Origin of the sequence: Chryseobacterium sp. c4a, from assembly GCF_009900745.1 — a bacterium.
In the GTDB taxonomy this organism is placed as follows: domain Bacteria; phylum Bacteroidota; class Bacteroidia; order Flavobacteriales; family Weeksellaceae; genus Chryseobacterium.
The window spans coordinates 403699-461369 of the sequence record NZ_WXVU01000001.1; the positions used below are offsets into that span (position 1 = coordinate 403699).

General features: G+C 35.3%; 52 protein-coding genes (1 of these 52 running past the window's edge). 18 read left to right on the top strand and 34 right to left on the bottom strand.

Going from position 1 to position 57671, the window contains the following annotated elements; genetic code table 11:
* Positions 1–1043, bottom strand: partial view of a bifunctional aspartate kinase/homoserine dehydrogenase I gene (thrA, locus tag GTR01_RS01890; RefSeq protein ID WP_160136179.1) — the beginning only. Its footprint begins 1408 nt before the window's first position; only the first 1043 of its 2451 coding nucleotides appear in the window; its start codon is at positions 1041–1043; the stop codon falls past the left edge of the window.
* Positions 1044–1376: 333 nt separating this feature from the next.
* Here thrA and GTR01_RS24870 point away from each other — a divergent pair, with 333 nt between their 5' ends.
* From GTR01_RS24870 to GTR01_RS01900, 3 genes are all read left to right on the top strand, one after another.
* Positions 1377–1571, top strand: coding sequence for a bacteriocin-like protein (locus GTR01_RS24870; RefSeq protein ID WP_410492562.1), 195 nt, complete (start codon positions 1377–1379; stop codon positions 1569–1571).
* Positions 1572–1638: 67 nt separating this feature from the next.
* Positions 1639–1809, top strand: a complete 171-nt coding sequence (locus GTR01_RS01895) for a bacteriocin-like protein (protein ID WP_160136180.1) — start codon at positions 1639–1641, stop codon at positions 1807–1809.
* Between the two features lie 36 nt (positions 1810–1845).
* Positions 1846–2058, top strand: coding sequence for a hypothetical protein (locus GTR01_RS01900; protein WP_160136181.1), 213 nt, complete (start codon positions 1846–1848; stop codon positions 2056–2058).
* Positions 2059–2153: 95 nt separating this feature from the next.
* Here the strand turns inward: GTR01_RS01900 and nadA are convergent, their stop codons facing one another.
* From nadA to GTR01_RS01915, 3 genes are all read right to left on the bottom strand, one after another.
* On the bottom strand, positions 2154–3173 hold the full coding sequence (nadA, locus tag GTR01_RS01905) for a quinolinate synthase NadA (protein ID WP_160136182.1): 1020 nt from the start codon (positions 3171–3173) through the stop codon (positions 2154–2156).
* Positions 3174–3279: 106 nt separating this feature from the next.
* Positions 3280–3843, bottom strand: a complete 564-nt coding sequence (gmk, locus tag GTR01_RS01910; RefSeq protein WP_160136183.1) for a guanylate kinase — start codon at positions 3841–3843, stop codon at positions 3280–3282.
* 70 nt (positions 3844–3913) lie between these two features.
* Complete coding sequence (locus GTR01_RS01915) at positions 3914–4771, bottom strand: YicC/YloC family endoribonuclease (RefSeq protein WP_160136184.1); 858 nt, start codon at positions 4769–4771, stop codon at positions 3914–3916.
* Positions 4772–4866: 95 nt separating this feature from the next.
* Between GTR01_RS01915 and miaA the strand changes: the two genes are divergently transcribed.
* The gene (gene miaA / locus GTR01_RS01920) at positions 4867–5781 is read left to right on the top strand and encodes a tRNA (adenosine(37)-N6)-dimethylallyltransferase MiaA (protein ID WP_160136185.1); all 915 of its coding nucleotides are present in this window, start codon (positions 4867–4869) and stop codon (positions 5779–5781) included.
* Positions 5782–5995: 214 nt separating this feature from the next.
* Here miaA and GTR01_RS01925 read toward each other — a convergent pair whose 3' ends face one another.
* The 4 genes from GTR01_RS01925 to GTR01_RS01940 all read right to left on the bottom strand — a co-directional run bounded on the left by GTR01_RS01925 (position 5996) and on the right by GTR01_RS01940 (position 12968).
* Positions 5996–7408 (bottom strand): efflux transporter outer membrane subunit, encoded by a 1413-nt coding sequence (locus tag GTR01_RS01925; protein ID WP_160136186.1) that lies wholly within the window; start codon positions 7406–7408, stop codon positions 5996–5998.
* Positions 7409–7619: 211 nt separating this feature from the next.
* Positions 7620–10802, bottom strand: a complete 3183-nt coding sequence (locus GTR01_RS01930) for an efflux RND transporter permease subunit (RefSeq protein ID WP_160136187.1) — start codon at positions 10800–10802, stop codon at positions 7620–7622.
* A gap of 39 nt (positions 10803–10841) precedes the next feature.
* Positions 10842–12002 (bottom strand): efflux RND transporter periplasmic adaptor subunit, encoded by a 1161-nt coding sequence (locus GTR01_RS01935; protein ID WP_160136188.1) that lies wholly within the window; start codon positions 12000–12002, stop codon positions 10842–10844.
* Positions 12003–12371: 369 nt separating this feature from the next.
* Positions 12372–12968 (bottom strand): TetR/AcrR family transcriptional regulator, encoded by a 597-nt coding sequence (locus GTR01_RS01940; protein WP_068944580.1) that lies wholly within the window; start codon positions 12966–12968, stop codon positions 12372–12374.
* Between the two features lie 291 nt (positions 12969–13259).
* Between GTR01_RS01940 and GTR01_RS01945 the strand changes: the two genes are divergently transcribed.
* Positions 13260–13814, top strand: coding sequence for a thioredoxin family protein (locus tag GTR01_RS01945; protein WP_129055869.1), 555 nt, complete (start codon positions 13260–13262; stop codon positions 13812–13814).
* 196 nt (positions 13815–14010) lie between these two features.
* Here the strand turns inward: GTR01_RS01945 and GTR01_RS01950 are convergent, their stop codons facing one another.
* Positions 14011–14874 (bottom strand): AraC family transcriptional regulator, encoded by an 864-nt coding sequence (locus GTR01_RS01950; RefSeq protein ID WP_160136189.1) that lies wholly within the window; start codon positions 14872–14874, stop codon positions 14011–14013.
* Positions 14875–14997: 123 nt separating this feature from the next.
* Here GTR01_RS01950 and GTR01_RS01955 point away from each other — a divergent pair, with 123 nt between their 5' ends.
* From GTR01_RS01955 to GTR01_RS01965, 3 genes are read left to right on the top strand one after another with little or no spacing between them, the layout of a single operon-like run.
* Positions 14998–16227 (top strand): MFS transporter, encoded by a 1230-nt coding sequence (locus GTR01_RS01955; protein WP_160136190.1) that lies wholly within the window; start codon positions 14998–15000, stop codon positions 16225–16227.
* A gap of 2 nt (positions 16228–16229) precedes the next feature.
* A complete protein-coding gene (locus GTR01_RS01960) occupies positions 16230–17711 on the top strand; it encodes a trehalase family glycosidase (protein ID WP_160136191.1) in 1482 nt (493 codons plus the stop codon).
* Positions 17712–17733: 22 nt separating this feature from the next.
* Positions 17734–20169 (top strand): TonB-dependent receptor, encoded by a 2436-nt coding sequence (locus GTR01_RS01965; RefSeq protein WP_160136192.1) that lies wholly within the window; start codon positions 17734–17736, stop codon positions 20167–20169.
* Positions 20170–20203: 34 nt separating this feature from the next.
* Here the strand turns inward: GTR01_RS01965 and GTR01_RS01970 are convergent, their stop codons facing one another.
* Both GTR01_RS01970 and GTR01_RS01975 read right to left on the bottom strand, forming a co-directional pair.
* A complete protein-coding gene (locus tag GTR01_RS01970) occupies positions 20204–20944 on the bottom strand; it encodes a hypothetical protein (RefSeq protein ID WP_160136193.1) in 741 nt (246 codons plus the stop codon).
* A 196-nt stretch (positions 20945–21140) separates the two neighbouring features.
* A complete protein-coding gene (locus GTR01_RS01975) occupies positions 21141–21779 on the bottom strand; it encodes an MBL fold metallo-hydrolase (RefSeq protein WP_160136639.1) in 639 nt (212 codons plus the stop codon).
* A 70-nt stretch (positions 21780–21849) separates the two neighbouring features.
* Between GTR01_RS01975 and GTR01_RS01980 the strand changes: the two genes are divergently transcribed.
* Positions 21850–23064, top strand: a complete 1215-nt coding sequence (locus GTR01_RS01980; protein WP_160136194.1) for a type IX secretion system plug protein domain-containing protein — start codon at positions 21850–21852, stop codon at positions 23062–23064.
* A 332-nt stretch (positions 23065–23396) separates the two neighbouring features.
* Positions 23397–25352 (top strand): M4 family metallopeptidase, encoded by a 1956-nt coding sequence (locus GTR01_RS01985; RefSeq protein WP_160136195.1) that lies wholly within the window; start codon positions 23397–23399, stop codon positions 25350–25352.
* A 72-nt stretch (positions 25353–25424) separates the two neighbouring features.
* On the opposite strand, the gene hemH is transcribed toward GTR01_RS01985, so the two are convergent.
* From hemH to GTR01_RS02000, 3 genes are read right to left on the bottom strand one after another with little or no spacing between them, the layout of a single operon-like run.
* Positions 25425–26459 (bottom strand): ferrochelatase, encoded by a 1035-nt coding sequence (gene hemH / locus GTR01_RS01990; RefSeq protein ID WP_160136196.1) that lies wholly within the window; start codon positions 26457–26459, stop codon positions 25425–25427.
* Between the two features lie 5 nt (positions 26460–26464).
* Entirely contained in the window at positions 26465–27001 is a 537-nt protein-coding gene (locus GTR01_RS01995; RefSeq protein WP_160136197.1) for an NADPH-dependent FMN reductase, read from the bottom strand.
* A 9-nt stretch (positions 27002–27010) separates the two neighbouring features.
* Positions 27011–27889 (bottom strand): NifU family protein, encoded by an 879-nt coding sequence (locus GTR01_RS02000; protein WP_160136198.1) that lies wholly within the window; start codon positions 27887–27889, stop codon positions 27011–27013.
* 166 nt (positions 27890–28055) lie between these two features.
* On the opposite strand from GTR01_RS02000, the gene GTR01_RS02005 reads away from it, so the two are divergent.
* Positions 28056–28592, top strand: coding sequence for a gamma carbonic anhydrase family protein (locus GTR01_RS02005; RefSeq protein WP_065395062.1), 537 nt, complete (start codon positions 28056–28058; stop codon positions 28590–28592).
* 207 nt (positions 28593–28799) lie between these two features.
* Here GTR01_RS02005 and GTR01_RS02010 read toward each other — a convergent pair whose 3' ends face one another.
* Positions 28800–29252 carry a hypothetical protein gene (locus GTR01_RS02010; protein ID WP_160136199.1) on the bottom strand — a complete coding sequence of 151 codons (453 nt, stop codon included), beginning with the start codon at positions 29250–29252 and terminating at the stop codon, positions 28800–28802.
* An 82-nt stretch (positions 29253–29334) separates the two neighbouring features.
* Here GTR01_RS02010 and GTR01_RS02015 point away from each other — a divergent pair, with 82 nt between their 5' ends.
* Complete coding sequence (locus GTR01_RS02015; protein ID WP_160136200.1) at positions 29335–31461, top strand: helix-turn-helix domain-containing protein; 2127 nt, start codon at positions 29335–29337, stop codon at positions 31459–31461.
* Between the two features lie 41 nt (positions 31462–31502).
* Here GTR01_RS02015 and GTR01_RS02020 read toward each other — a convergent pair whose 3' ends face one another.
* The 3 genes from GTR01_RS02020 to GTR01_RS02030 all read right to left on the bottom strand — a co-directional run bounded on the left by GTR01_RS02020 (position 31503) and on the right by GTR01_RS02030 (position 33759).
* Positions 31503–32351, bottom strand: a complete 849-nt coding sequence (locus GTR01_RS02020; protein ID WP_160136201.1) for a M12 family metallopeptidase — start codon at positions 32349–32351, stop codon at positions 31503–31505.
* A gap of 171 nt (positions 32352–32522) precedes the next feature.
* Positions 32523–33257: a hypothetical protein gene (locus GTR01_RS02025; RefSeq protein ID WP_160136202.1), complete on the bottom strand. Its 735-nt coding sequence runs from the start codon at positions 33255–33257 to the stop codon at positions 32523–32525.
* 40 nt (positions 33258–33297) lie between these two features.
* Positions 33298–33759 carry a hypothetical protein gene (locus GTR01_RS02030; protein ID WP_160136203.1) on the bottom strand — a complete coding sequence of 154 codons (462 nt, stop codon included), beginning with the start codon at positions 33757–33759 and terminating at the stop codon, positions 33298–33300.
* Positions 33760–34024: 265 nt separating this feature from the next.
* Between GTR01_RS02030 and GTR01_RS02035 the strand changes: the two genes are divergently transcribed.
* From GTR01_RS02035 to GTR01_RS02045, 3 genes are all read left to right on the top strand, one after another.
* On the top strand, positions 34025–35029 hold the full coding sequence (locus tag GTR01_RS02035) for an LLM class flavin-dependent oxidoreductase (protein WP_160136204.1): 1005 nt from the start codon (positions 34025–34027) through the stop codon (positions 35027–35029).
* A gap of 69 nt (positions 35030–35098) precedes the next feature.
* Complete coding sequence (ribB, locus tag GTR01_RS02040) at positions 35099–36220, top strand: 3,4-dihydroxy-2-butanone-4-phosphate synthase (RefSeq protein WP_160136205.1); 1122 nt, start codon at positions 35099–35101, stop codon at positions 36218–36220.
* Between the two features lie 102 nt (positions 36221–36322).
* Positions 36323–36904 (top strand): Crp/Fnr family transcriptional regulator, encoded by a 582-nt coding sequence (locus tag GTR01_RS02045; RefSeq protein WP_160136206.1) that lies wholly within the window; start codon positions 36323–36325, stop codon positions 36902–36904.
* 109 nt (positions 36905–37013) lie between these two features.
* Here the strand turns inward: GTR01_RS02045 and fmt are convergent, their stop codons facing one another.
* The 6 genes from fmt to folK all read right to left on the bottom strand — a co-directional run bounded on the left by fmt (position 37014) and on the right by folK (position 44836).
* On the bottom strand, positions 37014–37958 hold the full coding sequence (gene fmt / locus GTR01_RS02050; RefSeq protein WP_160136207.1) for a methionyl-tRNA formyltransferase: 945 nt from the start codon (positions 37956–37958) through the stop codon (positions 37014–37016).
* A 106-nt stretch (positions 37959–38064) separates the two neighbouring features.
* Positions 38065–39972: an ATP-dependent DNA helicase RecQ gene (locus tag GTR01_RS02055; RefSeq protein ID WP_160136208.1), complete on the bottom strand. Its 1908-nt coding sequence runs from the start codon at positions 39970–39972 to the stop codon at positions 38065–38067.
* Positions 39973–40050: 78 nt separating this feature from the next.
* A complete protein-coding gene (locus GTR01_RS02060) occupies positions 40051–41487 on the bottom strand; it encodes an OmpA family protein (protein WP_160136209.1) in 1437 nt (478 codons plus the stop codon).
* Between the two features lie 213 nt (positions 41488–41700).
* Positions 41701–43230, bottom strand: coding sequence for an OmpA family protein (locus GTR01_RS02065; protein ID WP_160136210.1), 1530 nt, complete (start codon positions 43228–43230; stop codon positions 41701–41703).
* Positions 43231–43280: 50 nt separating this feature from the next.
* Positions 43281–44402 carry an OmpA family protein gene (locus GTR01_RS02070; protein ID WP_160136211.1) on the bottom strand — a complete coding sequence of 374 codons (1122 nt, stop codon included), beginning with the start codon at positions 44400–44402 and terminating at the stop codon, positions 43281–43283.
* Between the two features lie 17 nt (positions 44403–44419).
* A complete protein-coding gene (folK, locus tag GTR01_RS02075) occupies positions 44420–44836 on the bottom strand; it encodes a 2-amino-4-hydroxy-6-hydroxymethyldihydropteridine diphosphokinase (RefSeq protein WP_160136212.1) in 417 nt (138 codons plus the stop codon).
* Between the two features lie 21 nt (positions 44837–44857).
* Between folK and sppA the strand changes: the two genes are divergently transcribed.
* Positions 44858–46615 carry a signal peptide peptidase SppA gene (gene sppA, locus GTR01_RS02080; RefSeq protein ID WP_160136213.1) on the top strand — a complete coding sequence of 586 codons (1758 nt, stop codon included), beginning with the start codon at positions 44858–44860 and terminating at the stop codon, positions 46613–46615.
* A gap of 71 nt (positions 46616–46686) precedes the next feature.
* Here the strand turns inward: sppA and GTR01_RS02085 are convergent, their stop codons facing one another.
* From GTR01_RS02085 to rpmB, 6 genes are all read right to left on the bottom strand, one after another.
* Complete coding sequence (locus GTR01_RS02085) at positions 46687–46947, bottom strand: GlsB/YeaQ/YmgE family stress response membrane protein (RefSeq protein ID WP_160136214.1); 261 nt, start codon at positions 46945–46947, stop codon at positions 46687–46689.
* Between the two features lie 73 nt (positions 46948–47020).
* Positions 47021–47974 carry a signal recognition particle-docking protein FtsY gene (gene ftsY / locus GTR01_RS02090; protein ID WP_160136215.1) on the bottom strand — a complete coding sequence of 318 codons (954 nt, stop codon included), beginning with the start codon at positions 47972–47974 and terminating at the stop codon, positions 47021–47023.
* Between the two features lie 15 nt (positions 47975–47989).
* Positions 47990–48460, bottom strand: coding sequence for a RidA family protein (locus GTR01_RS02095; RefSeq protein ID WP_160136216.1), 471 nt, complete (start codon positions 48458–48460; stop codon positions 47990–47992).
* A gap of 89 nt (positions 48461–48549) precedes the next feature.
* Positions 48550–48699: a DUF4295 family protein gene (locus GTR01_RS02100; protein WP_065395045.1), complete on the bottom strand. Its 150-nt coding sequence runs from the start codon at positions 48697–48699 to the stop codon at positions 48550–48552.
* 19 nt (positions 48700–48718) lie between these two features.
* Positions 48719–48901 (bottom strand): 50S ribosomal protein L33, encoded by a 183-nt coding sequence (gene rpmG / locus GTR01_RS02105; RefSeq protein ID WP_027373683.1) that lies wholly within the window; start codon positions 48899–48901, stop codon positions 48719–48721.
* 6 nt (positions 48902–48907) lie between these two features.
* On the bottom strand, positions 48908–49150 hold the full coding sequence (gene rpmB, locus GTR01_RS02110) for a 50S ribosomal protein L28 (RefSeq protein ID WP_002976757.1): 243 nt from the start codon (positions 49148–49150) through the stop codon (positions 48908–48910).
* 240 nt (positions 49151–49390) lie between these two features.
* On the opposite strand from rpmB, the gene GTR01_RS02115 reads away from it, so the two are divergent.
* Positions 49391–51103, top strand: a complete 1713-nt coding sequence (locus tag GTR01_RS02115) for a T9SS type A sorting domain-containing protein (RefSeq protein ID WP_228452135.1) — start codon at positions 49391–49393, stop codon at positions 51101–51103.
* 268 nt (positions 51104–51371) lie between these two features.
* On the opposite strand, the gene lnt is transcribed toward GTR01_RS02115, so the two are convergent.
* Positions 51372–53006 carry an apolipoprotein N-acyltransferase gene (gene lnt, locus GTR01_RS02120; protein ID WP_160136217.1) on the bottom strand — a complete coding sequence of 545 codons (1635 nt, stop codon included), beginning with the start codon at positions 53004–53006 and terminating at the stop codon, positions 51372–51374.
* A gap of 55 nt (positions 53007–53061) precedes the next feature.
* Between lnt and GTR01_RS02125 the strand changes: the two genes are divergently transcribed.
* The gene (locus tag GTR01_RS02125; protein WP_160136218.1) at positions 53062–53475 is read left to right on the top strand and encodes a VanZ family protein; all 414 of its coding nucleotides are present in this window, start codon (positions 53062–53064) and stop codon (positions 53473–53475) included.
* Here the strand turns inward: GTR01_RS02125 and proC are convergent.
* The 3 genes from proC to GTR01_RS02140 form a co-directional block, all read right to left on the bottom strand.
* Positions 53465–54268: a pyrroline-5-carboxylate reductase gene (proC, locus tag GTR01_RS02130; protein WP_160136219.1), complete on the bottom strand. Its 804-nt coding sequence runs from the start codon at positions 54266–54268 to the stop codon at positions 53465–53467. The genes GTR01_RS02125 and proC overlap by 11 nt on opposite strands.
* Before the next feature lie 121 nt (positions 54269–54389).
* Complete coding sequence (locus GTR01_RS02135) at positions 54390–56339, bottom strand: hypothetical protein (RefSeq protein WP_160136220.1); 1950 nt, start codon at positions 56337–56339, stop codon at positions 54390–54392.
* 240 nt (positions 56340–56579) lie between these two features.
* On the bottom strand, positions 56580–57647 hold the full coding sequence (locus GTR01_RS02140; RefSeq protein ID WP_410492564.1) for a cytochrome-c peroxidase: 1068 nt from the start codon (positions 57645–57647) through the stop codon (positions 56580–56582).
* Positions 57648–57671: the final 24 nt, after the last annotated feature.

Below are 57671 nucleotides of genomic sequence, written 5' to 3' on the forward strand. Positions count from 1 at the left end.
TTTATTTTTTCCTGGCTCAGACATTGGAAGAGTTTTGCAGAAATTCCAGGGATTCCTATCATGCCACTACCTTCTAAAGTCAGAAGAGCAATATTTTCCATATTTGAAATTCCCACAGCGATCTGCTGTTTTTGATGTTCTGCATTATTCAGGTGATGAGAAATTAATGTTCCTTGGGCTTCCGGATCGAAAGTGTTTTTAATTTTAAGGTTGATATTTCTAACCATCACAGGCTGAATTGACGGTGGATAAATAACTTTTGCTCCAAAGTGAGAAAGTTCCATGGCCTCATGATAAGATATTTCAGCGATGGGTTTAGCTTGGGATGCCAGACGAGGATCTGCAGTCATCATTCCGCTTACATCTGTCCATATCTGAAGTTCCTCCGCATGAATGGCAGCAGCAATAATTGCAGCAGTATAATCTGAACCACCACGTCCTAATGTTGTAGTAGAACCTTTTTCATCACTAGCAATAAAACCAGGCCCTATGATAATACGGTTTTGGTGTTGATTGAAATAATTTTTAAAATTACTTTCAGTACTCTTAAAATTCACCTTTGCGTTGGTAAAATTGCTGTCTGTTTTGATGAGTTCAGCAACATTCATCCATAAACAATCTAATCCTTGATACTGAAGTCGTGCGGCTATAATATTAGAAGACAAAAACTCTCCATATGAGGCAATTTTATCTTTGATTCTTAAAGTAAGTTCACCAAGAATAAAGATTCCGTTATAGATATCTTCGAGATCATTGAAATGTTTTTTTACAAAGCTGAGTTGGGAACTTTGTTCTAAAATGGGGATGAGTTCTTTGACAAGGTTCAGGTGTTTTTCTTCTGCATTTTTAAGAAGCTGAAGATAATCTTCGTTTTTAACGGATGCATATTCTGCAGCCTGAAGCAGAAGATCTGTTACCCCATGAAGGGCCGATACAATAACTACAATATTATTTTTTGCAGATTCATTTTTAACAATGTTTTCCACCAGCAGAATATTCTGAGAATTGGCGACTGAAGTTCCGCCGAATTTTAAGATTTTCATCTATTATTTTTTTAAGGTTAGGTAAAGTGAGAGAGCTACTCTTTAAAAAAAGAGTACAGGGTACCGAAAATAATATGTGAAAATTTACCCCTTTATGGGGTAGTCGTTGTAGTTGTGAATGTAGAAACAGAAGATACTCCTGAAATAGGTGATTTCAGGATAGAAATATCAGATATGTTTCTAGAAAAATTCATTGTAACGGAACAAATGTACAAATTATTTTGAAATAGACAACTTTTAAGATTATAAATTAATAAGTCCTTTTTTAGAGATGTATTTTGCGTAATTAATTAAAAATCTTATATTTATGATATTAACTAAAACAAAAATCCTATGAAAAATTCAAAAAAAATTAAGAGAGAAAATTTAAAATCAATTAATGGAGGTGGACCTGGTAATTGTTATGAAACTTGTCCTATTGGTCCTTATGGTCCGAATGATGTAAGATCATGTGAGAGCTTTTATAGCTTACCTGAATGTTGTAAAGGAAGGGTAATTGTAAGCAGTGAATGCTTTGGACCCTATTAATTTTTTTAATAGAATACAATTATTATACAACAGTATTTTTTACTTATCATCTTAAAATTAAAACATTATGAAAACAATTAAAAAATTAACACGAGAGCAAAAGAAAAGTATCAATGGTGGTGCAACCCAAATTCAAATTGATGCTTGTGGTAGCGAGCAGCTTGTATGCTTTATGGGAGGAGGTAAATGGGGGTGTTGGCTAAAACCGGGTGGGAAATGTTATGCTCCAATGCTGTAACTTGAACCAGATTATAATCATTCAAAATTTTACCGTATGAAAAAATTATCAAGAACAAAGCTGAAAGATATTAAAGGGCAACAAATGAGTGGCTGTGCCAGATGTTCAACCTCAGGAAACTACGGCGATGGCCCTGAATATACTTATGGTTGTATGAGTTTTTGGGGATTATCACCCGAATGCAGAAACTGTGTAGATGTAAGTGCAGACTGCTATGGCCCCGATTATTCCGATTACTATAATCATTAAGGATCATGTAATAAACATCAAAAATGGATGGTGAAGTATTTCAATTAGATCACCATTAAAAAATAAAAAAGCACTGTTTTTACAGTGCTTTTTGCTTATTTTATACTTTTAGAAAGATCAAGCATGGCCTCAATGGGCTTCAATGCTTTTACTCTTAATTCTTCGTCGATAAGAATTTCAGGAAGTTCATATTTCATACATAAGTACAATTTTTCCATTGTATTACGTTTCATATAGAAACACTCTGAGCAATTACAGCTTTCGTCAAAAACCAATGCTGGAATCAATTCTTTATGTGGTGCACGTTTTCTCATTTCGTGAAGAATTCCTTCTTCTGTTGCAATGATAAACTTCTGGCAATCGTCTTTTTCTACATAATCCAATAGAGCAGATGTGGAACCAATAAAGTGGGCTAGCTTTAAAACTGCTTCTTCACCTTCCGGGTGTGCAATCATTTTCGCATCCGGATTATCTGCAAGTTGCTTTGCAATTCTTTCCATAGAAAATGCTTCGTGTACGATGCAGCTTCCATCCCAAAGGATCATATCACGACCTGTCTTTTTAGATAAATATCTTCCCAGGTTTTTATCCGGTGCAAAAATGATAGGTCTGTCTTTTGGAAGAGCTTCAATAACTGTTTCAGCATTGGAGCTTGTCACAATAATATCACTTTCTGCTTTTGTTTCTGCATTACAGTTGATGTAAGTGGCAATTAAAGCATCAGGATGTTGTTCACGCATTTTTCTTAGCCCTTCTCCAGAACATCCGTCTGCCAGAGAGCATCCAGCCATTGTGTCAGGTAAAACTACTTTTTTAGTTGGGTTAAGAATTTTGGCTGCTTCAGCCATGAAATGCACTCCGCAGAATACGATCATATCAGCATTGGTTTCCTTTGCTTGTCTTGCTAATTGCAAAGAATCTCCAAGGAAATCGGCAATGTCCTGAATTTCTCCCGGTTGGTAATAATGCGCAAGGATTACAGCGTTTTTCTCTTCTTTAAGTTTCAGAATGGCTTTTACCAGTTCTTCTCCCTGAGGAATCGCTATATCTTTTATATCCAAAAATCCTTTTACAGGAATTGCAGATTTAGCTTTTTCTAATGTTTCGGTACTCATATCAACCTCAATGTTTTTTATTATCAGAAGTTAGAGGTTAGAAATTAGAAGTTAGATTTTGATGAAAGTATATCGCTTCCATCTTCTGACCTCCATCTTCCAGCCATTAATTATTGATAAAACTTTTTATTAAACTTTCTATTTCTTTTTTAGCTTCATCAAGATCGGAATTGATTACGATCCTGTCAAATTCACTGGCGTAAGACATCTCTTCTTCCGCTTTTTCAACACGGGTTTTGATGGTTTCTGCATCATCCGTATTTCTTGAAATCAATCTTCGTTCCAATTCTTCAATGGAAGGCGGTTCTATAAAAATAGACAATGCCTTTTCTCCGAAGTATTTTTTCAGGGAGATTCCTCCTTTTACATCTACATCAAAAATAACAACTTTTCCCTGATTCCAGATCTTTTCTACTTCAGATTTTAAAGTCCCGTAATATTTATCAGTGTATACTTCTTCATATTCTACAAAAGCATCTTCTGAAATTTTCTGTCTGAATTCATCAGGCGTTAAAAAATGATAGTCTACTGCATGTACTTCACTTCCTCTTGGTTGTCTTGTGGTACATGAGATTGAAAATTCAAGTTCCGGGAAGGTTTCCAGGGAATGCTTTACCAATGTAGTTTTTCCGCTTCCAGATGGTGCTGAAAATATAATTACTTTATCCATTTAGATTAGAGATTTTTAGATGGGAGAGGTGAGACAGAATCTCATCTTCTCTTGTCTATAGGTCTATTGTCTATAATACGTTTAACGTTTGTTCTTTAATTTTTTCCAGATCGTCCTTCATCTTCACTACAAGTTTCTGAATTTCGGCATGATTGGCTTTTGAACCTAATGTGTTGATCTCTCTTCCGATTTCCTGAGAAATAAAGCCCAGTTTTTTACCGTTGAAAGATTCATTGTCCATTACTTCTTTATAATACTTCAAATGTTGGGCAAGTCTTACCTTTTCTTCTGAAATATCCAGTTTTTCTGTGAAGTAGGCCATTTCCTGATAGAAACGCGTTTCATCCACATTTTCGAATTCTTTCAGAGTCTTTTGGTAACGTTCTTTTACACTTACGATTCTTTCTTCTTCAAAAGGAATCACCTCACCCAGATACTTATCAATATTTTGAATATTTCTGTTAAGTTCTTCATGTAAATTGCTGCCTTCAGTGGTTCTGAATTCTTCAAAACGGTCTACGGCTGCATTAACGATTTTAGCCAATGCTTCCCATTCGCCTTCTGTAAGTTCATCAGGTCTTGAGGTAATGGCATCAGGAAGTCGAACTGCCATTTTCAGGTATTCGAAATCAGGGCCATCTGATGCAATATTTTTAAGTTCATTGATGTAGGAATCAATTAAACCTTTATTGATTTTTACATCATTAGATTCTTCAAGGTTTTCAATATTGACGTAGCAGTCAACTTTTCCACGGATAATTCTATCGTTAAGAATTTTTCTGATCTCAAATTCTTTTTCTTTATAGCGTAAAGGAATTTTGATATTTAAATCAAAGCTCTTGCTGTTCAGTGATTTAATATCTATTGTTATTTTTTTTCCTTCAAAAACATCTTCGGCTCTACCGAAGCCAGTCATTGATAAAATCATAGTTTTTTATTGTTCTACAAAGATAAACATTTAAATTAGCACAGTGAAATCTGTAAAAGATTCTATTTTGCTGATAAAATAATGAATGTGCACCGATGAAAAATCTGATTTCTGTAGTAGGCCCCACCGGAATAGGGAAGACAAAACTAGCCATTGATCTGGCAAAACATTTCAATACTGAAATTATTTCCTGTGATTCCAGACAGTTTTTCAAGGAAATGAAAATAGGAACAGCAGCACCCTCGGAAGAAGAATTAGCTGAAGCACTTCATCATTTTATCGGAAACCTTTCGGTAGAAGAATATTATTCTATAGGGCAATATGAAGAAGATGCCCTGAAAAAACTCAATGAACTTTTTAAAAATCATAACACCGTTATTCTTGTAGGGGGAAGTATGATGTACGAAAAAGCTGTCATTGAAGGATTGAATGACCTTCCTGAAGCAGATATTGAAAATCAGGAAAAGCTTCAGAATATCATGGAAGAGGATGGAATAGAAAGACTTCAGGAAATTTTAAAGGAATTGGATCCCGAATATTTTGAAGTGGTGGATATTCACAATCATCGAAGACTTTTACGTGCTATTGATGTTATCTGGCAAACCCATAAAAAATACTCTGAACAAATTGCTGTTTCTCAGGATTCCAGAGATTTTAATGTGATAAGAATCGGAATTGAAGCTCCCAGAGAAGAATTGTATGACAGGATCAATCGCAGGGTTGATATAATGATGGAAAAAGGTCTTTTGGATGAGGTAAAAGGATTGGAAAGATTTAAAGAGCTTACCGCTTTGAATACTGTTGGTTATGCTGAACTATTCAAATATTTCGATGGTGAATGGGATTTGGATTTTGCCATTTCTGAAATTAAAAAGAACAGCCGCCGATACGCTAAACGACAATTGACTTGGTATAGAAAGGCTGAAGATATTCATTATTTGCAGTTGGGATATTCTCAACAGGATTATGAAGATTTGCTGCTTTGGATAACCGGGCAGTTCCAGAAATAATTTTTTCAATTTACATACTCTAGATATTTATTTTTCATTTGAAAATATAAGTTGAGATTCTTTACTCCATGTTGTTCCGTTCAGAATGACAACGCAAATAATTAGACGCTCCAAGGTAATCTAAAGCACTTTTTTATGTTGATTTACTACAGGATAACAATAAAAAAATGCGATCCATAAAGAATCGCATTATAAAACAATATAATTAAATTTACTACTTCCAACCGCCGCCCAGCGCTCTGTATAAATCTACAATGCTGCTTAATCTCTGTCTTTTAATGGAAGCAAGATTCAACTCAGCCTGAAGAGAATTTCCTTGTGCGGTAATCACTTCAAGATAATTGGCCGAACCTCCTCTGTAAAGAAGTTGTGCACTTTTAATTCCATCTTTTAAGGTGGTAGATTGCTCGGCTGCTTTTTGTTCCTGAACTTTTAAGTTTTCATTGGAAACCAAAGCATCCGAAACTTCACCTACGGCATTCAATACAGATTGACGGAATGCCAGTACATTTTTTTCTCTTTGAATTTTAGCGACCTCAAAATCCGTCTTCAATTGTCTTTTCTGAAAAATAGGTTGAGTAATTCCGCCTAAAACAGATCCAAATAATGATGCAGGAATTTGAAACCAGTTATCAAATTTGAATGAATTTACTCCGCCATTAGCTGTAATTTTTAATGAAGGATACATATTGGCTTGGGCAATTCCTACCATTGCATTAGATTCCAATAAAACCAATTCTTGTTGACGGACATCCGGTCTGCGGCTTACCATAGCTGCCGGAAGACCTGCCATGATATTCTGCGGCAGGGAAGTATCAGACATTTCCAGCGTTCTGTTGACTTTATTAGGAGTTTCACCAACTAAAATACTCAAAGCATTTTCCTGAATAGCAATATTCTGTTCCAATTGCGAGATCAAAAGTTCAGTGGCTTGTTTCTGAGCACTTGCTTGCTGTACTCCTAAAGAAGTCGTATCGCCACTTTCCCACATCTTTTGTGTAATCATCAGGGTATTGCTGCTCAACTCCAGATTAGATTTGGCAATGGCTAATTGTTTATCCAGCATCAAAAGATTGTAATATCCTTGAGCAATGGCAGCTACAACCTGTGTTTGAATAGCTTTTGAGCCTTCATAAGTCTGAAGGTACTGCATTCTTGAAACTTCCTGTTGATTTTTAATTTTTCCCCAGATATCAGCTTCCCATGATAAATTGAACGCAGCATTATAATCTTCAACATGGCTTGAACCTAAAAATAGATTGAGACTTTGCCCATTCATGCTGTTTTTGGATGGCTTTGAAATTTGTGCTGACACTCCAAAACCAACATCAGGATATTGCATATACTTTGCCTGTTTCAGTTTTTCCTGTGAAGAGGCTACCTGTTTTAAAGCAATTTGAAGATCATAATTGTTTTTAATTCCTTTTTCAATCAATCCCTGCAAAATAGGGTCATTGAAAAATTGTTTCCATTCCAGGTTGGCAATACTGGCTGTATCCGCAGTAGCTGTGTATTGAAACTTTTCCGGAATCGGTAGATCCGGTTCCGTGTATGCCAATTTTGACACACAGGAAACAGATCCTAAAGCTATGGCGAATGTTAATATAATATTTTTTAGTCTTTTCATAGTTTTGTTTATTAAACTTAGAAACTTTGAGGAATACTTATGATTATAGAATGACACGAATGTTTATGATGGTATTGATATGGAAAGTCAAGAGTTTTCAAAACGTATACGTATTTCCTATGTTCAGCTTTTCTCACCTTAAAATGGCTCGGTGCTGAAAGCTATTGTATTCCTCAATAGTTTATATAATTTTATTTTACCACAGACGTAATTAATTGGTGGTAGCTAAAAGCTCTTCTTCCATTTGTTTTTTCAGAAGTCTTTTCTTCTTTTTACTTGGCATTTTTTCGTGCAGGTATTGGAAAACCACATACATCACCGGAATAATGAATATTCCAAATACAACTCCTGTCAGCATTCCTCCTACTGTACTGTAACCGATAGAATGGTTTCCTTTTGCAGAGGCTCCCTGTGTCCAAACCAATGGAAGCATCCCAACAATGAAGGCAAAAGAAGTCATCAGGATCGGTCTTAGACGTAATCTTGAAGCCTGAAGAGCTGATTCAATCAATGATCTTCCTGCTTTTCTTCTCTGTACTGCAAATTCCACGATCAGGATGGCATTTTTGGCCAATAACCCGACCAGCATAATTAATCCTACCTGTACATAAATATTGTTATCAATCCCAGCTAATCCTGTAAAAGCAAATACCCCGAATATTCCTGTTGGAATGGTTAAAATAATAGCAAATGGAAGAATATAACTTTCATATTGAGCGGATAGCAGGAAATACACAAATAAGATGCTCAGAAGGAAAATGAAGGTAGTTTGTCCTCCGGTTTTGATCTCTTCACGAGTGATTCCCGTCCATTCATAACCATATCCTCTTGGAAGTGATTGTTTAGCTACTTCTTCAACAGCTTTGATGGCATCTCCTGTACTGTATCCAGGTTTTGGAGTACCATTGATGGTTACAGCATTGAAAAGGTTATTTCTAGTTACGGTTTCTGGCCCGAAAGTTCTTTTCAAGGTTACCAAAGTTTTAGCAGGAACCATTTCTCCTGATTTATTTTTCACATAGATTCCTTCCAAAGAGTTGATATCTGTACGATAAGGAATATCTGCCTGAGCCATTACTCGGTAGTATTTTCCGAATCTGTTGAAATCCGAAACGAAGCTACTTCCGTAATAAATCTGCATGGTTTGCATTAATTCAGTTACTGAGACTCCTAGCTGATTGGCTTTATCTGTGTCTACATTAATAGTATATTGTGGGTTTCCGGCTGCATAAGTAGTAAAAGCAAATGCAATTTCCGGACGTTTCATCAATTCACCAATGAATTGTTGAGTAGTTGTTCCCAATTGTTCAAAAGAACCATTGGTTTTGTCCTGCAACATAAATTCAAAACCTGAAACGTTACCAAATCCCTGAATCGTAGGGAAGTTAAAGAAGAATGCATTGGCATCTTTTACCTGGCTTACTTTCCCTGTTAATGCAGCGGCAATCTGATCAGGATCTTTCATGTTTCCACGCTTATCATAATCTTTAAGTTTAATGAAACCTGCAGAATAAGGAGAAGCATTAGCATTACTAATAAAGTTCATCCCATCGGCTACCCAAAGGTGATTGGTGGCTTTTTCTCCGTTGATAATTTTGTCAATCTGTGCCGTAGCATTATGCGTTCTTTCCAGTGAACTTCCCGGAGGAGTATTCACAGCATATAATACGAATCCCTGGTCTTCTGTTGGAATAAATCCTGAAGGCGCTTTTTTAATCATAAAAACACTGGCTGCCGTAATCACAACAAGACCTCCAATGGCTACCCATTTGTTTTTGATTAAAAATTTGAGACTGTAGATATATTTTTTGGTCATGTTGTTGAAGCTGGCATTAAATGCATTGAAAAATCTAGCTCCAAAACCTTTTTTATGACCATGTTCGCCATGTTCTCCCTGAGGATCGTTCAGGAAAAGTGCACATAATGCAGGACTTAATGTTAATGCATTTACTGCAGAAATCATGATCGCAATTGCTAATGTAAAGGCAAACTGTCTGTAGAAAACTCCCGCAGGTCCCTGCATAAATCCAACCGGAATAAATACAGCACACATCACCAATGTAATGGAGATAATCGCTCCTGAGATCTCACTCATGGAATTCATGGTGGCATGTTCTACAGGCATTCCTGTTTGTTCCATTTTAGAATGGACAGCTTCTACCACCACAATAGCATCATCCACTACAATACCGATGGCCAGTACCAATGCAAATAAAGTAAGCATGTTGATACTAAAACCAAACAATTGCAGGAAAAAGAAAGTACCAATAATAGCTACAGGCACTGCAATAGCCGGAATTAAGGTCGATCTGAAATCCTGAAGGAAAATAAATACTACAATAAATACAAGAATAAATGCAATCACTAATGTTTCCACTACCTGGTGGATTGAAGCATCAAGGAAATCCTTGGAATTATACATGATAATTGGCTTCACTCCTTTAGGTAGAGTAGTACTGAACTGATCTACCTGTTTTTCAATCTCAGTCAGGATCTCATTAGCGTTGGATCCGGCTGTCTGTAGAATAGCAAATCCTGCAACCGGTTTTCCGTCTACTCTGTTTGTTGCTGTATACGTATAAGAACCGAATTCTACTCTTGCAACATCTTTTAATCTTAAGAATGATCCGTCACTATTCGCTTTGATGGCGATACTTTCATAATCTTCGCCTTTGTTCAGCTTTCCTTTATATTTAAGGATATATTCATAAGTTTCCTTACTTCCCTGGCCAAGCCGCCCTGGAGCTGCTTCAAGGTTGTGATCTTTGATAGCATTCAGAACTTCCTGTGGAGAAAGATTGTTGGCAGCCAAACGATCTGGTTTTAGCCAGATTCTCATGGAATAATCTCTTGTTCCGAAAACCTGAGCCTGGGCAACTCCTGGAATACGCTGAATTTGAGGAATCACGTTAATTTTAAGGTAATTCTGTAAGAAAAGTTCATCATATTGTTTTGGATCATCGCTGGATAATCCCATGAACATAATCATACTGTTCTGAACTTTCTGTGTTGAAATTCCGGCTTGTACTACTTCCTGAGGAAGCTGGCTCATCGCTTTTGATACACGGTTTTGAACGTTTACTGCAGCATTATCAGGATCAGATCCCTGCTTAAAGAAAACGCTTAGAGTCATAGTTCCGTCATTACTGGAGTTGGAAGTCATGTAGGTCATGTTTTCAACCCCGTTTACAGCTTCCTCAATAGGAGTTGCTACAGAACGTGCTACTACTTCAGCATTTGCTCCCGGATAGAAAGCCGTTACCTGAACACTTGGCGGGGCAATATCAGGAAAGAGAGCAATAGGCAAATTAAAGAGAGACAAGGCTCCCAATAATAAGAGTATTATGGAGATGACCGTTGAAAGTACCGGTCTTTCTATAAATTGTTTTAACATAAGAAGTTTATTTTTTTAAGTCTTCTGCATTCAGAATATTTACAAAGGTTTTGCTCTCAATAAACTGTCTGAAGAAATAGCTTTAGGTCTGATAGAAGCACCATCTTTCAGGTTTCCGATTCCGGTATAGACGATTTTTTCTCCTGGTGAAAGACCTTCAGAGATAAAGTAATAACTGTCTGTTTTTCCAGAAATTTTGATAGGTTTTCCGGTTACTTTCTTATCCTTATCCATTACATAGACATAGGTTTTGTCCTGAATCTCGAAAGTAGATTCTTGTGGAATAACCACCGCGTTTGAAATCAGCTGTGGCATGCGAACTCTTCCTGTATTTCCGGTTCTCAATGTACCGTTGGTATTAGGGAAAACTGCACGTACACTAATCGCTCCGGTTGTTTTGTCAAATTGGCCATCTACAATACTCAGTCTTCCTTTTTCAGGATAAGTACTGTTGTCAGCGATAACTAAATCTACCATTGGCATATTTTTAAGCTTTTCTTCTAAAGAAGCACCAGGATATTTATTCTGGAAAGCAATAAAATCAAGTTCACTTAAAGAGAAATAAGCATAAATCTCGCTGATGTCTGATAATAAAGTCAATGGATTAGGATCTGTTCTTGAGATCAGACTTCCTTTTTTGAAAGGGATTCTTCCTATATATCCGCTTACTGGTGCTGTAATGGTGGTAAAGCCTACATTGATTCTGGCACTTCCTACAGAAGCTCTGGCTTGTGATGCGGCTGCAACAGCAGCTTCATAGTTGGCTTTTGCTGTTTTAAGCTGTACATCAGAAACTACTTTTGCAGCTACCAAAGGCTGAAGTCTGTCAACTTCTACTTTGGCCTTTTGTATATTGGCATTTGCAGCCTGAAGATTGGCCTGAGCCATATTCATTTGTTCACCATAGCTTCTTGAATCTATTTTAAATAAAGGCTGTCCTGCTCTTACGTAAGCGCCTTCCTCTACATAAATTCTATCAAGATATCCATCCACCTGAGATCTGATTTCCACATTGTTTTTTCCTTCTAAAGCAGTTGGAAATTCCTGATATGTGGTAGCAGGAGAAGTAATAACGGTATAAACCGGAAGTTCAGGAGCTGGCGGTGCAGTATTAGATCCTTCTGCAGCTTTGGTGCAGCTCTGTAAAAGAATTATACTTGAAATAAGTACAATAAACCTTGTTTTTCCAGGTATGTTCATTGTTAATTTAATTTTTTTAATGAAGTGTTAGATTGAAGTAATGTTTCTTTTTAATAAATGCTGTTTTTTTTCCTAACAGTGTTAATCGTTAGTTCAAAAAAAATTACAGAATTTTTAATGTCCGATCAGATCGATTGTTTCCATAATTGAATTTTTTAATGTATTTAAGTATATGAAGATGTGAGGTGTAAATTATGTTAATTTTGCTAACGGTGTTAATTTTAAAAGAAAAAATAAGTACCTTTAAACAATCAATGAAGTAGAGTTTTGCATAAATAGTTTTTGTTTTTAATCAGGAATCTACAGTTGAATGATATTAATTCAGTGTTAAATTTCCTAACGGTGTTAATTTTAGTTCAAAAAAATATATTATAAAGACTTAATAAAAGATGAAACCGTTTCATCCAAAGTCGATTTATTCATTGTAGAAGGGATATCACCTGTACGCATCATCATGATAGAAATCATTCCATGCACCGCTGAAAATAGAGCGTGAGACATGTGACATGCATTATCTGTATTGGATCCGTTTTTCTCAATAATGTTGTAAGTACATTCGTAAATTAACTCCTGAAATGACGAAAACTCTTTTTTCATCTGTCCTTTTCCACAACATTGCATTCCCAGACCAAACATCAGTTGGTAATATTCTTTATTATTAAAAGCAAAGCTCCAGTAAGCATCTACAACAGCCACCAACTGCTCTTCAGGAGTGTCATATTGTTGTTGTGCTTTTAATAATTCTATATGTAATTTATGGAAGCCATCTAATGAAATTTCAAATAGAATAGCATCCTTATTTTCGAAATAATCATACACCACCGGTGCGCTGTATTCAATAGCGTCTGCTATTTTACGCATGGAAAGTGATGCCCAGCCCTCAGATTTAGCCAAAGTGAATGCCGCCTGCAAAATACTTGCACGGATGGATTCTTTTTCTCTTTGACGACGTTCATGTAGGCCCATGATATTCTTTTCTTAACAGTGTTAGCAAAACTACAAACTTTTGAAGATATCTTCCAAACGTTATTTTCATTTTCATGAAAAAAGAAGGTTGTGAAATTTTGCAGGAAGCTGGAAGAATGGGTGCTGGAAGTAGTTTAAGTCTATAATTTTGAAATTATTGTAAAAATTAATAAAGTATATAGCTTTATTCGATAAGTATATTGGGAAGAATAGACTTCCATCTTCCGCTCTTATCTTCCTTACCGAATAACGAAAGAAATTTCTATCTTTGTGAAACTAAAGAAAAAGGATATGAATACTCCCTCCAATATGTTGGCATTAGGTACAAAAGCTCCGTTTTTTGAGCTTCCAAACCCGTCAAAAACGAATGAACTTCAGTCTTTAGAAGAACTGAAAGGAGAAAAAGGAACACTGGTGATCTTTATGTGCAACCACTGTCCGTTTGTTCTTCATGTGATTGATAAGATCAATGAGTTATATGAAGACTATAATGAAAAAGGAATTGAATTCATCGCGATCAATGCTAACGATATTGAAAAATATCCGGATGATTCTCCTGAAAAAATGATCGAATTCCAGATTGAAAGAAGATTTGATTTTCCTTATTTATTTGATGAAAGCCAGGCGATCGCAAAAGCTTATGATGCGGCTTGTACCCCTGATTTCTACTTCTTTGATGATAAATTGGATCTTGTATACAGAGGTCAGATGGATGATTCAAGACCTGGGAATAATAAAGATGTTACCGGAGAGGATTTGATTATTGCTTTTGAAAATCTTTTAGCTGGAGAACCTCAGGAAGAAATTCAGAGACCAAGTATGGGATGCAATATCAAGTGGAAGTAATTCTGGTTCTTACTGGTTATAATAATAATATAGGCTGTTCTTTTTAGGACAGCTTTTTTTATTTCCTACAGATTTCCCAGATTACGAAGATATTTTTGATGGTGTTTAGTTTCATTATGATTTTATGACACAAACATCTGTGAAATTCGTAGGAATCTAAGCAGAGTGCTTTACACTGAACTGATTCGCCACCTTTCTAAACGCTCACCTTATTATGTGCGTAATCTTTAATAAATTCCGAAGGAGTCTTCCCTGTATACTTTTTAAACATCCTGTTAAAATACGTTACATTATTAAACCCACAATGGTAACTGCATTCTGAAATAGATCTATCCTGAGCCATCAGCAGACAAGCTTTATTGATACGATATCGGTTTACAAATTCTGTAAAGGTGATCTGGGTTGCTTTTTTAAAAAAATTACAAAAGGCAGGTAAGGTAAGATTGGCCAACTTTGCAACATCTTCAATATTAATTTCCTTGTCATAATGATGTTCTACATATGTGAAAATATTTTCAAGACGCGTTTTATTTTTTGAGATTATGGTGTAGGGCATGATTTCCTTATTCAAAAGGTCATAGTCTTTGCATTTTGACAGTTCAAAAAGAATTTCCAGCAGTAGTAAATATCTTTTATAACCTTCTGATTCCAGCATGAGCCTTAATTTCGGAAGCAGAGCTTTTTTTACTTTATGGTGGAAGTGAATTCCATACTTTGAAAGTTCCAACAAATTTTGGATAGACCTGGCTTCTACTTCCTGTTGAGGAAACTGAAGAATTTCTTCCTTAAACTGAAGGACAATTTCTTCATGCGGATCAATAGAGTTTAGACCAAATCCAGAATGCGGAATATTGGAACCTATTAAAACGAGATCACCATGAGTATAATTGCTTTTATGATACCCAACGTGGCGGGTTCCGCTCCCGGAAATAACACATACCAATTCAATTTCGGGATGATAATGGTATTCCCATTTGAATTCCGAAATAGGAGAGTTATTATGAATTGTCCGAAACGAGCTTTTCTCATTGGGAATTACTCTTTCAAAAGTAACTTTCATTTAATTAATCATATTTAATCACTAAAAATACTAATTATATTAATATTGTTCAAATATTGATTTATTGTGTTAAATTATTGTGAACAGAAATGCTTCTATCTTAGCCGCAAAGAAATAACCTGAATGAAAAACTTCAACATCAAGGCGGTTCTGTTTTTGAACTATTTTGTTTTCGCAATTCTTCTGAATTCTGTGGGAACTGTTATTTTGCAGGTACAGCAGAACTTTGGAATTTCGAAATCATCTGCCAGCGTATTGGAAGGATTTAAAGATCTTCCGATTGCGATATGTTCTTTCATTCTTGCTTCATTTCTTCCTAAGATCGGAATCAAAAAGTCAATGCTAATTGCATTATTTTTGGTGAGCGGAATGTGTTTTGTGATGCCGTTTACCAATGATTTTTGGGTCTTTAAATTATTGTTTGCTATTGTAGGGGTCTCATTTGCATTGATTAAAATTTCTGTTTTTACTTCCATTGGCTTGGTAACAGAAACAGATAAAGAGCATTCAAGCTTCATGGGATTTCTGGAAGGATTTTTTATGATCGGTGTATTGGCAGGAAACCTTTTGTTCAGTTTATATATTGACGATCACAATCCGAAATCTACCCATTGGCTGAATGTATATTGGGTTCTGGGAGCTCTTTCCTCATTGTCTTTTATGTTCTTATTCTTTTCAAAACTGAATGAAAAAGAGGCGAAAAGTGAGAAAACCGATCTATTAGGTGATTTAAAAAACAGTGCAAGTTTATTCAGTTATAAAAAAGTATTGTGCTTTTTATTGTGTGCATTCCTTTTTGTATTGGTAGAGCAAAGTTTCCAGACATGGACACCTACATTTTATAAAGAAATTTTAAAAGTTCCAACGTCTATGAGTATTCAGGCAGGAGCTGTTTTGGCAGGAGCTTTTGCATTGGGAAGATTTTTATCTGGTTTCTTTTCCAGAAAAATAAGTTGGATTTATGTGGTATCATTCTGTGTGATTGGTTTTGCAGCAAGTTTATTGTTGGTACTTCCATTGACTCATGATATTCATATTGATTCCGATACCAACTGGTTGAATGCGCCACTTGTTGTGTATTTATTTCCATTAATGGGCGGTTTACTGGCTCCGATTTATCCAAGCATCAACTCGGTGATTCTTGCTTCTATTCCTAAATACTTGCACAGTGCAATGTCTGGACTGATCGTGGTTTTCTCTGCGATTGGAGGAACAATAGGTTCTATTATTACAGGTTTTGTATTTCAGGAATTCAGTGGACAGCAAGCATTTTATCTATCTCTAATTCCTCTTTCATTGTTGATCACCTCAGCAATATTTATGAATAAATTAAAAATTAATCCTAAAAAATAACCATGAGTAATCAGCTTTATATCAAAGAAATCCAGGTGCTTTTTGATGCAGTACAGAAATCAAAAGTTTTTGAAGATCAAAAAATGATGACCGATGCTATTCCTTTATTTCCGATAGCAGAGATCAATGCAAAATATGAGCAGGAGAAAGATGTTGAAGGTTTTGATCTGAAAAGTTTTGTGATGGCACATTTTGATTTTTTAGGAGCTAAAGTGTCTGTTCAGAAAGAAGATCACCTTCCAATCGGACAGCATATAGAAAAGCTTTGGGACGTATTAACCCGTACAGCGTATGAAGAAAAAGGAACTCTTTTAAAATTACCAAAACCGTATATAGTTCCGGGAGGACGTTTCAATGAGTTTTTTTATTGGGACAGTTATTTTATTATGCTTGGACTGCAGGTGTCCGGAAGGGTGGAAATGATGGAAAATATTGTGGAAAACTGTTCTTACCTTATTCAAAATGTGGGCTTTGTTCCTAATGCGAGCAGAACTCATTTTTTAAGCCGTTCACAGCCACCGTATTTTTCATTAATGCTGGAACTTCTGGTAGAGACTACGAATGATGAAACGATTTATATTAAATATCACGATACTTTAGAGAAGGAATATGCTTTCTGGATGAACGGAGAAGAAGAGACAAAAAGTGGTTCGGGATTAAAAAGAGTAGTGAAAACCCAGGATGGAGATATCCTGAACAGATATTATGATGCAGAGAATGAACCGCGTCCTGAAAGTTATCTAATCGATATTGAAGATCAAAAGAATGCGTCAGGAGACGAATTTTACAGAAATATAAGAAGTGGCTGTGAGTCTGGCTGGGATTTTTCCAGCCGATGGTTTGCAGACGGAGAACATATTCAGACGATTGAAACACTGAATCTTGCTGAGGTAGATTTAAACTGTCTTTTATGGCATTTGGAGACGACATTGGCAAAATCATCAGCGCTTCAGCACCTGAAAGACAAAGAAAATTATTTTACTGAAAGAGCAGCAAAGCGAAGACATATGATCAATAAATACTTCTGGGATGAAAAGACGAAGATTTACAGAGATTATCATATTAAAAAAAACACAAAAACACCGTCTGAACATATTGCTGCTCTTTACCCTTTATATCTGGGAATTGCAGATCTGGAGCAAGCACAAGCAGTGGTTGAAACCATTTCTGAAAAATTTTTATATCCGGGAGGATTGGTGACTACCACAAAAGAAACAGGGCAGCAATGGGATTTACCCAATGCATGGGCACCTTATCAATGGCTAGGCTTTAAAGCAATGAAAAATTATGGTTTTAATGAAATGGCAGAGCAGATAAAAAACAATTGGTGTTCGAATGTGGAGAGAGTGTATAAGAACACCGGAAAACTGATGGAAAAATACAATGCATTAGATACAGAAACAATAGCAGGAGGCGGGGAATATCCTAATCAGGATGGATTTGGTTGGACGAATGGAGTGTATTTAAAACTACAACAAAACTGAAACTAACAATAAAAATAAGGCTATGAAAAAAAAATCAATCTTTTTAATCGCCGCAACAGCTGTATTGTACTTCAATAAAGCCTATGCACAGGAAACTCCACAAGATTCTGTGAAGGTTTCCTCTATCGATCAGGTTGTCATTACGGGAAACTCCAATCCAAAGAAAAAAATAGAATCCAGTACCGCTATTTCAACATTCAGCGCAAAGGAAATTCAAAAGCAGAATCCTATCAGTGCAGCAGCGTTACTACAAAGAGTTCCCGGATTTGCGGTAGAAACTTCAGGTGGGGAAGTAGGAAATAACCTTTTTGCAAGAGGTATTCCTTCTGCAGGAGCCTATGAATTTGTACAGGTTCAGGAAGACGGCCTTCCGGTGTTTGAAGATGGTGCACTTCAGTTTGCGAATGCGGATAATTTTTTTCGTGTAGATAATTCCGTAAGCAGATTAGAGGCTTTAAGAGGAGGTTCCGGATCTATTTATGCCAACAATTCCCCGGGAGGGCTCATTAACTTTATTACGAAAGAAGGAACCAATGATTTTAAAGGAACTGCCAAACTGGAAACCAGTACTTATGGATTGATGCGTACCGATCTTAATGTCGGTGGTGCTTTGGTGAAAGATAAACTATTCTTCAATGTTGGTGGTTTTTACAGATCAGATGACGGAATTAGAAAGACAGGTTTTAAAGCCAATAACGGTGGACAAATTAGAATGAACCTGAAGTATGTCTTTGATAAAGGCTATGTTAAAGTGTATTATAAAAAACTGGACGACAGAAATACGTTCTTCCTTCCGATTCCTTTAACGCAGGACGGAGATAAACTAAAAGGTTTCAATGGTTTTGATCCTAATTATGGTACTTACAGCTATAGAGGAATCAGTCAATTAAATATTCCACAAGCTGGTGGAGGATTTTTCAGCAGAAATTTAGAAGATGGAATTCATCCGAAAGTAGACGTAGTGGGGGCAGAGTTTAAGTATGATCTAGGTGGAAATTTCAGCGTTTTAAATAAAACCCGATATACCAATATCGATATGAATTATACGGGAATCTTCCCCGCCGGAGCACCCAAAAGAGCTGCTGAGTTTGCCAAAGACCTGGGAATGACCAATTATCAGTATTCATTGGTAAGCAATGGGGCAGTAGTGAATCCTGAGTATGTGCAAAAGCTAGGCTTCTGGGCGATCGATAAACAGATGAATAATTTTGTCAATGACTTACAGTTCAATTATAAATTTGATAAAGGAAATGTAACGGCTGGATTTTATAAATCAAACTGGAAATCTCATCAATACTGGAACTGGAGCAATATTCTGACTACTGCTACAGACAGACCAGAACTGTTGAACCTGATCGATCCGACACTTAGCTCCAACAGTACTTATTCTAAAACATATAACGGAGTTCTTGATATGTCTACGTTGCTTAGAGATTCTCAAATTCAGGGAAGTTTAAATGATCTTTATTTAAATCTGGATTATAATGTAACAGATGCATTAAGCTTTAATGGAGGAATTCGTTATAGTCGTGATTTTTACAGAGGATATAAAGTAAATACCACTAAAGCCAATCTGAATACTTCAGGCTTAACAACTGATGGAATTCATGGTTTTGGTACGACAACAGCTGATGATAATATGAATGTTCTGGGCAATCAGTTTACCTATTGGTATTATGATATTAACAAAGTCTCCTATACATTAGCTTCCAACTATAAGATCAATCGTGAAAATGCAGTGTATGCCCGTTTCTCTCACGGTTTCAGATCTCCGAATGAAGAAGCATATTATAATAATATAGGAAAGCTGGATGCGGTAAAACCTGTACTCACCAATCAATTGGAAGTAGGATATAAATATTATTCCCGTACTTTCGATATTGCGGTGATTCCTTTCTATTCAGCACTTAAAAATCTTTCGTTTACGGATGTTTACTCAGACGGAACTTCAGAAAATAAATTTGCCAATACGACCAATTTTGGGGTTGAAATTGAAGGATATGCCAGATTATTCAATAATATCTTTGAAGTGACTTTCAATGGAACCATTCAGAATCCAAAATATAAAGATTTTACAGGAAGAAATGCTGATGGTACCACCTTCGATTATAGCGGAAATGTGGTAAGAAGAATTCCTAAATTCTATTTCAATATTTCACCTGCCGTGAATATCACCAAAGAATGGAGAGCGTATGTAAGCATGAATTATTATGGAAAACGTTTCCAGAATGAAGGAAATACAGATGATAATATTCTACCATCTTTCACAGAATTTGGTGCAGGAATGTCTTATCAGTTAGGAAAAATCCGCTTTGCTGTAGATGGAACCAATATATTTAATACCATCGGAATTACAGAAGGTGATCCAAGATCTCAGACTGTAACAGGTTCTAGTATCAGAATGGCAAGACCTATCATGGGAGCGGCTGCCAGAGCTTCAATTACTTTAGATTTCTAAACTCTATTTCTTTATAACACGAAACCGCCAGGACTTAGTTCTGACGGTTTTTATTTTTTAATTCTCTGAATATCCCTCTCTCGGAAAATTCTTTATTTCTAATTTTATTTTTTGGAGTTAAAGCAATATGCCTTATTTTTTCGATAGAATTTGTTTTAAGATTTAAGGTTACATCGTCAACAATTATCTTCTCAATATTATCTTGTTTATTAAACAAAAGGTATGTTTCTCCTTTTTTTACTTTTAATTCATCGAGATGTATTCCGTTCATACTTTCAACATCGTTTAAATTATAAAAGAATAAGCTATCTTTAGTCTCTTTAAATTTTTCAAAAACATATCTTTCTAATGCTCTATCATGTTCTGAATATCCTTTATATTGATATGTTCGGGTTGTTAATTTGATCTCATTTTCGGATGAAATATTCACCTTCATTGGTTTGAAAATTGGAATACTATTGTAATAAGGGTCTCCGCAAGTTCCATAACATTCGTGAGTTATACCTTCAATATTACTTTTATTTGGAATTTGTGATAATTGATAAATGGGTAGAATGCTTTCTACTTCAACCTGAAATTGTTTTGTTGAATCCAAAATTATAAAACCATGAGGGTTTGAGTCAAGACCTCCCCATGCACTAAAATAATAGATGACTTTTGAAGTACCTTCAATCTTTTGTGTATATAATTGATCGATTCTCCATTCAGTTTTTCCAAAACCACAGCTACAAAGAATAAGAAGTGATGATATTAAACAAAATATTTTAAAATTCATTTTTTACTAGGTTATTAGGGAGTATTATGCATAATTTGTAGATTATGATAATCCGAAAATGTATTTTACATTTATTCATTCTACTTCAATCCTATTATTAAAAATCCGATGTTTAGATTCTTTCAGAATGACAAAATGCGTGAAACGCTTACACTCTCAAACCTTCAAACCCGAACCTCGCACTCCGAAAGCCCGCTTACTTTAAAAAAGGATTATACTGTTTTTCAAACCCAATTGAAGTAGGATTTCCGTGACCGGAGAAAACCTGAGTTTCAGGATCCAGTACAAAAAGTTTTGTTTTAATCCCGTCAATTAACTGTTCATAATTTCCTTTATAAAGATCTGTTCTTCCAATGCTTCCTTCAAACAAAACATCACCTGAGATCATAAATTTCTGATTTTCGTTGTGATAAACCACACTTCCTGGTGAATGTCCCGGAACATGATAGATTTTAAACTTTTCTCCGTCCAGTTCAAGTTCCTCTCCTTCATTGATATATTGGATATCTACCTTCACAGGCTCAATAGGGAAGCCGAATCTCATTCCACTAGCCTGAAGCATATCTAGAACCTCCTGGTCTTCCTGATGCATATTAACAGGAACTTTGAAGGTGTCAAATGCCCATTGTAGGCCTAAAACATGATCAATATGAGCATGGGTTAAAAGAATTTTCTGAATGTTCAGTTCTTTTTCTTTAATAAAGTTATCAATGGCTCTGGTTTCCTGTTCATTCATATTTCCCGGATCAATTAACCAGGCATTTTTGTTTTCATTATAAAGAATGTAGGTATTCTCACTTGCGAAGTTGCATACGAAGCCTTGAATCTGAAGCATAATCTGAATATTTTTATTCAAAAATACGATATTATTAAGAAAATGGCTATTTTTCGTTATCTTCGTCATAATGAAAACTTTGCGAATACTCTTACTTTCCCTGGGTGGACTGGTTTATGGACAAAATATCCAAAGCATCCAGCTATTTAATCCTCAGACGAATGATGAAACGCCGGTCATCAAGTTCGGTGAACAATTGGTGTTGAGTTTTGATGATCTTACCAATGGCAGTGAAATCTATCGATACACTATTAAACATTATGACAGAAACTGGAATGATGATAATTTGTTCTTTACAGAAATTGCTACGGGGAGTATGAATGGGCTTTTGGATCAGTTTCAGTATTCATTCAATACATTGCAGGCTTATACACATTATAAACTGACTTTTCCCAATGATAAAATTCAGCCGAAAATATCAGGGAATTTTGAACTGATCGTTTACAAGGATTCTGCAGACAGACCCTTATTCAAAAGACGATTCTATCTGGTAGAAGATGCCGCTACTCTGGGAGTGAATGTCTCAAGGATTGCGGATGCGAAGAATCCTAACGTCAACCAAAGAGTAGAAGTAAAAGCATTACCAAAAGCGGGTGATCTTTCTTCTAATGTCAACTCTATGAGTTTGAACGTAATGCAGAATAATAATCCCAATATGGTAATTTTTAACCAGAAGCCAAGTGCTGTTTTAGGAAATCAATTGCTTTTCCAACAGATGAATCTTGTGTTTCCAGGAGATAACGAATTCTATTATTTCGATAATAAAAATATGACCATTGCAGCTGATATGGTTCGGGCAGTTGAAGTAAAAGATGATGCCAATTATACTTATTTACATCCTGTTTGGGCATTTCCTTTAAATTATCAATATCAGCCTGATGTAAATGGTGCCTGGTATTATCGAAGAAATGATTTGGGGAGAGAAAGAGATGCTGAAAGAGAAGCAGATTACTCCTGGGTATATTTTTATTTAGATTCAGATCCGGTGGATAAGGAAATCTATATTCTTGGGGGATTCAATAGTTTTAAACCCAGCAAAGAAAATCAGATGCAGTATGATCCGGCAACGAAACAGTATGTTGCTAAGTTATTTCTGAAACAAGGATTCTATAATTATGTTTTGGCCACAAAGCAAGGAGATGCTCCATTGGATTTTGGTGAGGTAAATGGTAATTTCTGGCAGACAGAAAACCTTTATCAGGCATTCCTTTATTATGCGCCTTTTGGACGAAATTATGATGGTCTGATAGGGTATGGTGAATTCAGAACTCCTATTAGAAAATAATATCTAAGAATTAACTATAAAATATAAAATAAAGGCTGTCTCTACTGAGATAGCCTTTATTTTTTATAGATATTATTAAGATTGGATAATTATATTCCATAAAATGTTTAGCATAATGAAAAAAATAATTCACAAAATATTGATTTTTGTGAATTTAATTCATGAAAAATATTCATAATAATAAAATTATGTTTAATTATTTCGCTTTAATATAAAATCATTAGTGTGGTTTGTGTAATGATTTATATTTTCTATTGAATTTTATTTAAAATAAATATCATTATGTTGTGAAAAGTTTATAAATTCGTTCTCACATCAAACAAATATTATTTATGAAAACAAAATTTATTTTAGCAGTAAGCGTTGCAGCCTGCTCTTTCGTTTTTGGACAAAACACTCCATCCAAAGTAATTTCCGGTAAAAATGGATTACACGCAGATTTTCTAAGGTTCGATAAAAATGGGCCGGTTTTCAAAGGAACTCCGGTTTTATATGATGAAACATCTGAAAGATTATCACCTGGACACGCTCGTAAATTAGGGACTGAAAAAGATCAGCTAGGGTTTGAGACTCACAGATTCCAACAAGTAGTTAATGATATTCCTGTAGAATATGGGATGACAGTTGTACAAACCAAAAATGGCAATATTGTAGGGCAAACTGGAAAATGGATCCTTGATGTTCCTCAGAGAGTTGAAAAACAGGCAAACATTTCTGAGAACATCGCACTGCAAAATGCTTTATCATTTGTAGGAGCAGAATCTTATAAATGGCAAAACAAAGAAGAGGAAGATTTCATTAAAAGAGAAACTAATGATAAAAATGCGACTTTTGCACCGAAAGGAGAGCTGGTGTATTACTCAGAGCCTACTGATGAAAAGCTGAATGATCTTAAACTAGCTTATAAATTTGATATTTATGCTGAGAAGCCATTAAGCAGACAATATGTTTTTGTAGATGCAAAAAATGGAAAAGTATTAGGAACTGATGCATTGATTCATGATGTAAATGCAGCAGGAACGGCTACCACAGGATACAGTGGAAATAGAAATATTACAACTGATTCTTATAATGGAAGCTACAGATTAAGAGAAACAGGAAGAAACGGAGGAACAGCTGTAGAAACTTATAACCTGCAAAAAGGTACAAATTATGCAGCAGCGGTAGATTTTACCGATTCTGACAACGTTTGGAATAATGTGAATACCAATAAAGATCAATATGCTACAGATGCCCATTGGGGTGCTGAAATGACAGTAGATTATCTTTATACAAAATTTGGAAGAAAGAGTATCGATAACAATCATTTTGCTATAAAATCGTATGTTCACTATTCAACCAATTATTTCAATGCATTTTGGGATGGTTCAAGAATGACGTATGGTGATGGAAGCTCTACTACAAATGGAGGAAAACCATTGACTGCCATTGATGTTTGTGGGCACGAAATTACTCACGGGATGACTTCTAAAACAGCTAACTTGGCATATCAGAGAGAATCAGGAGCTTTGAACGAAGGTTTCTCAGATATTTTTGGTAACACTATAGAAAAATGGGCCAGACCAAACCAGGCAAGCTGGACACTAGGAGAGGATTTCAGTTATGTGATCAGAAATATGGCCAACCCTAACGCCTATAGTCAGCCGGATACTTATATGGGTACTTACTGGAAAGCTACTACTACTTCAGGTTGTGCTACTCCTAGCCAGGCCAATGACTATTGTGGAGTTCATACCAATTCCGGAGTTCTGAATTTCTGGTATTATTTATTGGTAACAGGAGGTTCTGGAACTAATGATAAAGGGTTTGCTTATAACGTTTCAGGAATAGGATTGGATAAAGCAGCAGCGATCGCTTATAGAACTTTGACTACTTACCTGACTTCTAGTTCCACTTATGCCAATACAAGAACATATTCTTTACAGGCAGCAGCGGATCTTTATGGAGCTGGAAGTAACGAAGTAACACAGGTTACCAATGCATGGAATGCTGTAGGTGTTGGCGGTGGTACTTCTCCTGCAGGACTCATTGCAGCAGCAGCTAATGAATCTCCTTATACTATTAGTCCAAATCCTGCAACAGACAGATTTACGGTAGCATTCAATGGAAAAGAAGGTAAAGGAACTGTAGAAGTGGTGAACTTAACAGGAAGAAAAGAACTTTCTGAAAAAGTTAAGCTTACTGATGGAGCCAATAGACTGGAAATACAGCTTCCATCCAATATGCTTCCAGGAGTTTATATTGTAACAGTGAACGGCCAGAAAGCCGGAAATCTAATTAAAAAATAAGTTTTAATATATTTCAAGAGAAAGGCCGCAGAAAATTTTCTGCGGCCTTTTTATATATTATATCTGAAGGATTTATACGAAATAGAAATCATTCAATTTTTCTTCGCAAAGTATTTTTACCACTTCTATCCATCGATCTTCATCATTCAAGCAAGGGATGTAATGGAAACTTTCTCCACCACCATGCATGAATTGTTCTTTTCCTTCTTCAGAAATTTCTTCCAGAGTTTCAAGACAGTCTGAAACGAATGCTGGGCAGACAACAGCCAGATTTTTAATTCCTTTTTTAGGAATCGTTTCTAAAGTATGATCTGTATAAGGCTCAATCCACTTGTCTTTTCCTAATCTTGATTGGAAAGAAACAATTGTTTTTTCCTTTGGAAGTCCCATTTTAGCAATAACAGCCTCGGTAGTTTTATAACACTGATGCCTGTAGCAATAAGCATTGTGAGTATCTACCTGACTGTTGATACAGTTAGCATCATCAATCTTACAGGTCTTTGAGGGATCTGTTTTGTACAGATGTCTCTCCGGAACCCCGTGGTAAGAAAACTGAAGGGCATCAAAATTCTCAGGAAGCTTTTCCTTAATACTTTCAGCCAGACAATTGATATAAATATCTCTGTTGTAAAAAGGTTGAATATAATTGATTTTTACCTTTGGAAACTTTTTCTTTCTTACTTCTTCTGCCTTTTCAATAACAGTTTCTGTGGTACTCATCGCATATTGAGGATATAAAGGGAAAAGAACGATTTCAGAAATTCCCTGATCTACCAGTTTCTGGATTCCGGTTTCAATACTCGGTTCTGCATATCTCATCCCGATTTCCACCGGGACATCCACTATCTTTTGAAGTTTTTTCTGAATTTTTTCAGTAATGACAATCAATGGAGAACCTTCATCTGTCCAAACCGTTTTATAGGCTTCAGCAGACTGGGCCGGTCTTGTTTTCAGAATAATACCCTGAACAAGAAGAGCACGAAAGATCCAACGATAATCAATTACCCTTTCGTCCATCAAAAATTCATCAAGATATTCCTTTACATCATTTACAGCCGTAGATCTTGGTGATCCAAGGTTGACCAGTAAAATTCCTTTTTTATTCAATTTTTTTATTTTAATGATGAAACAGACTTGTGAAAATCTGTTACCAATTCTAATACTTTAGCAAAGGTATTGTTTTCAATTGAGCCATCAGGCTCCAATCTGCCCTTTATCCCTTTTATTAAAAGCTGATGTTTATCATCCGTTTTTGCTCCAAGCGTTTTTAAGAGCAGTAATAATTCTTCATGACCTTTCTCTCCACTGGCAGAACCTGTAATGAAGGCAACAGGTTTGTCCAGAAAAACATTCGTAGAAACACACCATTCCAATAGATTCTTTAATCTGCTCGGAATACTGAAAATATATTCCGGAGTAGAAATGAGTACTCCTCCCGAATCGTTAATATATTCTCTGATCTTCACGATTTCCTCAGGGATGTTCATATCAGTTAATGAGGTATCAAAATGAGGAAGTACAGAAAGATCATCATACATCTGGAATTTGATATTGGGATTATTGTCCATTACCTGTTCCATCAGTTTCTGATTACTGGAATTTTTTGTAGCACTTCCAATAATGATGAGAATCTTTTTAGATGCAGTCATGAAATTGAATTATCCGTTTACAGCTTCTACTCTTTCTACAAGATCCGGAACGAATTGTTTTAAAATATTCTCAATTCCGTTCTTTAAAGTAGCGGTAGAACTTGGACATCCTGAGCATGCTCCTTGTAAAAGCATTTTAGCAGTTTTGCTGGATTCATCATATTCCATTAAAGAAATTTTTCCACCATCATTTTCTACAGCCGGAGCTACATATTCATTTAAGATGTCAGAAATCTTCTGCTCATCATCAGTGTAATCTCTGTTAATGATCTTTTCAACAGGGTTTTCGTGTTTTTGAGGTTCAATTTTTGAAATTTCACCACCATTTTGAAGATAATCAGCAATAAGAGCTCGAACAGTAATCATTACTTCATGCCATTCCACAGAATTATCTCTGGTAACCGCTACGAAGTTATCAGAAATGAAAACTTCTTTTGCAAAATCAAACTCATTAAAGATCGCTGCTGCTAAAGGAACTTCTTCTGCAGCTTCTTTTGATTTTACTTCTACAAAACCTTCCATAAGCAGTTTGCTGGAAACAAACTTCATTACGTTTGGATTCGGAGTCATTTCAGAATAGATCTGATACATTTCTTTTTTCTTCTGAAGATAAATTCTTGGATTGGCCAATAATTCGTCCTCAATCACATTTTTCAGACTTTCAGCAACATGTTCCCATTCAACAGTATCCTGTTTTGCTACAGCTACAAAATTAGCCGTGATGAAAACTCTTTCCACAAAAGGATAATTGAAAAGTTCCTGTGCCATAGGAATTTCTGAAATATCTGAATTTCTGTCCAACTCCAAAGACCCCGGAATCAAGTTGTAGTCGGCAACAAATTTCATCACTTTCGGGTTTTCGGTTGGTTCTATAAGTACGGTACGCATTTTTTCGTTAAATTTGAGATACAAAAATACGCATTAGAAGTTAGAAGCTGAAAATTGAGAGTTAGATTTTTGCTATCGCTGTAATTTAGAAGTTAGATGCTAAAAATCAGAAGATAGGAAATCATGATTTTCAAATGGCTCATTTTTAAATTTTCAAATTAAAACTATGGCACTTATAAAAGAACTTTTAGGTAAAATACCACAAATAGGAGAGAATACATTTTTAGCAGAAACCGCTACCATTATTGGAGATGTTACCATGGGAAAAGACTGCAGTGTTTGGTATAATGCTGTTATCAGAGGTGATGTTCATTATATTAAAATGGGTGATAAAGTAAATGTTCAGGACAATGCGATGCTACACTGTACTTATCAGAAACACCCTTTGAATATTGGAAATAATGTTTCTATCGGTCATAATGCGATTGTTCACGGATGTACAATTAAAGATAATGTACTTATCGGAATGGGAGCTATTGTGATGGATGACTGTTTGGTTGAAGAAAACTCAATTGTAGGGGCAGGCTCTGTGGTTACTCAGGGAACACATATTAAATCCGGAGAAGTGTGGGGTGGAGTTCCTGCTAAAAAAATTAAGGATATTAATGCTCAGTTGTTGGAAGGTGAAGTCAATAGAATTGCAGATAACTATGTGAAATATTCATCCTGGTACAAAGAGAATGTGAAAGATTACGAATTGTAGGCAGAGGTGTGATTTGAGGGACAGGTTTTCGGGGTACGGGTTTGGGGAATACGTAGATATGATTTCGGAATTTGCTCCTTGTCTCTAATCTTTAAATCTCGAGTCTAAATCACAACTACATAAAAAACAACAAAAGCTCTGTCTAATGACGGAGCTTTGTATATCAATTCTTTGTATTGATTTGATATAGAACCTTTGCTTTATTTTTTATTTTGTGTCTGGAGTAATCAATCTTGCCTCTCCATTAATACATTTGATATAGGATGGAGGTGTGATTACTGTACAGTCGGACACGATATTATATTTTTCGTTAAATATCCTCACCTTATCCGTATATTCACTAATTCTTGACAGAATTGATGCTTCAATTTTTTTAGGGTAGGCAATGTATTGCTGAGGGCCGCCACAGGATTTTACTCCCATTGGAGCAATTGCCCAGTCACTGGCATTCGTACAGCTTTCCCCTTTTGCTTCAGATTCAATAGAAGCTTTTAATCTATCGATTTGTGCCTGATCATATTTTTGACTGTCTTCATCAGCGGGTCGGTTGGCAATATCTATAGGAAGGTTGGTATCAAGATTCTTCGTTGAATTACAGGAAACCAGGATGAATGTAGTACATAATACTATCGCTGGGATAAACAGTAAATTTTTTTTCACAATAGACTTTTTTCTTTTTAAGAATTTTCAAAACTTATGCCAAGGTAAGAAAATCAAATTCATTTCCGTATTTTTGACAACGATGAACAATCATTTTTTTGACTTAATAGAGTACACCAACAGGAGTGTTTTCTTGACTGGAAAAGCCGGAACAGGGAAAACAACGTTTCTTAATGATTTTGTAAGACGAACAAAGAAAAAGCATATTGTGATTGCACCTACAGGGATTGCAGCCATTAATGCAGGTGGAGTTACCATCCATTCCATGTTCGGATTGCCACTTAGAACCTTTTTGCCTACGACGGAAAGGATAGACACCAGTTTGGCTAATAATATTGCCGATCTGATGCCCCATTTTAAATACCGTAAAGATAAACTCAAACTGTTAAGAGAAGTTGAGATCATTATTATTGATGAGGTATCCATGTTGAGAGCAGATGTCTTGGATATGATGGATTTTTCTTTACGATTTATCAGAAGGAATAATCAAAGGTTTGGAGGAGTACAGATGTTATTCATTGGGGACTTGTTTCAGCTGCCACCGGTAGTAAGGGATGAGCATATTCTGAAAATGTATTATGATTCTCCGTTCTTTTTCGACAGTCATGCAATTAAAGATATTCCAATTGTTACGATTGAACTTACAAAAGTGTACAGACAATCTGACCAGGAATTTTTGGAAATACTGAATGCCATTCGTGATGGTGATGTAGCCAATATTGATTTTGATCATCTGAACAAAAGATATGATCCGGATTTTGATATGGGTAAGGAGTCTTACGTATATCTCTGCTCTCACAACAAAATGGCGGATGAGATCAATCAGGAAAAGCTGAAGGAAATAAAAGTTGATGCTAAAACCTATGAAGCTAAGCTGGTGGGTGATTTTAAAGAAAATCAGTTTCCAAATGATCAGTTTTTGGAGCTTAAAATAGGAGCTCAGATTATGTTCATCAGAAATGATATTTCCGGTGAGAAGAAATATTTCAATGGAAAACTTGGTGAAATCATTGGGCTGGATGAAGATGAAATTCGTGTAGTTCTCGATGAAAGTGAAAAAGAAATTACGGTAAAAAAAGAAACCTGGGAGCAGAAAAAATATTTTCTGGATACAGATAAAACAATCCAGGAAGAAGTATTGGGAAGCTTTGAACAGTTTCCGATAAAGCTGGCTTGGGCAGTTACTATTCATAAAAGTCAGGGACTTACCTTTGATAAAGTCATTATTGATGCAGGGAAAAGTTTTACCGCAGGTCAGGTATATGTAGCGTTGTCGCGTTGCAGAACATTGGAGGGAATTGTTTTAAAATCAAAAATTACTCCTGAAGTTATTTTTAAAGATAACAGAATTCTGCATTTCCATAGCGATACAGTGGCTAATGATCATGTTGAAGCTATTCTGAATCAGGAAAAATATGATTACAGTATCCGAAAAGTACTTCGTACAGTTGATTGCATGTGGTTTTTAAACGAAGTAGAAGAGTGGAATAAACTTTCCTCTACTACTAAAAATATAGACCGTGTTAAAGCCAATCAGCTTTACCTTCAACTCAAACATGAGGCAACCAATCTTGGAAAGATATTTGAAAAACTGGAACGCATTATTTTCCAGAAAGTAAATAATTTTATTGAACAAAAAGAAGAATGGTCTGAGATTGAAAGCAAGTCAAAAGGCGCTGTTAATTTCTTCTTTACAGAAACCAGAAATAAAATCTTTGATCCTTTGAAAGAATTTTACGCCGAAATCAAAGGGGCAAAAGGATTGAAACAATACAATGAAGAAGTGAAAAGCTGGCTGGAAGATATTGAAGAATATCTGAACAGTTTAAAAGACATTCACCTTCTTGAAACAAGACTTCTGGATGAAAAGAATGACAAGGAAGTCAGCATGAAAATTGTTAAGGTTCCTTCACAGGTTTTGACCTTTCAACTTTTTGAACAAGGGAAAACAATTGGAGAGATCGCATTAGAAAGAGGATTGGTAAAAGAAACCGTAATCGGCCATCTTGCCAAATTTGCAGAACAAGGATTGCTGGATATTTCAAGAGTCATTACTTCTGATAAAATTAAGGCATTTGAAGATGAGTTTTATAAAAATCCACATGAGACTTTAACTGAGTGGAAAAATGCTTTACCAAGTCATTTTGAATTTAATGAGATCAGGATTCTGATCAACCACTATAACTATAAAAAAGAAAAGAATTCCTAGGAATTCTTTTCTTTTTTTACGATTGAGAAAGACTTTACAATTTAAGGATACATCGCATTGATGGTATTGATATCTCCGGTTGTAAATCCTGTTCTGTTATAAGTGAAGTTGGAACCATCAGCTCTTTTAATAGTAGGTAGTCCATTTTTAGAATAAGATGTTGGCCAATACATCATTACAGAATTGATGTTAAAAGGCCCTATATCTGTCCCAGAAGTATATTTATTGAAATTATAGCCTTGTCCATCCTGAATATTTCCCCATTGAATGCTCACATACTGATCTCTGTCCTGGCGGCAATGTTCATGATAAAGTCCAACGGTGTGCCCCATTTCATGAATAACCGATCCTACTGAAATATACTGATCCAGAGAAATAGTTTGTTTTCCGCCCTGATATCCGATATGAGCCCATCCATCCGAACCATTTGAACTTCCAAAAATAAATTCTACATAATTGGATTGGTTGGTACGCTGAACCCAGCGGGTATTCGTTTTGGAGTTGTATTCACTCACTGCAGTATTGATTTTATTACCATTGATAGATCCCATATTATTTGCAACGGTGTAGTAAATGGTGCGATTGGGCCATCTTGAGTAAGTTGCACCACCTTTATGGGTTGTACCTCCTTCCGACAGCTGTTGATCAGAAAGAACAATGTCACCTTGGAAAAAATTCATTCCGTTTTTTACTTCATACGTGATTTCCTGACCGTTTAACTGTCCTTTTTTAAGGTTAGCAACATTCACTGCGTTCGTTTGGGTTTCACTTGTGATTTCATCATTATTTTTACTACAAGAAGATACTATTGCAGCCATCACAAGGCTCATTAGGAAAGTTTTTTTTGTCAATACTTTCTGGGAAAACAAGTCATTAATTTTTTTGTTCATGGTAAATATTTTTTCAAATTGTTACACGAATATAATGATATTTCTCTTTATAATGAATTAAATTTATTGAAATGTTTATATGTTTGATAAGTTAATGGGCGTAATACTGGTTTTAGTGGATTTACTTTAATAGTTTAAAATAAAATATTGATAGTATAGAGGTATTTGTAATTAAAACTGTTGATAATGTTGATAATGAAATTGTTGAGCACAACGGAGGTAATAAGTATTAGTTATTAGATTTTCAATTTCATCAACAAATCCATTCATCTTTTTTATCCGATCTATTTTTTCTTGCCCTACAGTTTCAAAATCAATTTTATTTTCATCTTCAATTATTTGTCTTAAAGATTGGATATAAATTTGTTTTTGTTGTGAAATATCATAATGATCAAGGCTATTCTTTTTTTCTAGAGAAATTGAAGACAAGAAAATTACATATTCAGCATAGGCGGGAATCCTTTTTTCTTGATGACCAAAATAAGTACCTCCATATGCAGCATAAGCAAATATTGAATTGATATTAGAGAAAATCTCATTAAGGGTTTTGCGCTGTTCTTTATATTTTTCAAATCCATTTCGCTGTTTTAAAAAATGCGTATACAGTATATAATAACGATCCTGACCTGCTTCACTTGCAAATTCAGTATTACCGGAACAAAAATAAAATTTGTCTGGGCTTTCAGGGAAATCTTGAAAAAATTCAGGATGCTTATCAACTAATGTATTGAATTTCTTTTTATCATATCTGATAGTGTCGCCTATTTCTGTAGTAATTGTTATTGTATCTAATTTTGTATAGTATTTTGAATTAACAGGTCTTTTCGAACTGCCTTTGTCTATATTTTTAGGATTACAGCAGATTAAGGATTCTATAGAAAGCAGAATAAGAAATATTTTTTTCATGGAATAGTTTATACTCAAATATAGAAAAGATAATGATGCGTTAAGAGATTTGAAGTTCTCCTTCATATAATGTTTCGTATAAATTATATAGATGTTCAAAGCCTTTATTTAGTTTCCAGGTTCCAGAATAAATAAAGGATATGTAATTTCCAATATAAGGTCTTGTCTTTTTGTTTATTTCAGTATGTTTGTACTCCATCCATATAGCCAAACAATCATTTTCCTTAGGTTGATAATTTTCAAATACACTTTGGGAATTGAGTAAAGAAAGCATGGATTCATAGGAAAGCCCGTTATTCAGTTGAGAGCTGGAAGATTGATATTGGAAATCAATACCATTGTCTTCTTCTTTTCTTAAAAATTTAGACAGTTTCCATAAAATTGTAGTTTTTTCATATTGAAGTCTAGATAGATTGATTTTATTCTTTTTTGAGTTTTTATGATGAATTGATTCTTTGTTATCAATTATGTTTTCGGCTTTTTTTAGAATAAATGTAATCATGGATTTGGAATAGGATGGGGTTATTGTGCTAGTTAGCTAAGTCTCAAATATACAACACTAATTAAGAATTTTAGATTCTAAAAATGTATAAACAAAATAGATTGAATAAAATTTTCATTTCCCATAGTTTTTCCCTGAACTCATCAATAGATCCTATTAATTACAAAAAGTAACTAATGCGGTTCAGATGTTTTACATTTGTATGGTTTTAATACCACTTAGAAAAAGAAGGTTCTATATCTCTTTTAAAAATTAACATCTCAATATGAAAAATTTTGAAATTTCTGTTTTAGACCTTGCACCAGTGAAGCAAGGGAAAAGCATACATGATACTTTTCAGGACAGTTTGTCTTTAGCCAATCACGCAGAAGGTTTAGATTATAAAAGATTCTGGCTGGCGGAACATCATAATATGGAAAGTATTGCCAGTTCTGCAACCTCCGTTTTAATTGGTTTTATTGCCAATGGAACAAAAAAGATCAGAGTAGGTTCCGGAGGAATTATGCTTCCAAATCACAGCTCATTAATCATTGCAGAACAATTCGGAACATTGGAATCTCTTTTCCCGGGAAGAATTGATCTGGGATTGGGAAGAGCTCCAGGAACTGATGGATTAACCGCTCAGGCATTGGGAAGAAACCCGGCGATTATCAACGAACAGTTTCCAAGACAGATTCTGGAACTTCAAAGATATTTTTCCAAAGAAAATGCAGATGCAATGGTTCGCGCTATTCCTGGGGAAGGATTAGATATTCCGTTGTATATTTTAGGGTCTAGTACAGATAGCGCATGGTTGGCTGCAGAACTTGGTTTGCCCTATGCTTTTGCCGGACACTTTGCTCCGGAACAGATGGAAATGGCTTTTAAAATTTACAGAGAGCATTTCCAGCCTTCGCAATATTCGGAAAAACCTTATATTATTGCCTGTGTGAATGGAGTAGCCGCAGAAACTTCTGAGGAAGCTCATAAAATTTCTACAACGTTGTTTCAGGCATTCATCAATATTGTGAGAAACGACAGAAAACCTTTTGCTCCACCAGTAGATGATATGGATGAAATCTGGTCACCTATGGAAAAATCAATGGTTTTACAGAAGCTAAGATATACTTTTATCGGAGATCAGACTGAAATTGAAGAGAAGCTTAAAGACTTTCAGGAGAGATTTAATGTAGATGAACTCATGATCAATTCTCATATTTACGATCATCAGAAAAGATTAAGATCTTACGAGATTATCAGAGAAGCGGTGAACTCTTTATCCAAAGCGTAATAAACCATTCATATAAATTGGCAGATGCTTATTTTTATGAGTATCTTTGCACTCAAATAAAAAGTAAAAATGTCTGATATTAAATTAAATACTATTCCAGAGGCCATTGAAGACCTTAGAAATGGGAAAATAATCATAGTAGTAGATGATGAAGACAGAGAGAATGAAGGAGATTTTCTTTGCGCAGCAGAACTAACAACACCAGAAATTATCAACTTTATGGCACTTCACGGAAGAGGGTTAATTTGTATGCCGCTTCCTGAAAAAAGATGTGATGAGCTTGGACTTGAAGTAATGGTAAGCAGAAGCAGCGATCCTAAAGAAACTGCTTTTACTGTATCAGTTGACCTTTTAGGAAACGGAACTTCTACAGGTATTTCTGCAGGTGACAGAGCAAAAACTATTTTAGCTTTGATGGATGATAAATCCAAACCTACAGATTTCATGAGACCAGGGCATATTTTCCCGCTTCGTGCAAGAAAAGGAGGTGTATTGAAAAGAGCAGGACATACTGAAGCTGCTATCGATCTTACTCATTTAGCTGGATTAAAAGAAGGTGGGGTAATCTGTGAAATCATGAATGAAGATGGAACGATGTCCCGTTTACCTGAACTTCACGCATTTGCTCAGAAACACGATATGAAAATCGTTTCTATTGAAGATTTGATTCACTATCAGCTTAAAAAAGGTAACCTTGTAGAAAGATTGGAAGAGAAAAAAGTAAAAACACACTACGGAGAATTTGACTTCTATGCTTTCAGAGAGACTTCTAATGATCAAATCCATTTTGCATTGACAAAAGGAGCATGGACAGTAGATGAGCCGGTTTTAGTAAGAGTACAGTCTTCAGATTCTTATTTTGATGTTTTGACAAGATTGAATAATGGTGAAAAACCTCTATTGGAGAAAGTAACCAATATGGTAAACGAAGCTGGAAAAGGTGCTATCATTTTCATCAACAACGTTTCCAATTCTGAAAATACATTAAGAAAACTTCAGCAGTTCCTGAACTATCAGGACGGACAGGAGCAACATCCTACTTTAGCGTACAACTATAGAGATTATGGTATCGGAACGCAGATCTTAAAGAATTTAGGAATCAATAAGTTCAAAGTAATCACTCAAAACCCTAATATCAAACCTCAGGTTGGAGGATATGATGTAGAAGTTACTGAGTTGGTACAACTATAATAAATGAAGCGTCTGAAGTGGAATTTTTTCACTTTAAATGACTTTTTACAAAATGAATTAAAAGGTTTAGGATTTTTCTAAACCTTTTTTTATTTTTAGACCATGACCGAGCCTTTACAAAAACATATCCGAGAGTATGTTGATATTTCAGATGAAAAGCTGGAAAAATACTGCAATGCGTTTACCTATCGAAAAATAAAAAAGAAAGAATTTTTATTGATGGAAGGAAGTATTTGTGATTTTGAAGGGTTTGTTGTGAATGGTTGTTTTAAAGTTTTTCATACGGATCGAAATGCAGCGGAACAGATATTATATTTTGCTATTGAAAATTGGTGGATTTCTGATATTGATAGTTTTATCAACAGGATTCCGTCCAAACTTACCATTCAGGCGCTTGAGAACAGTGAAATTCTTTTGATTTCAAGAAAAGATAAAGAAATGCTTTATCAGGAGATGCCGGAAGTAGAAAGATTAATGAGGTTGAAGTTTCAGAGTTCAATTATCGCATTACAACGTAGAGTTATTGATAATTTAAGTAAATCTTCGGAAGAACGTTATCTTGAATTTTTAAAGAAGTATCCTCAGATAGCTCATCGCCTTACCAATATTCAGATTGCAGCCTATCTGGGTGTAACTCCTGAATCTCTGAGCAGGGTTCGTAAAAAAATTGTAGGGAAAGTATAGGGGGAGCCATTGTTGACCTTCCTTTCTGTAAAAAATGATAATCAATAAAAAAGCCACAACAGATATTTTAGTTGTGGCTTTTATTTATAGTTAAAATTTTACTGTACAATTACAGTGATATTTCGTCAAAGTTTCTGAAACCATTCAGGAAGTCTTTCACAGTCATTCTTTTCTTCCCTTCTAGCTGAAGCTCCTGTGGAAAATAGATACCATCTTGAGTATAGATTTTAAACTCATTTTTTGAAATGTCTAATGTTCCGGCATCTTTACCGTGATTGAAAATTTCAAAATTACCACCAAAGATTTTTAATCCTTTTTCTTCAGCTCCGATTTTTAAAGTAGTGAAAGCTGCAGGATATGGAGACATTCCAAGGATAAATTGATGTACTGTTTTTGATGGAGCTAACCAATTGATTCGGGTGTCTTCTTTAAAGATTTTATAGGCATTTTTAGGGTGCTCCACCTGTGGCTGAGGTTTTTCTTCAATAGCATTTTCAGCCAATCCATCTAGCGTTTTTACCACCAATTTTGAACCCATTTCCATTAATCTGTCATGAAGATGGCCTGCGTTTTCATCAAGTAAAACTTCAATTTCTTCCTGAAGAAGAATGTTTCCTTCATCAATTTTTTCATTAATGAAGAAAGTTGTAGCTCCTGTTTTCTCTTCCCCATTGATAACAGCATAGTTGATCGGAGCAGCTCCTCTATAATCCGGAAGAAGCGAGGCATGAAGGTTGAATGTTCCTATTTTAGGCATTTCAAAAAGAATCTTAGGCATCATTCTGAATGCTACCACAACAAAAACATCAGCATCGAGCTTTCTGAGCTCCTCTAGAAACTCAGGGTTTCTTAATTTTTCCGGCTGGAAAACAGGAATATTATTTTCCGAAGCATATATTTTTACAGGAGATTGGTTAATTTTCTGACCACGTCCGCTTGCCTTATCTGCTACGGTTACCACACCTACAACCTGATGATGAGATTGATGAATGGCCTCCAAAGAAGTTTTTGCAAACTCAGGAGTACCTAAAAAAACGACTTTCAATGATTTCATACTGCAAAGATAAGTTTTTGTAGTTGATATGTGGAGGTTCGTGGATCGTGATTAGGGGAAATAGGTTGTAAACGGAGCATTGTAATTACTCACGATTTATTGTCCATTACTCATGATTCAGCGCATAAGTTCTGAAATTCAACATTTTTACCTTTCCGGAGTCTAGCAGGAAAATTAAATTTTCAAGAATACTTTCTTTGGAATGATAGCTTAATTGTACAGATAATTCTTCTATGGTAGCTGATTTTTTTGCCAGTAAATTGATGATCTGCTGTGAAATATTTTTCCCAAAAATAGATTGTTTATTCTTTTCACATACAGAGCAGTGGCCACAGTTCTTTGAATTTTTTTCACCAAAATAAGCCAGGATTAATTTCATTTTACAGTAATCTTTATTCTCTGTATAAAACTTCATTTCTTCCCATTTTTGGATTTTATTTCTTTGAATATGTTCAAAAAGTTTCCAATAAGCATTATTGATAGCTCTTTCATCACGAGGTTTCAGGAACTTGATGCTTGATAAAGCTCCATCAATATATTCAAGGTAATTGTTCTGTTGAAGTTCTTTTAAACGTTCTTTGATTAATGGGACACTGACTTCAATTTTATTGCTTACCTGTTGTTCACTGAACATTATTTTATGGGTCGTAATGCCGGACATGGTACGAAGAAGAAGTTCGATGAAATAAGCATCTTTTTGAGGCAGCTGATCTATTTCATCAGATTTGATAAAAAGCTCCAAAGAGGATAAGCTTTTATTATCATTGTAGTAAATAATTTCCTGATTATGAAGGAAATTGAGAACGTTATTGATCTTGGCTTTAGATAAGCGGATGAAGTTCTGTATTCCTGTTGTATTCAACTGGAAAGTCTTTTCTGGTAATTCAAATTCTGCTACCTGAAAAATAGAGTAGAGGTAGCTGATGATTTTTAGAAACTCTGCCTTATTGGGAATTTGGTTTTTCAGGATTTGATCAAAATTCAAAAGCTCCTGTTTGTTCCAAAGCATAAAAGCAAAACTGTCCTGGCCATCCCTTCCGGCTCTTCCTATTTCCTGATAATAATTTTCAATGGAGGCAGCAGGAGAGTAGTGGAGGACAAAACGAACATTATCCTTGTCAATACCCATTCCAAAGGCATTGGTAGAAATTAAAACCTGATTGTTGCTATTGTTCCAGGTATTTTGCCTCGTGTTTTTTTCTTTTGCCGTTAGACCAGCATGAAAATAATCAACATTGTTCAGTTGATTTTTCTTTAAGAATTCAGCAAGCAGTTCAGCTTCTTTTCTGGTTCTTACATAGACAATTCCTGAATCTGTATTATATTTTAGAATATCTAGAACACGTTGGAATTTGTCAGAAACTTCTTCAGTGAAGATTTTAATATTATCTCTTTTAAAGCTTTTCTGAAAAATAGCTGGGTTTTTCAGCTCAAGTTTATTATTGATTTCCTTCAGAACTTTATGTGTTGCTGTTGCTGTTAAAGCCAGACACGGAATTTCAGGATGACTAGTTCTGAAACCTTTGATGTTTTGGTAGCTTGGACGAAAATCCTGACCCCATTCAGAAATACAGTGTGCCTCATCAACGGCAATGAATGATAGTTCAATTTCATCTATATTTTGAAGAAACTGAATGTTTGTTAATCTTTCAGGAGAGATGTAAAGAAGCTTGGTAAGACCTTCTTTGCAACGGTTGTAAATAGCTTCAGCATCATACTCATCCAATTCAGAAGATAGATATTCTGCTTCTATACCCCGGAATTTAAGCTGATTGACCTGGTCTTTCATTAAAGCCAGTAAAGGTGAAATCACCAGACAGGTTCCTTCTTTTAATAAAGCCGGAAGCTGATAACATAGAGATTTTCCGGCACCTGTAGGAAGCAGAACCAGTGTATCTTTTTCATTAATTACAGCATTGATAATCTCTTCCTGAGAATCTCTGAAGTCTGTGTAACCCCAGAAATATTTAAGAGTATCGTATTTTAGCTTTTGAAAATCCTGTGGAGAAATCATGATGTAAAAATAAGGAAAGTATTAGGACAAAAAAAGCCACGCAATGCGTGACTTTTATATAGTAACTTAATAAGTTTATTATTTAGCTTCGAAGTATACTCTTCTGTTGGCTCTGTTTTTCCATTCAGGGCACTTCGTTGCTGGTTCGCACTCAGGGTATTTAAGGTCTGTTTTACCTTTCCCTACTGCTTTTAATTTATTAGATTGAACACCGTTTTTAACTAAATAATTTTTAACGTTGTTGGCTCTTCTTTCAGATAATTTCTGGTTGTAAGCAGCAGTACCTCTTGTATCGGTAGCTCCTACAACATTATAAGAACCATTTGAAGAATTAATATAGTTTACAGCGTTATTTAAGATAGGAGTGTTTGATGGTAAAATTCTGTCAGAATTTAAGTCAAACTCAATCCCTTCCAATTTAGTTTCTGTTTCTACTACAGGGCCTGTAGTTGTAGTAGGACAACCGTTGTTTTCAACAGGTCCAGGAACAGTTACACACTTATCGTAAAGGTCAATAACACCATCAAGGTCTGTATCAAGAGCAACACCAGCACCATCTACTCTTGCTCCTGCAGGAGTGTCAAGCTGTCTGTCCCAATCGTCACATACGCCATCGTTATCAGCATCACCTTTCTTACATACTTCAATATCCTGATTTTTATTCGCTAGTACATCAAGTTTGTAATAAATTTCCTGAAGTGGATCATGCCACATTAAGTGAGATTCGTGTTTTCCTAGTTTTACAGAAAGTCCCAATGTTGCATTGAAGAAGTTATCTGAAACTTGTGAAGAACGTCTGTTAATGTCACTATATGGATCACCACCACCATCGAAGGTATCATCACCGGTAATTACATACATTAATCTACCTTCAAGGTCAATTCTTCTGTTCACTTTAAATTTCAAACCTGTACCAGCCTGCATGAACATTGAACCCAATTTGAATGGCTTTACTTCCGTCATCAATCTTTGTCCGCTAGCATCTTTTTGGTAAGCTCTGTAAGCAATAGTACCTATCCCTGCATATCCATGAAGTGCCCATCTGTATGGAGAGTGATTGTCTACTCTTCTCAAAAGATTTGAGAAGTTAATGTCTCCCAAGATTGAGATTGCATCATACTGAGTTCTACCCGCTACTGCTTTTGCATCAGGGGCAGCATCTTTTGTATTGAACCATCCTTGTCTTGTTTCACCTCTGTCATATTGTAAGTTGATCCCAAATGCATGAGTGATCGCCTTATCAATACTTACATAAGCTGAATATCCAAAAAGATTTTTACCGTTACCATTTTTGATAGACGTTAAATCTGCTGATTGCAACAGTGGAACTCCAACCCCCGCGGAAATCGACCAGTCATTAAATCTTTTTGATTGATTAGTGAATGGGGAAACGTTGGCAGACCCAGACGAGAACGTATTGGGATACTCTCCTTTTGAAACTGCCGTTGAGTCTTGTGCATAACTGGCAGTAGGAATTGCCAAAGCTAATGCAACAATTGCTAAACTTAATTTCATAGTGTTATTTTTTTAGTTAAGTTATTTTAAATGATTTTTTTACGCTAAAAGTGATTTTTTGTATTATTTTTTTCAAAACAATAACGGGTATATTTTGTTTATTTTGTACGTATTGCCCCTAAAATGATATAAAGGTAGGTAAAAAATTTGGTAGTAGAAAAAAAATAAACCGAAAAGAACTATTCTTTTCGGTTTACTTAATATTTTAAGAAATTATTTTTTCTTCTTTTTAGAAACTACTTTTTTCTTTACGGGCTTCTTTACAGGAGCATCTTCATAGTCTTTCTTTTTCATAGAATTCCATTCAGAACCTTCCATAAATCTTACCGTAACTTTTCTATCTGCCATTCTTTCAGCATCTGAAGCTGAAGCTGGAATTCTAGCTTCTGCAGATCCTACTCCTCTTGACTTTAGAACGGTTTCGTTTACTCCTCTGTTTTCTAAGGCTCCTACTACAGCAGCAGCTCTTTCCTTAGAAAGTTTTAGGTTATAAGCAGCATTTCCTTTAATGTCAGTATGACCAGTCAATAAATAATTACCTCCGTTTTCTTTAATAATAGAAGCTGCTACATCTAATTTGCTATTAGATTCAGGTCTAATGGTAGCTTTATTGAAATTGAAGTAGATATCTTTCAATGTTTTTTCTACTTCAACAGCAGTTTTATTATTATCTTTTTTCTCTATTGGGCAACCATTGTTTTCAACAGGACCAGGAACTGTTACACACTTATCGTAAAGGTCAATAACACCATCAAGGTCTGTATCAAGAGCAACACCAGCACCATCTACTCTTGCTCCTGCAGGAGTATCAAGCTGTCTGTCCCAATCGTCACATACGCCATCGTTATCAGCATCCCCTTTCTTACATACTTCGATATCTTGCTTTCTGTTAGCTAAGACATCAAGTTTGTAATAGATTTCCTGAAGTGGATCATGCCACATTAGGTGAGAATCGTGTTTTCCTAGTTTTACAGAAAGTCCTAATGTTGCATTGAAGAAGTTATCTGAAACTTGTGAAGAACGTCTGTTAATGTCACTATATGGATCACCACCACCATCGAAGGTATCATCACCGGTAATTACATACATTAATCTACCTTCAAGGTCAATTCTTCTGTTCACTTTAAATTTCAAACCTGTACCAGCCTGCATGAACATTGAACCCAATTTGAATGGTTTTACTTCTGTCATCAATCTTTGTCCGCTAGCATCTTTTTGGTAAGCTCTATAAGCAATAGTACCTACCCCAGCATATCCATGAAGTGCCCATCTGTAAGTAGAATGATTATCAACTCTTCTTAAAAGATTAGAAAAGTTAATGTCTCCTAAGATTGAGATCGCATCATACTGAGTTCTGCCTGCTACTGCTTTTGCATCAGGGGCAGCATCTTTTGTATTGAACCATCCTTGTCTTGTTTCACCTCTGTCATATTGTAAGTTGATCCCAAATGCATGAGTGATCGCCTTATCAATACTTACATAAGCTGAATATCCAAAAAGATTTTTACCGTTACCATTTTTGATAGACGTTAAATCTGCTGACTGCAACAATGGAACACCAGCTCCAACTGAAATAGACCAGTCATTAAATCTTTTTGCTTGATTAGTAAATGGAGATACATTGGCAGAACCAGAAGTAAAAGTATTAGGATACTTTCCGTTTGCAGCTGCCGATGAATCTTGTGCATAGCTGACGGTAGGGATCGCCAATGCTAATGCAACAATTGCTAAACTTAATTTCATCGTGTATTATTTATATTATTTTTTTTGAAAAATAGTTTTTAGATTTCTAATTATTTAATTGGACAACCGTTGTTTTCAACAGGGCCAGGAACTGTTACACACTTATCGTATAAGTCGATAACACCATCAAGATCCATATCTAAAGCAACACCGGCACCATCTACTCTTGCTCCTGCAGGAGTGTCAAGCTGTCTGTCCCAGTCGTCACATACTCCGTCATTATCCTGATCTCCTTTTTCACAAACAACAAAGTCTGTAGCAGCATTTTCTAAAACATTGGTTTTGTAATATGCTTCCTGAAGCGGATCATGCCATGCTAAGTGAGATAGATGTTTTCCTAACTTGAAAGATACTCCCAAAGATACCGTCCAGGCATTGTAAGATCTTTTGTTGTTAAGGATTGTGTATCTATATCCTGACTCTGTAGGAGCTTTAGGATCGTAGCTTGAATTATTGTACCCACTACCATCGAATGATTGTTCACCACTGATAATGTACATTGTTCTAGCTTCAACATCAATAAGTGGAGAAACATTATATTTTAATCCTAAACCAGCCTGATAGAATACGGAATTAATATCAAGGTCTTGTTTTACGAACAAAGGAACTCTTTTAGGATTATCACTCCATCTGTTTCTGTCGTTATCGTGCAGAGAAGTTCTGTATCCCTGAAGTCCGATTCCTCCATATCCGTGGAATGCCCATCTGTACGGTGAGTGATTATCTACTCTTCTTAATAAATTAGAGAAGTTAATATCTCCCATTAACGCCAATTGGTCAAACTGTGTAGTTCCTGTAGCGACTCCAGCAGCAATTCCAGGAGCTCCCGGAAGTTGGCCTGTTTGCTTGGTTTCTCCTCTGGTATACATTAAGCTTACACCGAAGGTATGTGAAATCTGCTTATCAATACTTACATAAGCGTTATACCCCCAATTGGTTTTATCCGAATTAATTGATGTCAATGCAGAATGAACCATAAACGCGGCACCTCCTCCGACAGAAATTGACCAATCTCTGAAAAGTCGGGATTTGTTGTCAAAAGGTTTTACGTTTGCTGAACCTGAAGAGAAGGTATTAGGATACTCAGTAGAAGAGTTTACTGTAGTACTGCTATTCTGAGCGAAAGCTGCAATTGGCAAGGTTGTGGCCAATAATAATAAACCTAATTTCATACAATATGTTTTATGTTTTAAATAAAATCCTTTAATAATATTCTGGAAAAATCCCTTTCAAAAAGATGTTTTTTATGAGGGATTTCTAATCTTTCTGACTTAAAATTTAATTCATTATACTTAATGATATCAATATCTATTACCCTATCTGCATAACCGCCCGATACCTTTGAATCATTAATTCTTCCCATTTCAACTTCAATGTTTTTAATACAATCAAGCAGCTGAATTGGTGAAAGATGCGTGAATATTATTGTTGCAATATTACAAAAAATATTGGAACTGACAAATTCTACAGGATCAGACATTAAAAATTCGCTTATCTGTGAAATGTGATTTCCTGCATCACTTATTTTTTGTAAAGCAAGCTCTATATTTTTTTTTTGCTCTCCAAGGTTACTTCCTAGTAACAAAATTACCTTTTGCTGCGACATATTAGAAAATTGATTGAATTTATGAGAAGTTTCTTTAAAAACGTTTTGGCAAATATAGTAGCAATAATCATTCTGTGTGCTGTATTTTTCATCTTTTTCATCATGATGCTGGTGTTTAGTTCTATGGGAAGTGACAAGTCTGTGGCTGTGAAAAAGAATTCGGTACTTACGATTAATTTAAAGACTAATATAATAGATAGCCCTACTGAGGAACAAATGGATCTTTTTGGTTTAGGTAATCAGAATAAAAATGTTCTTTTATATGATGTGCTGGAGGCAATTAATAAAGCTAAAACTGATGATAATATTAAAGGAATCAGTATTGAGACTGATGATTTGAATGCTGGGTTAACTCAAATTGATGATCTTAGAAATGCTATTGATGATTTTAAGAAAAGCGGAAAATTTGTGTATGCTTATGGAAATGGTGTTTCACAGTCTGCTTATTATTTAGGTTCTGTAGCTGATCAGTATTATCTTCACCCAGCTGGAGGTATTGAGCTGAAAGGGCTTTCCACTGAGGTAACATTCTTCAAGGATTTTGCAGATAAATATGGAATTGGGATTGAAGTGATTCGTCACGGTAAATTCAAATCTGCGGTAGAACCTTTTTTAAGAAATGATATTTCTCCTGAAAATAAAGAACAGCTAAGTACATTGCTTAATGACCTTTGGAAAAATACATCCTATAAAATGGCTGCTTCAAGAAAAATTGATACAGCTCAGTTCAGAACAATTGTAGATAGTTTATATGGAATGATTCCTGAGCAGGGATTAAAATATAGATTGGCAGACAAACTTATTCAGAAATCAGAATATGAAGACTTGCTTAAAGCTAAATTAAACGTTAACGATAAAGAAAAGCTGAATAAGATTTCTTTAACGAACTATATCAATTCTTTTTCTGATGATGATAAGTCCGGAGAGAAGGTCGCTATTTTATATGCGTCGGGATCTATTAATAATGGAGACCAATATAATGATATTCACTCTGAAAAGTATGTGAAGTACATTAAGAAACTTCAGGAAGATGATAAAGTGAAAGCGGTTGTATTCAGAATAAACTCTCCTGGAGGAAGTGCAAATGCTTCAGATGAAATTTTATTTGAATTACAAAAATTAAAAAAGAAAAAACCTTTGATCGTTTCTTTTGGTGATTACGCAGCTTCTGGTGGTTATTATGTAGCTATGGCTGCTGATAAGATCTATTCTGAGCCTAATACGCTTACAGGTTCTATTGGAGTATTCGGGGTATTGCCTTACTATAAAGATATTGCCAATAAGAATGGGATTCGTGCAGATGTAGTGGCTACCAATGCAAACTCTATGTATTATTCTGGATTGAATGGTGTAACACCTTATGGAGTGAATATGATGACAAGAAGTGTAGAAGGTACTTATAAAAGATTTGTACATTTTGTTACCCAAAATAGAAAGAAAACCTTCGAGCAGATTGATAATGTAGGTGGTGGAAGAGTATGGAGTGGTGTTCGTGCCAAGGAAATTGGTTTGGTAGATGAATTGGGAACGCTTAATGATGCTGTGAAATTTGCAGCACAGAAAGCAGGAGTGAAATCTTACTATGTAGAATCTTATCCGAAGAAAATGTCTCCATTCGAGCAGATCTTCAAAGATCTTAATGAAGAAGATGTTTCTGCCAGAATTATCAAAAATAAAATAGGAAAGGCGAACTATGAAATTTTACAGCAAATCACCGACAAGAAATTACAGTCTGAGGTGAAAATGGAAATGCCTTACCAGATTAGAATCAACAACTAACTAAATTATATTGTACAAAAATCCCGGATCTGAATTTCAGATCCGGGATTTTATTTTTTATCAGTGTTACATCAGCTTTTCTTTGTAGCCATTCCGTAGATCCAGAGGATAATTAAAGCGCCTCCGATGGCAAGAATCCAGCTTTTTGGATTCCAGAATGAGGTAACATCTCCCCAATGTAAAATGTAAACTCCTATAGCTCCTCCTACAAATGCTCCTAAAATTCCAAGGATGATGGTGATAAGCCAACCTCCTCCCTGAGTTCCGGGCATAATCATTTTAGCGATTGCACCTGCAATAAGACCGAATAAGATCCATGTTATAATTCCCATAGTTGCAAATTTTTTAATTGTTAATATTTTAAAATTGATTTGTTTACTAATGTAAGGGAAAACATGATATAAATCATCTTTTCTTGAAGAATGAGTCTACAAATTCCGTACCATTGAAAAGTTGCAGATCCTGCATTTTTTCGCCTACTCCTATATATTTAACCGGAATTTGGAATTGATCTGAAATACCGATGACAACACCTCCTTTTGCTGTTCCGTCTAGTTTTGTTACAGCCAATGCATTCACTTCGGTTGCTGCAGTAAATTGTTTAGCCTGTTCAAAAGCATTCTGACCTGTAGAACCATCCAGAACCAGTAAGATCTCATGAGGAGCATCTGGAATTACCTTCTGCATTACTCTTTTAATCTTGGAAAGTTCGTTCATCAGGTTGATCTTATTATGAAGTCTTCCTGCCGTATCGATGATAACCACATCTGCATTTTGAGCTACAGCACTCTGTACAGTATCAAAAGCGACAGAGGCAGGATCGGATCCCATTTCCTGTTTTACAATAGGAACACCCACTCTTTCACTCCAGATAATAAGTTGGTCAACCGCTGCTGCTCTGAAGGTATCTGCTGCTCCAAGAACTACTTTTTTACCTTCGGATTTAAACTGGTGAGCCAATTTTCCAATAGTTGTTGTTTTTCCAACCCCATTTACTCCAACCACCATTATAACATAAGGCTTTTTTGAAGTATCGATATTCCCTGTTCCTGCATGAGGATTTTCCAGCAATAGTCCCGAAATTTCCTCACGAAGAATACTATCCAGCTCGCTTACTCCAACATATTTGTCACGGGCAACACGTTCTTCAATTCTTTCTATGATTTTGATGGTTGTGGAAGCGCCTACATCAGATGCAATCAGTACTTCTTCCAGATCATCCAGAACTTCATCATCTACTTTGCTTTTACCGACTACGGCCTTCGTCATTTTTTCAAAGAATCCCTGGCTGGATTTTTCCAATCCTTTATCCAAAGTTTCTTTTTCTTCTTTTTTGAAAATATTTTTAAACCAACTCATAGTTTTAGTTTATTCTTATCTTTTGTTTTTAATCACTGCTGTGGCTTCTACCTCGATCATTACATCATTCCTGAAAAGCTTACTCACTTCTACAAGGCTGCTTACAGGAGGGTTTTGAAGATTGACATATTCATCCCTTACTTTTCTGAAATCCGGGGTTTTTGAAATGTCTGTGATGAAGATACTCAGTTTGACAATGTCTTTTCCTGTACCTCCATATTCTTTCAATATGTTTTCAATGTTTTTGAAAATCTGATGTGTTTGTTCTTCTACATGGTTTCCCACCAGATTGCCTTTTGAATCCAAAGGAACCTGACCAGATAATAAAATCATTCTGGATGTACCGCAATCAATGCTTACTGATTGTGATAATCCAGGAATGCTGAAAACTTTTGGTGAACTTTTATATTCTATAGGGTTCATTGTTTTCTGACTGAATGAAAATTGAAAAATAACTGTACCTATTAGAACAATGATCTTCTTCATATTTCACTGATTAATAATCTGGTGAACAAAGATAACAAAAAAACTACCCAAAATATGAGTAGTTTTTTATATTGTAAATAAAGTATTGATTATTTTTTCAAAAAACCATCTACTTCATCAGCATTCATTACTTTTTCTTCGAAAACGTAAGCTCCTGATTTAGAAGACTTCACCATTTTCACCACTTTGGTCATTTTTTTAGACCCGGTCTGTAGGGTTGCTACTACTTTCTTTGCCATTGTAAATTATATTTATAAATTACTTGATTTCTTTGTGAAGGGTAGATCTCTTAAGAACTGGATTGTATTTTTTCAATTCCAATCTCTCTGTAGTGTTCTTTTTATTTTTTGTAGAAATGTATCTAGACATTCCTGGCATACCGCTTTCTTTGTGCTCTGTACATTCAAGGATTACTTGAACTCTATTTCCTTTTTTTGCCATGATCTATTAATTCTTTTTAATCAATCCGTTTCTAGTAGCTCTTTCAATAGCTTCCTCGATTCCAATCTTGTTAATCACTCTCAATCCATGAGCTGATACTTTCAGTGTAACGTGCTTATCTTGCTCTGGAAGGTAAAATTTCTTCTCTAATAAGTTAATTTCAAAACGACGCTTCGTTTTGTTATTAGCGTGAGAAACGTTGTTACCAACCATTGCACGCTTTCCTGTTATTTGGCAAATTCTTGACATATCTCGATGTTCTTATTTGTATAATATTTGAGAGTGCAAAATAACGAAGAATTTTTTATATAGACAAATCTTTTGGAAAATATTTGTAAATAAGTGACTGATTATAAATATTGATTTTTTAAAATATCCGAATTTCTGGGATATGGCATGAAATCAGTGCTGATATATTTCATACAGGCTTTTTTTAAACAAGGAAAATTAATATTCTATCTTTGTTTTTAATTAATCTAAATAAAAATTATGAAGAGAATTTATTTTCTATTATCAATGTTGCCTGTTGGTTTATGTGCTCAGAATTTTACAGAGATACAAACCGGAATGAATAATTTTTATTTCTCCGCAGCCGATATTGCTGATGTGGATAATAATGGGACACTGGATGTTGTGGTGAATGGAGCTATTGATTCGGATGGAGATGGAAATCCTGATGCTACCTATAATGAAGTGTATCAGAATACAGGAACAACTTTGCAGCCTTATACAGATCTTGGAGGGGGAGTAACACATCTTGGAGATATTAAATTTATTGATTTTAATAATGATGGCTTGATGGATATTGTTTCCACGGGATTGAGCTATATGGATATTGTTAATTACAAGCATTATCGTTTTAAAAATACAGGAGTAGGTTTTACAAAAGAAGTAGAACTTCCGGGAAAAGTATATGGTTCTATGGAAGTTTTTGATTTTAATCATGATGGGAAGCAGGATTATGCCATTAATGGAACACAATACGCTCACGGAGGAGGTTTTAGAAATACAGTAGACTTTTACAAAAATACAGGCCAAGGATTTGATATTACCGAGAACTGGGCTGATGGAACTCAAAACGGGAGTTTTAAAATAGTAGATCTTAATAATGACCATCTTTTGGATCTTGTTGTTATAGGATCAGATATTAATGGGGATCCGGTATCAAAAGTATATATCAATCAGAATGGAACATTGGTTCATACACAAGCTCTTGATTCTTTAACATCTGGAAAGCTGGAAGTAGCTGATTTTAATGCGGATGGTTTTCAGGATATTGTTATGATTGGTAAGAATCCTAATGACGATCCTTATCTTGCTGTGATGATGAATGACGGAACTGGTAATTTAGTAATTCAGCAGATTCCAACAGAAGTTTCTGATGCATCTATAAGTGTAGGTGATTTGAATAATGATGGATATTATGATTTTATCATCTCCGGCGACATAAATTATAATGCAGTAGTAAAAACTTATTTATATAATGTATCCAATCAGCAATTTACTGAAGGTACAACTACAGGTTTGCATGCTCTGGGTGGGCCGGGAATGATACAGCTATTTGATTTTAATAACGATAATCATCTTGATGTTTTATTAAGTGGATTTGATTGGGCAAATTCAGCGATTCCATCATTGACTAAGCTTTTTAAAAACAATGCCAATGATGCGAATGTAAAACCAACAGCGCCTACTCAGCTTGCTATGACAAAAAATGGAAACAGATTTAATTTTACATGGAGTGGTGCAACGGATGATAAAACTCCTGTGAATGCATTACGTTATGAAATTAAAGTAGGATCTACACCGGGATCACAAGATATTGCTAAATATATTGTAACGATCCCTTCATGGTTTCTGGATCTTGATCCGTCTGTTCAGAATGTATATTGGAGTGTAAGATCAATTGATGCTTCAAAAGTATATTCTGATGCTTCAACACAAAGCTCATTGTCGACCAATGAAAACACAAGCTCTCGTGAAACAGAACTTGTTATTTATCCAAATCCTGCTTCTGATAAAGTTTATATTAAAGGAGAGAAGGTTTCAGAAGCTGAAATATATTCAATGGAAGGAAGAAAGGTGAATGTGACTTTGAACAGAGATCAGTCTATTGACGTTTCTCATCTCCCTAAAGGTATTTATCTATTAAAACTGAAGATAAAAAACGAAATAATCACCAAAAAACTTAATATTAAGTAACTGAATCATTCTATCTTGAGAGAAGTCAGACGTCCAGCTGGCTTCTCTTTTTTTTGGAGATTGGCTTGGCGAAAATTGGGTTAAATATTTCTCGCGGATCTCACAGATTAGGCAGATGATTATGTTTATTGATGCTGGAATTATTATCTAAGAAATAAAAAATCTGCGTTATCAGCTCAATCAGCGAGAGATTAATAACTCTCAGATCTTGCAGATAACGCAGATTGTATTGTATCTAGGGAAATCAGTAGAACGGATATTCCTAATATTATGCTTTCTTCATTTTTGCCTGGACTCTTTTAATCAGATAATAGAATAATAAAAATCCTAGAGCAAATATTGAAAATCTGGAAAGAAGATCTCCTGCTCTGGAGTAGAATGTCATTCCATCATAAAGATTAACTTTTGAAAATAGTGCAGTTTGATCACCGTAGAAAGTATCAGCTGTTATTTCACCTTTGGCATTGATGTGGGCAGAAATTCCACTGTTGGCAGCACGAGCAATTTCTCTTCTTGTTTCAATAGCTCTCAGCTTTGCGTAGGATAAAAGCTGTTTGTGTCCTTCTGTAACGCCCCACCAGGAGTCATTGGTCATAATAGCTAGGAAATTAGCTCCTTTTTTTACATAATCTGTAACAAACTCCCCATAAATACTTTCGTAGCAGATAATAGGTGCCATTTTTCCTTTGTTGTAAGGGTTGGAAAAAGCTATTCTTTCTTTATCTATTCCCAGGGAAGCGACAGTTCCACCTAAATTAAGCATAGCATCACCTAGAATTGGCTTTAAGACATTCATATACGGGAATATTTCAACACCAGGAACCAATTTCCCTTTGTGGTATACCTGAACTTTTTGTTGTGGAGTAAGTTGAATAGCCGTATTATAGCTTGCTATCCAAAACCCCTGATTGGTTTGATAGGCTTCTTTTGGTCGCGTAGTAGGATCAAAATAAAAGCGGTGTGATGAAATTCCTGTAGCAAAAACAGATCCGGGATGTGTAGATAGAAATTCTTTAACATTATTTAAAAGTAAACTTTTTTCTAAGCCGGTCTCAGAAATAGAACCTTTGCCTGGAAGTGCTGTTTCTGGAGCAATGTAATAATCTATTTTTGTAGTTGAATTTTTTTCAGCCAACGCTAAAAGATCTTGTTCAATCGTTAAGCTATCCTTTGAATACTTTTCAGCATAAGGATCAAGATCAGGCTGCAGCATCAGTACGTTTACCTGTCCGGATGGTTTCTCGTTAAAGCTGTTATATTTAATGATCGAAATAATCATCGGGATAGCAATTAATGCTGCTATGATAGATGAATTCTTAATCAAATCATTTCTCTTTCTTCCTGCTTCCCAGGTTCTGATTGTATAGAAAATCAATACATTAATCAATAGGATCCAGAAGCTTCCACCGGTTGCTCCCAGGGTGTCATACCACTGAATTAATTTTGGGTAATCCGAAAATACATTTCCTAGGTTCAGCCATGGCCATGTAAGTTCCCATCCTAAATGGAATTTTTCAAAACTCATCCAGATTGCAATCAGAAATCCTAATCCCCAATAGGTTCCCTGAGCGTTTTTATACCAATGATAGCATTGGAAAACCAAAGAATATAAAAGCGAATTGACAAGAACAGGGAATACAACGGCCATTATAGAGTGGCTTCCGTCCGGATTTTTGGATCCATATAACCATCCTGTAGTAACAATATTCCAGATGACAAAGCAAAGATAGGATAGTCCGAAAATCATCCAGCCTTTTCTTTTATAATCTGAAAATTTGGAAATTCCATGTTCCATCATCAGAAGAGGAACGAGGGCGAAAAATATAAAAAACGGAACTCCATAAGTAGGCCAAGAGACCGACAGCAGCATTGCTGAAATAAGTGTAAGTAGAACGTATTTCATTAAATTATTTTAATATACAAATTTAATGTTTTTGAAATGAATATATTAGCATCCGATGTTAAAGAAACTATATAAAATCGTTATTATCCCTTATACGCTGTTCCTGCTTTATCTAATGTTTTTAGGGATGGGCAGATTTCAGTATGAAGACAACCTGATTACGGTGGAACCTGTGTTTTCTACCATTAAATTTATCCAGGGAGCAATGTCCTGGAAAGATATTGTTATTATCGTTCTTGGAAATATTGTGATGTTTATTCCTTTTGGTTTTCTGGGTTGGGTTTTTCCCAAGCTGACGGATCTGAAATCTCTGGTCTTTAATTTTATTCCGGCTATTACGATTGTGGAGGGACTTCAGTATTTTACAAGATTAGGGATATTTGAGGTAGATGATATCCTCCTGAATACTTTTGGAGTGTATTTAGGCTGGCTGTTTCGTCGGTTTATTGAGAAAAGGTTTAACTATTGAGTTCTTTAGCTCGCTTTTCGGCATTGAGAATTCCCTGTTTTAAAATCTCTTTAAAGCTATTGTCTTCAAAGGTTTTTAAAGCAGCTTCTGTAGTTCCGCCTTTGGAAGCCACGTCCTTAATTAGCTCTTCTAAATTTTTTTCAGAGTTGTTGATTAGATGGTAGGCTCCCAGCATGGTTTGCTTTACAAATAATTTGGAAAGGTTTTCTTCAATTCCCATTTCAATTCCGGCTTTGATCATGGCATCGATAATATAGTAGAAGTAAGCAGGGCCGCTTCCGGAAAGTGCTGTAACACCATCTAAAAGGTTTTCATCTTCTAAATACACCGATCTTCCGGTACTGTTTAATAATCTTTCAATATTGATAAGCTGGCTGAAAGAAATACCGTCTGCTGCAGTATAGCCGGTAATTCCCATTCCTAAAAGGGTAGGAGAGTTAGGCATGGCTCTTACAACAAGTGGATGGTTGAGCGATTTTTGGATTTTCTCAATATTGATTCCGGCCATAATGGATAAAACCATTTGGTTTTCTTTTAAAGTAAATCTGAAATTCTGAGCAACAGTCTGGAAGTCCTGTGGTTTTACAGCAAGAATGATAAGATCAGCATCCAACTCTGTGACTTCATCAAAAGTAGAGGTTTTTGATTTGGGAAATTCTTCCGCTATTTTGGAGATTTTAGATTGGCTTCGGGTAATCAGGTGTAGGCTTTCAGGTTTGATCAGTTCATACTTTAAGAATGATTTCGAAAAAGATAAACCCATATTTCCGGCTCCTAAGATCGCTATTTTCATACAAGGTGCTTTTTTGAATATTGTTATGCTAAAATATTGTTTTTTTATATGAAAAGGATGCTTTTTAATAAAAAAGGCAGCTGTTTTTTACAGCCGCCTTTTATGATTCAATAGATTATGTTTACTTTTTAATGACTTTTCCTGTTTGTACAGAGCCATCATTAAATACAATCTTATAAATATATATTCCCGGTAGATATTGAGTTGGGAATGAACTGATCTGTGTAGAATTATCATCTTTAAGATCTGCCTGCATTATTTTTATAGGTTGCCCCCCCGATACATTGACAAGATAGATATCTACTTTTGTACCGCTATAATTTTTAAAGTTGAAATAAATGTTGTCATTATTTGTTGCTGCAATCACAGTTTTCTTATCGCTTTCTTTATCTAAAGGTAATGCTTTTGATACCTTTTTTCCCTGGATAATTCCATCTTCAGGAGAGAAGATTAAGGTGTTGGATTTTTGCCATACCCCACCAGAAATTGCATACCTGGTATAATGATACTCGCTGCTTGATAATGGAATAGCATTTTCATATTCCGACATGTTTGTATCCGGGGAAGAAGATACACCCCAAAAAATAAATTCTCCTATTGAATCATCTGGATGAAGATCTACAGCCCATACATAGGTATAGTCTCCTGTTCCTCCAGTAGGAGTAGTACCTAAGAGATGATCTGTATTTAAAGGATCGAAAGATATTTTATTATTTTCTATTGGTGGCTGCTCAGAAACTACTACTGTTATAATATTACTTTCACTGTCTGGAAGATATTGAGACTGTATATATCTTTTATATTGCATTGTCTGGGTTAGTGGTGTATTGATGGTATAGTCTGCATTTGTTGCTCCTGGAATATTATTCCAGGTTCCGCCTTCAGTTTTACTCTGCCATTGAATATTCATTGGATAACCTGTGGCACTTTTCAAATTAGCTGTAGGGTGGGTAGTTAGCCTGGAGAATTTAGGAATTTGGCCGGTTTGAACTTTTTCACTTTCTATAATATTGTTGTAAGATTCATTCACAACTAAGTTACCTAATATTTTTAATTCATCAATTTTGATTTCATTACTATAGCTTTGAGGAACAGCATTTGACCTTGCAATTCGTCTGTAAACTTTTGCTGAAGATATTGAAGGCACTTCATAGTTTATATTTACAGCACCAGATATGTCAGACCAGTTAAATGAGTCATTTGTTTGTTCCTGCCATTGATAAGTGAACGAATTGGTACCTCCTCTCGGAGTACTTCCTACAAGTGTTTTTATAACATTTGTACCATTATTGGTTACACTTTCAACAATATTGTTTTCTTCAATGTTTATTCTCACATCTACTTCATTACTATAACTCGTTTCTAGACCTGGTTTTGTTGGTTCTACTGCGCGTCTTAATTTGTAATTATATCTATTTTCAGAGGCTGGTGGAGTATAGTCTTTTGTATTAATGGTTCCATAGTTGAGGTTATACCAATTTCCTCCCGGATTTTTCCTTTGCCAATAATAGGTGTAATTTCCAAATGGTATTGTAGGCTCGCTACCTGTAATAGTTGGAGCTGGTTTTTGATAATCGGTAATTACGCCACCAGATATTTTATTGTTCGAAATGGCTGGTTGTACAAAATTGACAGGGAAAGTATTGGATGTTGCATTGGTGTTTCCATAGGTGTAAACCATAAATAGCTTTCCTGAATTATTAGATTCAATCAATGCAGAAGTGTTGGGAATAATTGCTGTATATTCATAAGTCTGGGATGTACCGGAGATAGTAGGAAAAAGAGGACTGTCTATGAAAATTTGATAAGGGGAACCAGCTATCATTTTAGCGAAAAATTTTACATTAAGTCCAGAATTTAAATAATTTGGAGTATACTTGGCAATGCTATATGTTACTTTGATATATGTATTTATTTGCCCTTTATTAAGAGTTATTGTAGAAGAGTTGGTATAGGTAGTACCATTTACTTCGATTTTCTGTATTCGGACTTCATCGGTTTGGGCATTGATAAGAGATACCTGTAATAAAACTATTGCAAAAAAGAATAGCTTCAATAATTTACATTTCATTGAGTTTGAATTTTTATGATTATTAGATACAACAGATTTTCTGTTGCCTATAATATCATGTAAAAATCCTAATAATATACCTAATTCTGTTATATGATTTTTATATTAAGTCTCTAATAAATCTTATAAAAATGTAATTGTTTTTATTTAGAATAAGTACACATAACAGTATTCGATGTTGAATTTTTGAAGATGAATAAAAAAAGTCTGGCATTTGCCAAACTTTTTATTTTTTAATCTTTATTCCACAGGAAATTCCGGTCGTCTCATTTTATATTTTGTTCCCGAAAGAGCTTCCAGGAAGGAAATCAAAGCTTTTTTTTCTTCTTTTGTAAGCTTTAAAGGTTTAAGTAAAGGATCTGTTACAGGGTAAAGTGGATCTTTCTCTTTAATTTCAGGAGATGGATCTATCATGTGCATTCCGCTGTTGTATATATTCACAATACCTTCCAGTTCTCCAAAAAATCCATTGTGCATCCAAGGTTGGGTAAGCATAAGGTCTCTTAACTGAGGTGTTTTGAATTTACCCACATCTTCCGCTTTCTTAGTAATGTTATATAATCCCAGATCTTCATATTTTCTTTTATAATAAGTTAATCCAATATTATGGAAAGATTCATCTGTAAGATACTGGCCGCTGTGGCAGTTCATGCAGCGTGCTTTTGTTCTGAAAATATGCATTCCATAGATTTCTTCATCAGATAAAGCATTGTATTTTCCTTCCAGAAATTTATCAAAACGGCTTGGCTGGCTTTTGATGGTTTTCTGAAAATCTGCGATGGCTTTAACAATTCTGTCATAGGTTACTTTCTCATCTCCATAAGCATTTTTGAAAAGAGGTTTATACCCCTTTAAAGCTTGGATTTTGGAGGGTAATATTTTTACATCCATTGCCATTTCGTGGTGAGCCCCAAGCGGTCCGGCTGCCTGCTCTTCAAGTGTTTTTGCTCTGCCATCCCAGAAAAAAGATTTTCTTTCTGCAATATTGTAAAGAGATATTGTATTTCTGTTTCCAAGAAGATGATTGTTTCCTAAGGCTACTTGTCTTCGATCTGACCAGCCCATTTCAGGGTCATGACATGAGCTGCATGAAATCTGATTGGATTGAGATAATTTTGGATCAAAGAATAACATTTTTCCAAGAATAACATTGGGTTTATCCTGTTCTGTAAAAAATGCTGAGTCTGTTTTAATAGGTGAAAATTCCTGCCATTTTATTCCATAATCAATATTGGGTTTTGGCCAGTCTGAGATTGCTTTTTTATAACTTTTCACAATATCCTCAATGGTGGGATCCTGAAATCCCATCAAATCCTGATTTACCTTTGGTGT

Coding starts and splice junctions, on each gene's coding strand:
- GTR01_RS02125 (WP_160136218.1), top strand. CDS start 53,062: ATGTTAAAGAAACTATATAAAATCGTTATTATCCCTTATACGCTGTTC.
- GTR01_RS02070 (WP_160136211.1), bottom strand. CDS start 44,402: ATGAAATTAGGTTTATTATTATTGGCCACAACCTTGCCAATTGCAGCT.
- GTR01_RS02020 (WP_160136201.1), bottom strand. CDS start 32,351: ATGAACAAAAAAATTAATGACTTGTTTTCCCAGAAAGTATTGACAAAA.
- nadA (WP_160136182.1), bottom strand. CDS start 3,173: ATGAGTACCGAAACATTAGAAAAAGCTAAATCTGCAATTCCTGTAAAA.
- sppA (WP_160136213.1), top strand. CDS start 44,858: ATGAGAAGTTTCTTTAAAAACGTTTTGGCAAATATAGTAGCAATAATC.
- GTR01_RS02000 (WP_160136198.1), bottom strand. CDS start 27,889: ATGCGTACCGTACTTATAGAACCAACCGAAAACCCGAAAGTGATGAAA.
- GTR01_RS01995 (WP_160136197.1), bottom strand. CDS start 27,001: ATGACTGCATCTAAAAAGATTCTCATCATTATTGGAAGTGCTACAAAA.
- GTR01_RS01985 (WP_160136195.1), top strand. CDS start 23,397: ATGAAAACAAAATTTATTTTAGCAGTAAGCGTTGCAGCCTGCTCTTTC.
- GTR01_RS02095 (WP_160136216.1), bottom strand. CDS start 48,460: ATGAAGAAGATCATTGTTCTAATAGGTACAGTTATTTTTCAATTTTCA.
- proC (WP_160136219.1), bottom strand. CDS start 54,268: ATGAAAATAGCGATCTTAGGAGCCGGAAATATGGGTTTATCTTTTTCG.
- fmt (WP_160136207.1), bottom strand. CDS start 37,958: ATGAAATCATTGAAAGTCGTTTTTTTAGGTACTCCTGAGTTTGCAAAA.
- GTR01_RS24870 (WP_410492562.1), top strand. CDS start 1,377: ATGAAAAATTCAAAAAAAATTAAGAGAGAAAATTTAAAATCAATTAAT.
- rpmB (WP_002976757.1), bottom strand. CDS start 49,150: ATGTCAAGAATTTGCCAAATAACAGGAAAGCGTGCAATGGTTGGTAAC.
- GTR01_RS02025 (WP_160136202.1), bottom strand. CDS start 33,257: ATGAAAAAAATATTTCTTATTCTGCTTTCTATAGAATCCTTAATCTGC.
- rpmG (WP_027373683.1), bottom strand. CDS start 48,901: ATGGCAAAAAAAGGAAATAGAGTTCAAGTAATCCTTGAATGTACAGAG.
- GTR01_RS02065 (WP_160136210.1), bottom strand. CDS start 43,230: ATGAAATTAAGTTTAGCAATTGTTGCATTAGCATTGGCGATCCCTACC.
- lnt (WP_160136217.1), bottom strand. CDS start 53,006: ATGAAATACGTTCTACTTACACTTATTTCAGCAATGCTGCTGTCGGTC.
- GTR01_RS01895 (WP_160136180.1), top strand. CDS start 1,639: ATGAAAACAATTAAAAAATTAACACGAGAGCAAAAGAAAAGTATCAAT.
- ftsY (WP_160136215.1), bottom strand. CDS start 47,974: ATGAGTTGGTTTAAAAATATTTTCAAAAAAGAAGAAAAAGAAACTTTG.
- miaA (WP_160136185.1), top strand. CDS start 4,867: ATGAAAAATCTGATTTCTGTAGTAGGCCCCACCGGAATAGGGAAGACA.
- GTR01_RS01950 (WP_160136189.1), bottom strand. CDS start 14,874: ATGAAAGTTACTTTTGAAAGAGTAATTCCCAATGAGAAAAGCTCGTTT.
- GTR01_RS01940 (WP_068944580.1), bottom strand. CDS start 12,968: ATGGGCCTACATGAACGTCGTCAAAGAGAAAAAGAATCCATCCGTGCA.
- GTR01_RS01945 (WP_129055869.1), top strand. CDS start 13,260: ATGAATACTCCCTCCAATATGTTGGCATTAGGTACAAAAGCTCCGTTT.
- GTR01_RS01970 (WP_160136193.1), bottom strand. CDS start 20,944: ATGAATTTTAAAATATTTTGTTTAATATCATCACTTCTTATTCTTTGT.
- GTR01_RS02115 (WP_228452135.1), top strand. CDS start 49,391: ATGAAGAGAATTTATTTTCTATTATCAATGTTGCCTGTTGGTTTATGT.
- GTR01_RS02035 (WP_160136204.1), top strand. CDS start 34,025: ATGAAAAATTTTGAAATTTCTGTTTTAGACCTTGCACCAGTGAAGCAA.
- GTR01_RS02100 (WP_065395045.1), bottom strand. CDS start 48,699: ATGGCAAAGAAAGTAGTAGCAACCCTACAGACCGGGTCTAAAAAAATG.
- GTR01_RS01900 (WP_160136181.1), top strand. CDS start 1,846: ATGAAAAAATTATCAAGAACAAAGCTGAAAGATATTAAAGGGCAACAA.
- GTR01_RS01935 (WP_160136188.1), bottom strand. CDS start 12,002: ATGAACATACCTGGAAAAACAAGGTTTATTGTACTTATTTCAAGTATA.
- GTR01_RS02135 (WP_160136220.1), bottom strand. CDS start 56,339: ATGAAATGTAAATTATTGAAGCTATTCTTTTTTGCAATAGTTTTATTA.
- GTR01_RS02140 (WP_410492564.1), bottom strand. CDS start 57,647: ATGGGATTTCAGGATCCCACCATTGAGGATATTGTGAAAAGTTATAAA.
- GTR01_RS02015 (WP_160136200.1), top strand. CDS start 29,335: ATGAACAATCATTTTTTTGACTTAATAGAGTACACCAACAGGAGTGTT.
- gmk (WP_160136183.1), bottom strand. CDS start 3,843: ATGGATAAAGTAATTATATTTTCAGCACCATCTGGAAGCGGAAAAACT.
- GTR01_RS01975 (WP_160136639.1), bottom strand. CDS start 21,779: ATGCTTCAGATTCAAGGCTTCGTATGCAACTTCGCAAGTGAGAATACC.
- GTR01_RS01955 (WP_160136190.1), top strand. CDS start 14,998: ATGAAAAACTTCAACATCAAGGCGGTTCTGTTTTTGAACTATTTTGTT.
- GTR01_RS02045 (WP_160136206.1), top strand. CDS start 36,323: ATGACCGAGCCTTTACAAAAACATATCCGAGAGTATGTTGATATTTCA.
- GTR01_RS02005 (WP_065395062.1), top strand. CDS start 28,056: ATGGCACTTATAAAAGAACTTTTAGGTAAAATACCACAAATAGGAGAG.
- GTR01_RS02055 (WP_160136208.1), bottom strand. CDS start 39,972: ATGATTTCTCCACAGGATTTTCAAAAGCTAAAATACGATACTCTTAAA.
- GTR01_RS02085 (WP_160136214.1), bottom strand. CDS start 46,947: ATGGGAATTATAACATGGATCTTATTCGGTCTTATTGCAGGTGCAATC.
- folK (WP_160136212.1), bottom strand. CDS start 44,836: ATGTCGCAGCAAAAGGTAATTTTGTTACTAGGAAGTAACCTTGGAGAG.
- GTR01_RS02030 (WP_160136203.1), bottom strand. CDS start 33,759: ATGATTACATTTATTCTAAAAAAAGCCGAAAACATAATTGATAACAAA.
- ribB (WP_160136205.1), top strand. CDS start 35,099: ATGTCTGATATTAAATTAAATACTATTCCAGAGGCCATTGAAGACCTT.
- GTR01_RS01980 (WP_160136194.1), top strand. CDS start 21,850: ATGAAAACTTTGCGAATACTCTTACTTTCCCTGGGTGGACTGGTTTAT.
- GTR01_RS01925 (WP_160136186.1), bottom strand. CDS start 7,408: ATGAAAAGACTAAAAAATATTATATTAACATTCGCCATAGCTTTAGGA.
- GTR01_RS01930 (WP_160136187.1), bottom strand. CDS start 10,802: ATGTTAAAACAATTTATAGAAAGACCGGTACTTTCAACGGTCATCTCC.
- GTR01_RS01965 (WP_160136192.1), top strand. CDS start 17,734: ATGAAAAAAAAATCAATCTTTTTAATCGCCGCAACAGCTGTATTGTAC.
- GTR01_RS01915 (WP_160136184.1), bottom strand. CDS start 4,771: ATGATTTTATCAATGACTGGCTTCGGTAGAGCCGAAGATGTTTTTGAA.
- GTR01_RS02060 (WP_160136209.1), bottom strand. CDS start 41,487: ATGAAATTAAGTTTAGCAATTGTTGCATTAGCTTTGGCAATTCCTACT.
- GTR01_RS01960 (WP_160136191.1), top strand. CDS start 16,230: ATGAGTAATCAGCTTTATATCAAAGAAATCCAGGTGCTTTTTGATGCA.